Consider the following 57,671-nt stretch of genomic DNA (forward strand, 5'->3'; position numbering starts at 1 on the left):
CTTTTTGAGACAGCCTCTTTTTATCTTATATTTAGTCACCTTTCAACTTGAGATCTAAAATCCCACCTTCCACCAAACGTTCAAAAGGAAGTTGCCAACCTTTCCACAGGCGATTATTCAACCGAACTTGATCAACAATAGAACTATTGGGTTGCTCTTTCTTCACCTGAATGATAAATTTATTTTTTCTTAATTTCTTCGGCAATTGTATCGTTACCCGATCGAAAAGTGGCGCGCCTATCTGAAGTGCGGGCTTCTCGGTGGTGAGACTTCGGACATCGAATAGGCCGATACTCGACAAGACATACCATGCTCCAAGCTGTCCTTGGTCTTCGTCTTGTCCGTAGCCATAGCCATGTATCGCATCGTTACCATAAAACTCATTGCAAATTGCCCGTACCCATTTTTGACTCAGATCAGGTCTACCAGAAAAATAGAACAGCCAAGAGATATGCAGGTTCGGTTGATTACCGTGATTATAAAGACTTTCAATCCCTGCGAAGGCGTCAATTTGTGTACCACCTCCAAACACATTCTTCTGCGACACCGTAAAGATACTATCCAACCGCTGATTGAACAGATCCTTTCCAACGAGTTTAACCAATTCTTGTGGGACATGCGGAACATAGAACGTATACTGCCATGCATTTCCTTCCTGAAATCCACGCCATGGTTCATAAGGGTTAAAGTTTGAAATGAATCGTCCAGTACTATCCTTTGGCCGCATAAACTTCGTCTCGGCATCATACAGATTGCGCCATCCATTGGATAATTCCTGAAATTTAACATAGTCTTTTTGACGCCCCAATGATTTTGCAAATTGCGCAGCCGCTCCAGCGGAAAAAGCATATTCCAAGGTATGCGAAGCGCCAAAAGGAGATCCATTGGTCATTAATTCGGGACTGCCATGATCATCTTTTATATAAGGTGAGTAGCCTTTGCGGACGAAAACTCCCACATCTAACTTTCCTGCTCCAGGCAGACGGTCCTTCGCTTCCAATTCATTTTTGCGTACCGCATCATAAGCAAGATTCATATCATAGTCACGAATACCGACATTGTAGGCCGCTGCGATTGCCAAACCCGTAAAATTAGTTCCTACACCCGAAACGTATTTACTGTTGGCAATACCGTCTCCTAACCAACCTGCATCGCGATAGACCAACAATTGACTCTGAATCCAGTCGTTGTAATAGTCTGGATACGCAATAGACCACAACTGTGTCAAATTCCAAAATGCGCCCCAGATAGCATCGGTATTATAATGATGATGAATCGGTTGCCCTTGCTTATTTAGGGCAATCTGCCCTACCGAGCCGTCATTTTTGGGATATGCACCATTTACATCGCTTGCAAGCCCACGGCCAAGTAAAGCATGATACAATCCCGTATAAAATTTAATGCGGTCGTCCGCTTTGCCCCCTTCCACCAAAATTCTTCCCAGTTCACTATTCCAGGTTTGCAAGGCATTATTCTTTGCAGCATCAAACGACATATCCTTCGCCTCTTTAAGCAAATTCAGTTGTGCGTTTTCTACAGAAGTATAAGATAAACCCGTCTTGATGTCTATTGATTCGCCTGCTTCAGTGCCAAACTTCAGATATACTCCAGCTCCTTTTCCTTTTATGCGCGTATGTTGGTCAAAAGTTATAGAATCTCTAAATGTCCCAAAAGACTTCGGTTGTTTGTTGATCTCCGCAAAGAAAAACATTTTGACCGTAGCCCCCTGCTGATATTTTTGTACATATACAGGATTGGTAACCACATATCCCCAGACGTGCTGTTTGTCATAATTTACTTCGGCATCAACGACCGGTCCACTTTCCCCCATCACATGGCCAATATCGAAAATAAGGTTGGCTTCTTCCGTTTTTGGAAAAGTATAGCGGTGAAAACCGACACGCTTCGTTGCCGTAAGCTCAGCAAGTATATTATAATCTTTTAGCATGACACGGTAATAGCCAGAAGTGGCAAATTCATCCTTCTTGTCAAAATCGGAACGATAACCGCTTTTTGGACGATCAAGTTGACCGGGCATTGTCTTCAATTTTCCGACGGATGGTGCAAATACCACTCCGCCTACCTGAAATTCGTGAAAATTAGCAAAGCCTTCTATTGAGGTATGCCTATCGTCATAACCCAAGGCCTCCCAGCCCGACTTGTTCCCATAGCTTCCATTTGTGCTCGGAGCGAGCTTAGCCATTCCAAAAGGTACGGCTGCTGGTGTATAAAAGAAATACCGACTATGGACGGATCCAATATTAGGTTTTACAAAAACGGTCAAATCTGTTTTCTGCTGTGCGGAAACAGCTGCCGTACTCACAAATAAACTACAAAAATAATAAATGATACGCTTTACCATTGTTCTCAATTAGGTTCTACAGCAAACTTACAAAAAAATAGAGTATGTATAAACATGAGTTAGATTTTATTACTTAATTTAACGACTTAACAGATTGCATCGCAACGCCTAAATTTGTAAAATTTTAAATACTAATCAAATAAAACACTATTAAAGCTTAAATACTGACATTTTTCCATAACTTTGATTGTACATACATATTAAAATATAACCAGTAAATAAATTCAAAAAAATACACATCGAACGGCTGATCTTCGATCACAAGCCTGAAATAAATACAAATTAACGTTGAAATAAATACCAATGATTGACAGGTACACTTGTCAATCCTAATTAATTACAATACAACCACAATGAAAAAAAACACCACATTTTTTAGTCTAATACTTCTGTTACTCGGAACCCAACTATCAGCACAACAAACAAAATCCGACCGTATCGCGCAACTTAAGTTAGCAAAAAGCATTCTAGCGGATCAAAACCTAAAATATGTGGACAGCCTTGCCCGAGAGGTCATCAAAGAAGGTTTCAATGCGGGAAGTGGCTACTCACAAATTTGGGCCAGAGATCTCAATACATTCATCGAAACCGCATTGGAAGAGCGGTCCCAAGCGGACATTAGAGGGGCTATTTTAGTATTTTTTAGGATGCAACAGCCCAATGGCGAAATGGTAGACGGCTATGTACTAAAGAAAGACTTTACCTGGCATGATGATACACCCTACTATTCAAAAAACGCTCCTGATCATGTGGGTTTTAAAAACACGGTAGAAACCGGCCAGGAAACGTCACTCATCCAATTGTTGGGTAAATACATAATAAAAACAAAGGATTACAGTATCTTGGAAGAGTCTATCGGTGGAATTTCTGTAAAAGACCGTATCCAACTTATGTTGGATTATCTGAAAAAGGAACGGTTCAACCAAAAGTATCAGCTACTTTGGGGTGCGATGACAGCAGATTGGGGAGATGTACAGCCCAACGACAGCTTTGGTTGTGATTGGAATGACCAACTTTCCAATGAGGCAATCGATATTTATGACAACGCGATGTTTATTATTGCATTGCAGGCATTGATTGATATCCAGCCCAACTCTCCCAAGGTGGCGGAATGGAAAGGATTAAAAAAGAGTCTCGAAACGAACAGTAGACGTTATTTATGGGATAAGAAAAAACAAAAATTCATTCCGCACATATACCCTAGGACATCACCTATTCCTAAAGGATTTGATGAAAATACGATCCATTATCATGGCGGCACCGCCATCGCTATAGAAGCGGGGCTACTAACACCTTCAGAAATAAAAACAGTCAACAAACAAATGCTTGAAAACGTGCGGTTATCTGGCATGCCGAGTATTGGATTGACCTTGTACCCAACCTATCCCGTCGGATTTTTCATTGGCGGAATGGCTCAACCTTACCAATACCAAAATGGTGGTGATTGGACCTGGTTTGGCGGGCGGATGATCCAGCAACTCGTTTTAAATGGCTTTTATCAGGAAGCCTATACCGAACTCCAACCGATGATCGATCGGGTTGTGAAAAACAAAGGATTTTACGAATGGTATGGTCAAAATAACGTACCCAGTGGATCAGGAAAATTCAAAGGTTCAGCAGGCGTGCTGAATAAAGCAATAGCTCTCCTAGAAAGCTGGGCTGAAACTACCCTGGAAAAGAATCATTAAAAGAATAAATAAATTAGCTATTCACTCATCCAATTAATCCATTCAAAAAGGATGAGTGAATTCCCTAATAATCTCTTCTGCTTTCGACAGTATAGGTAAAACTTTCCGCGCGGTAGAACCCTAAATTATATTCAATCGGCTTCCCAGATTGGTCAAATACAAAGCGCTTGCGGGACAGAATAGGATCACCGATATTAATCTCCAATTTATCAGCTATAAATTTATTTGCGGCCATTGCATCCAGCTCTTCCTGAGAAAGATCTGCAACGACATGATAATCTGCTTCTAAGATCTCATATAAAGGTCTCTTAAAATCTTCATCGCCGTTTAAACCTATACGCGGATGGAAGTAAGAGATAAAATAAACAAATGGGTCATCTTTCTTTCCTCTCAGACGTTCTAGTTTTAATAGCTTTTGCTCCTCATCTACATTAAAAAACTTCGAGACTGCTTTGTCCGGAACAACCCAGCTGACGTGAAGCTCAAAATTCTTTACCTCAATTCCTCGGTTTTTCATCTCTTGTGAGAAACTCAGCCAATTCTTGGATTTGGAACTAAATTTGGAACTAGCCACCTTCGTGCCTATTCCCTTCTTTCTAATGAGCAACTCCTCGTAGACTAGTTTATTGATCGCCAAACGCAAAGTAGAACGGGAAATTGCCAATCTTTTTGCTAATTCAATTTCGTTGGGCAATAACTTACCCTCTATATATTCAGGCTGCTTAATTAATTCGCGTAACAGATTCTCTGCTTGTATATGCAGCGGAACAGGGCTTTTATGATCTATTTTTAAATTCATCAGTTGGATTGCTTGTGCTAAAATAAGATTTTTTGCATAATTAAAAAAATAGATATATGTTTGTATGTATATACATATTAATATAAACCGCAGATGTCAAAGAGATTTATCATCATTTTATGTATCGTTTCACTTGGAGGACTCCTTTTCGGTTTCGATATGGCTGTAATTGCAGGTGCATTGCCGTTAGTAAAGCAATTTTTCGGACTATCTCCTGCTCAAGAGGGCGTTTTTGTCAGTTCAGCCCTGCTAGGCTGTATTGTCGGTGTATTTTTCACAGGACCATTAACAGATAAATACGGCAGAAAACCAGCCTTTGTTACTGCGGCCCTGCTCTTTTTATGTTCAGCAATTGGCTGTGGATTCAGTCCTTCTTATAGCATATTAATTGCAAGTAGAAGCATTGGGGGCTTGGGTGTTGGAATAGCCTCAATCGTTGTGCCCTTATATCTCGCTGAAATATCGCCAAGTAAATTTAGAGGAAGATCAGTCACCTGTTACCATCTCGCTATTACATTCGGGATCCTTTTTGCGTATATCAGCAATTATTTGATTCTCGAATATAGCTCCGCACAGCAAAATGAACTCTGGCGAACTATGTTTTTAGTTGGTGCAGTACCGGCTTTATTGTTATGCATCGGAGTTTACTTTATTCCTGAAAGTCCACGTTGGCTATCTAAAAATGGGCGGAACACGGAAGTAGCAGCGATCAGTGGCGCATTAGGACTATCGGATATACAAGAGGTCGGCAACGTTTCCTCGAAGGGAAATCTACGTGATCTCTTCTCGCCTATTTATCGCAAGGCCTTCCTATTGGGCTTATTCCTTCCTTTATTTTCACAGCTCAGTGGCATAAACGCAATTGTCTACTATGGTCCGAGCATATTGCTTGAATCTGGTATTTCATTAAATAATTCCTATCATGCTCAACTATTCTTTGGAGCCGCCAATGTGTTATTTACTTTCTTTGCCATCTGGAAGGTTGACAATTGGGGTAGACGTCCCTTATATCTTTTGGGAACGGTAGGTGCTACCCTGAGTTTGCTGGTTACTGGATATCTTTTTAATCAAGGTCAAGTCAATAATATCGCATTGATTATCGCTATACTTTCGTTCTTATTTTTCTTTGCTTTTTCCATTGGCCCGCTAAAATTTGTTGTGGCGGCCGAAATCTTCCCAAATGCCATCCGGGCTCGTGCCATGGGTATCAGTATTATGGTGATGTGGATTTCCGATGCTATCGTGGGACAACTAACACCCATTCTACTCGCTTCCTGGGGGGCCCGCTATACGTTCTGGTTGTTTGCATTTTTCTGTGCCATCGCATTCCTTGTTGTACTTGCATTCCTTCCGGAAACAAAGGGTAAACCTTTGGAAGAGATCGAAAAATTCTGGATTGAAAAGCACAATAAAAAATCAACAAACAAGTAAGCAAAAAGCGACTTAATCCAACATCATTCATTTGCAATAAATTACATTATATGTATTCTAATACTCAAACAAAACCTTTTCAGTACGAAATCACACCGACGTTTCCGGTTCAAGGAACACTATCAAATTCCTACACGGATCTTGCTGCACATCTCATTACACATAATATACATAGCATTGATGGTTTTGTAGGTGTTGACTGGGCTACAATCATCCCCAAGCTAAAGCAAGAATTTGAAAAACAGGGCGTAACTCCACGATTTATTGCCATGGATTCAGCTTTAAAAACTGAATCAGCGATCCAGGAGCTTGTCGCACCATACCTCGGTGGCGACGATCCATTATTTGGAAAAAAGGCCGGGATTCAACTCATTGAATACTTTGACACCCAAAAGCTTGCGGACCTTCAAACCATACGAGCAAACGCCGAATCAATACAAGCTGAGTATACCATCTTTTATGGCCCTGGAGCATCATTAGTCGATACGTCTAGTCAGCTGATGTTTATTGATCTGCCCAAAAACGTGCTAATTCAACGTATGCGTGCGGGAGAAGCTTCAAACTTAGGTTGTTCAACACAGACCAATCAAAAGGAAACCTACAAACGTTACTATTTTGTCGATTGGGAAATATTGAATAGACATAAAAGGTCTATCCTTTCCCGTGTCGAAATTCTTGCCGATCAACAATCGTCCCAAAACCTACCATGGATCACAGGGAAGAATCTACATGCTACTTTGCTGGCCATGTCCCAAAATTACTTCCGCGTACGACCAACTTTTGAACCCGGCGTATGGGGTGGACAGTGGATGAAAGAGCACCTTTCAGGCATAGATCAGCATGTCAAAAACTATGCGTGGTCCTTCGAAATGATTGTCCCTGAGAATGGCATTTTGCTCGAAGCAGATGGACATACACTCGAAATTTCATTTGATCAATTGATGTTTCAAGAAAGTGCCAATGTGCTTGGTCATGCCCAGCAACGTTTCGATGTTGAATTCCCGATACGCTTCAATTTTCTGGATACCTTTGATGGCGGCAACCTATCCATTCAATGTCACCCTAGTCCAGCCTATGCAAAAACAGAATTTGGAGAAAACTTCACACAGGACGAATCATACTATATCGTTGATAGAAAAGAGGACGCACAAGTGTATCTGGGCTTTCAGCAATCCATTGATGCAGACAAATTTCGCTCAGCTTTAGAAGAGAGCTTCCATACCGGAACAGCCATGGATATCGAGCAATACGTTCAAAAATTCGAATCCAAGAAACACCAATTGTATTTGATACCACATGGTACTGTACATTCTTCCGGCGTGAATAATCTCGTACTCGAAATCAGTGCAACACCTTACAATTATACCTTTAAAATGTACGACTGGGTGCGTCCGGATTTAGATGGGAAACCACGCCCATTAAATATTGATAGAGCATTCGCCAACCTCAATTTTAGCCGAAAAGGTGATGTCGTAAAAAACACGCTGCTTGCTCAGCCCACTGAAGTAGCCCTTGATGCGCAAGCAACAAGAATACATTTGCCAACGCATGAAGATCATTTCTACGATGTTTTTAGATACGAATTCGATCAGGATGTTGCAATTGAAACACAAGGACAGTGTCACATCATGATGCTTGTGGAGGGGGAGGCAATTGAGCTGACGACAGCAAATGGCATGAAGAAAGTCTTTCATTATGCTGAGACTTTTGCTGTTCCTGCTGCTGCCGGATCCTATACATTGCGTAATTTAGGAAACGATAAGGCAAAGGTTATCCAATCTTTTGTCAAAGAATCCAAATGTTAATCAAACCATTTACTATAAACTAACAGCACAATGAGAACTCTATTTTTTGCGTTATCTTCGTCTCTCCTATTACTGTCCTGCCAAAATGCTGGCGGTAAGGTTTCGACAAGCAATTTACAGGACAGCATCCAAAAAGACAGCAGCTTCAATCTTGTCAAAGATATGGCTACGAACGTCATTAAAAGTGGATTCAATGCGGGGGATGGATACAGTGAGGTGTGGATTAGAGATTACAATACATTTATCACCTTAGCAACAAAAGTCCATCCCCATGAACAGATCAAAGATCAATTAGCTTTGTTTTTTAAGCTACAAGGTCCTGATGGTAATATTGCCGATGGTTTTGTCAAAAAATCCAGCTTAAAAAATGGCGTATCGGACTATTATACCATCACTAGTCCCTTAGCTCCTGATTATGCAGCACACAAAAATACAGTTGAAACGGACCAGGAGTCTTCTTTGATCCAAGCGGTACATAAATATATCGTTGCAACGAAAGATAAGGCTTTTCTCGATGAAAAAATTGGAAATGCGGCTGTAAAGGATCGCATGGAGCATGCTTTACAATTTTTATTGGACAAACGTTATAATGCTACTTATGGTTTACTTTGGGGCGCAACTACAGTCGATTGGGGTGACGTTCAACCTGAACACGATTGGGGTGTCCACCTGGATGAAAATTCGCATATTGCTTTGGACATCTACGACAATGCAATGTTTTTGATCGCGCTTGACAATTACATGGATCTTTTCCCTGAGAAAAAAGAAAAGTGGGGAAAAATCAGAGCGTCTATAGCAAGTAATACCATGAAACACCTTTGGGATGAAAAGAACCAAAAGTTTATTCCCCATATTTATATCAAAGGCTCTCCATTTGCGGCTGATTTTGATGAAAATCAAATCTATTATCATGGTGGAACAGCAATTGCTATTGAGGCTAATTTGCTCAGCAAAGAGCAAATAAAAGTTTCATTGGATAAAATGATTAAAAATGTAAAAGATGCTGGTGCAGCAACTATTGGACTTACCGTGTACCCAACTTATCCGGCAGGCTCGTTTAAGAACAAAGGCATGTATCCTTACGGTTATCAAAATGGTGGGGACTGGACCTGGTTTGGTGGTCGTATGATTCAGCAGCTTGTTAAAAATGGCTTTCAACAGGAAGCTTATGCGCAAATACAGCCGATGCTTGCCCGTGTTATCAAAAACAAAGGATTTTATGAATGGTACACAAAAGATAACAAACCAGAGGGCTCTGGAACTTTTAGAGGTGAAGCAGGTGTCCTTTACGATGCCATCGAGTTATTAGAAGGTGCTGGCACGAAATAAAAACAGCTTATCGTGATGTAAAAAGAGCAGCAGGAAATTCCTTGCTGCTCTTTTATTTGAAATCGTCACCTCCGCATTCCTATTCCTATTCCTATTCCTATTCCTATTCCTATTCCTATTCCTATTCCTATTCCTCCTATCCCACTCTAGCGCATTTTGTCTCATTCCCCTTATACATTCGCTTCACATCTGCTAAGATATCCTGTTTATGTTCCTTAATAACTTTCCCATCTTACCCAATCGTTAAATTATACAATAATATTTCATTCGGATCGCGGATTTCCAGCGTATAGCCAGCAATTCCAACAACAGCTCAAAACCTGATTGTATCGGTTTCAATAAAAGGCAAACTATAATTACCGGTATCTGCCTTAATCTTAGCGTTCAGCTGCTTTATCGTAGCGACTTCCTGATTTGCGGTTTTATAGAGATAGACGTTTTTTAAACTCGGAAGGTCGTTCAGTTTTGACAGACCTTTTGAGGTAACTTTTGTTCCCGTCAGATTTAAATACGTTAATTTTGACAGACCTTTCAACTGGCTCAATCCGGCATCGGAAATTTCTGTATTTTCTAGATGTAGGCGGGAAAGACTCGGCATTGCCGAAAATATTGAGAAAGCAAGATCTGTAACAGCTGTATTTCCTAATTTCAGCTGTACAATATTATCCTTAATACTTAATAATTCCTGTAGGTCCTTATCATTAAATTGAGGATAATTAATGGCATTAACCAACACAAAGTTATTATCTTTTGCAACTTGGATGATCTTAATACCCTTAGCCTGCCAAGCATCGATTTTATCTTTTGGCAAAGCTGGCGCCGCAGGTAAATCTGCATATAATACCGATGGAGTGTCTTTTTCCCCTGTTTCCAATTTTTTCAACAAATGAGCGATTTCCTCCGTTTGTGGTATTTCACGCACTTTTTTATCAAAATTGGCTCCTTGATCTATCCACCAGGCAATCAGTCTGATCTGATCAGGAGTTATCGGAGTACGACCTTTAGGTGGCATTCGCTTCTTATGTCCCTCAGGTAATACCAACCTGGCATATAATTCACTCTTTTTCGAATCGTTTGCATGCAGTACTGTGCCATTCTCTCCCCCTTTTAACAAATTCTCTTTTGTATCCAATGCCAGCCCCCCTTCCTGCTTTTTTTGCCCATGGCAGCTTTGACAACGCTGTTTAAGAATAGGTTGAATAATTCCATTATAGGCTTCTGCTTCCTGTGCATTTTGAACGATAAGAACCTCCTCTTTATCTTCTTCCGTTTTAAACAGCTTTTTTAGTGCCACTGGCATAGCTTCGACAAAGTAGCCCTTTCCATGCGTTAATGTTCCACCATAGTGTCCAGTGACCCCAATCATGATTACTACGAGAAAAAAAAGCCAAAAGCGAAATGCAGCAGAAGATTCTTTACGATAGAGAAACCACAATAATAAGCTGCTCAACGCCACGACAATTCCTAACCACTTGTGATAGCTCAGTACATCCTCCTCATAACCTCCATTTCGTGAAAGCAGATAACCCGATAAAGCAGCCACTATGGCGGCTATAGTCCCTAGGAATAAGGAGAGCTTAATAGCAGGCAAATACATAGCTCCGCCTTTAAACTGCGCAATAATTGCCATAACAAAAGCCAACAACAATATGCCGATCGGTAGGTGGACCAAAAGAGGATGAAATCGTCCCGAAAAGCCCAATAATTCATCAAAGAAAACCATCATTCTTTATATCTGTCTTTGAGTAAATGCAACATATAGACATTGATTGACCACTGATCGGCCACCGGTTGTTGTGTAAATGGCAATGTGGGTAAATAACCCGCTGGGCCAAACTCGGTTGTTATGGTTAATAACTTCATCCCATTTTCCTTGTGTTTAGCAACAACTTTATCCCACCAGGCCAAATGTTGTGCAACAATACTCTTCCATTCAGGAGCGGCGGGGTCGTTGACTTGTGGTCCTTCGGGATGCCCAATGCGTGCATGAATGTGCTCAGTTCTGGACAGTGCCTTTGTTACGGCCTCGGTCTGATCAGAAAGCATTGATTCGTGTACATTGCACCAATGCGAAATATCCAACGCAAGTTGTAACGTCGGAATCTTCTCTAAATATTCTTTTGTTACATGGGCTGCAAAACTAAATCTTCCGCGGTGTGTCTCATGATAAACGGGAATACGGTACTTATTTTTAGCTGCATCAGCAAGCTCAATCAATGTTTTGTTCTGTTCAAACGAGTAATAATCTTTACCTGTATGGCAATTAATATAATCGGGTTTCAGCTGTGCTGCTTCATCCAAATTACGCTTAAAACTTTCTTTATATTCCTCATAAGTTCCACCAGATCCCCCTGAAAGTAACCCTAAACTCAATCCATGTTTATGTAATGCATCGATCATCTCTTTGCGCTCTTTGGGACTACCAGGTAACCAGGATTCAACACCATCGTAACCTGCATTTTTCACACGGAGACAGAACGTATCCCAGGAATCACTATTTCCCCAATTGGTGCAATAATATTTAATGTGCAACTGCTGGGCAGTCATGGATAGAAAACTGCTCATAAATAAAATTAATACTAGAAATTGTTTCATTTTTTTAAATTATAGCTTGAATTAGTTCACCCTCCACATCTGTCAATCGGAATGGTCTTCCCTGAAAATCGTATGTAAATTTCTCATGATCAAAACCCAAAAGATGAAGCATGGTCGCATGGACATCGTGTACAGAACTACGCCCTTCTACCCCGGCGAACCCGATATCATCGGTTTGACCGTAACTTATACCATTACGAACTCCTCCACCTGCCATCCAGATGGTATAGGCATCGGTATGATGATCACGTCCCAGGAATGGCATGTCGCTGTTGTCCCTATTTTCTTGCATCGGTGTGCGCCCAAATTCCCCGCCCCACACCACCAGTGTTTCTTCCAGCAAACCACGTTGCTTTAGATCCATAATTAATGCGGTCATTGGTCGATCAATCTCTCGGCATTTATTTCTAAAACCGAGATCAATCGAATCTGCTGGATTTGTACCGTGACTGTCCCAGCCCCAATCAAATAACTGAACGAATCTCACCCCTTGTTCTACGAGTTTCCGAGCCAATAGGCAATTATTGGCGAACGATTCCTTACCAGGCTCTGTTCCGTACAATTCGTGAATATAAGCCGGTTCATTATTGATGTCCATCACTTCAGGTACGGCTACCTGCATTTTATAAGCCATCTCATATTGTGCGATCCGCGACAAGGTTTCGGGGTCTTTAAAGGTATCGTACTCTGTTTTGTTGACGTTATTTATGGCATCGATCAAATCACGCTTCATACCCCTTCCCATTCCTTCAGGATCGGCAATGTACAATACGGGATCACCCTTTGAACGACATTGAACACCTTGGTATACCGATGGTAAAAATCCACTTCCCCAGACACTTTTACCAGCATCAGGCGTTTTACCTCCCGATGTTAACACAACAAAACCGGGTAAATTGCTATTTTCAGATCCCAGACCATAAGTTACCCATGAACCAATGCTAGGGCGACCGAGACGGGCACTTCCTGTATGCATAAACAATTGGGCCGGGCCGTGATTGAACTGATCGGTATGCACAGCCTTCAGAAAACTCACTTCATCAACGACTTTACTAAAATGAGGCAAATGATCTGATACCCAAGCCCCACTTGCTCCATACTGTTTAAAAGTAGCCTGTGGTCCCAACATTTTTGGAATCCCACGAATAAAAGCAAATTTCTTTCCCGCAAGCAAGGACTCCGGACAAGGTTGATTATGTAATTTCTGCAAGGCAGGCTTGTAATCAAATAACTCCAATTGTGATGGAGCGCCAGCCATATGCAGGTAAATGACACTTTTAGCCTTACCTGGGAAATGAGGTGGCTTGGGCACAAGTGGATTGAGTGCATTCAGATCCAACTTTTCTGCTGATTTTGACTGTCCCCATCCATTACAACTCGTTAACAAACTCCCCAAAGCAATACCGCCGATACCGGCCACACAATCTTTTAGAAAATGTCTTCTGGTGACAGCCTGCAATTCAAATTGTTGCGCTTCTTTTATTAGCTTATTTAGGTCTTTCATCTGACTATCATTACGTATGAACGAGCTGTGTCTCTAAAATTTTAGTGCGCAGCTTTAGCTCATTTCGGTTTATATTCTTACTATTTTATAGGTCTAACCTTCTCAATAAAGACTTCGTTTTCATACGATAGTCCTTATTCAGAAGTTTCGGTCCATATTTATCATTTCAATATTTATGATTTCGTTAAAAATTCGTCCAAATTCAACACTGCATTCGCAACAAGCATGTAGGCAGCTTTTGAAGGCAGGACCATTACATTGCTTTTTGCTAAATCTTCATTCAAAAATTTGGCTGCCGAATCAGGCTTTTTGCTGAAATCAACCAATGCCTTTTGATAAAGATGTTCCAGCTCTTTGAGTTTCTTTTCATCGGCATCCTTCAACATGGCACGTTTATAACCGACACGAATACCGTTCCGAAGGTTTCCATTTCCCTCTTTCTCCATAATAGTCCCCAGATGTTTAGCCGCTTCGAGATAAACAGGATCATTTAATGTGGCAAGCGCTTGCAGCGGTGTACTGGTGCGAATACGGTCGACCAAACAAACCTCCCTCCTAGAAGCATCAAAAGAAACAAAAGACGGATAAGGACTCGTACGCTTTAAAAACGTATAGATGCCCCTTCGGTATTGATCTTCTCCAGTACTTTTCACCCAGGACTCACCGCTATATACAGTCATCCATACCCCATCCGGTTGGTAGGGCATTACACTTGGTCCATACATTTTGTTGCTGAGCAATCCACTTACAGCTAAAGCTTGGTCACGAATCTGTTCGGCAGATAATCTAAACCGAGGTCCCCTTGCCAAATAATAATTCTGTGGATCCTTCTCAAAATTGGAATTGTTCAAGCTAGAGGACTGCTTATACGTTCCGGATAAGACAATCTCGCGGATCAGTTTTTTAACGCTCCACTTTTTGGTATTCATCAGATCTAGGGCAAGGTAATCCAATAACTCTCGGTGAATTGGCGGGATACTCTGAGTGCCCATATCTCCCAATGGTTCAACTAGGCCCCGGCCAAATAGCTGTGCCCATACGCGATTAACTAAGGTTCGTGCTGTCAAGGGGTTTTCCTTACTGACAATCCACTGCGCAAACCCCAGACGGTTGCGCGGAGCGCCTTTCGGGAAACTATTCAGTGAAGCCGGAACTGTAGGCTGTACTTCCGCCCCCAGAGACAGACGGTTACCACGTATAAATACATTTGTTTTACGATGCATGTCTTTGGGATTTTCAATCATGATTGGCACACCTTCGGGTTGCATGTTGACCAACTGGAGAAAAGTCTTTTGAAAATTCATATTATCCAGTGACTTTTCATGTGGAAAGTTCTCACGAAATGCAAACCATTCAATCATGCAGATCGGCTGCCCATGCGCCACAGATGGATTTTTGAAAACCAGATATAAGTCATGTACACCGCGAGTCGGGAGTATGGGAGACTGAATAACCTGTCTTCCATTTGTACTCGGCAAATCAATAACGGCGAGAATTGGTCCTGTAGGTTTATCCACGTGAATTTCTAATTTTCCACCTACCGCGCCTGTCCAGAAATTCATAAAAAATTGCTGTTTATTATCCAAGTTTATTGCCCTTAACCGAGCCGATCCTCCAGTTCTAACCCCCAACCATTTCGTATCATAAAGCGCACCATCTACTATTTGATCGCTGTAATGCGCATGTATTTTGGGTTCAAGAGTGTGAAGGAATAGATCTGTTGATTTTACCAAGCTTGTATTTCCCGTAGTCGACAACCACCTTTTTATACTGTCAATTCGCTTTTCATCTTGTGCCGTATAAAAACGAAGTTTAGGATGATCACCTTGGGTGTCTTCATCTCTGGTGTTGTTAAAAAAAGCTAACGATTTATAATACTCTTCAAATTTAAAGGGATCATAAGTATGGCTATGGCATTGTACGCATTCGAAGGTTGTACTCAACCATACTTGATAGGTTGTATTTAAGCGATCCAAAACCGCAGCCATCCGAAATTCCTCACTATCGGTCCCCCCTTCATCATTATTCATGGTATTGCGATGGAAGGCGGTTGCGATAAGTTGATCCTTGGTTGGCTCCGGGAGCAAATCCCCAGCGAGCTGTTCAATCGTAAATTCATCATAAGGCATATCCTTGTTCAAGGCCTTAATGACCCAATCCCGATAGGACCATATCGTGCGCGAACCATCCTTCTCGTAACCCTTCGTATCTGCATATCGCGCCATATCCAACCACCAACTCGCCCACTTTTCGCCATATTTCTGCGACGCCAGCAAACTATCTACACGCAAGGTATAAGCATCATCACGCTGATCTGCTTCAAAGGCTTGAATTTCTGCCAACGTGGGTGGAATACCAATCAGATCTAAATACACTCTCCGTAACAACAGTGCTTTATCGGCCTCATCAGCAAAGGATAATTTCTTCTCCTTCATCTTATCCAAAACAAAAAAATCAATCGTATTGTTCACCCCTTTAGGTTTGACACCAAATATACCGAGCAATGAAAAAGGTTTAGGTACCTCAGTATCCTTGGGCGTAGTATATGCCCAATGCTCTCCCCATTTGGCACCTTCATCGATCCATCTTTTGAGTATATCAATTTCATCATCGTTCAGTTTAGGGGCGTTGTAAGGCATACGCAATTCAGGGTCATCGGAAATCAGTCTCTTTACCAGTTCACTATGTTCGCCATCGCCACGAATAATTGCTGGTTTGCCAGACTCGGCTTTGGCGAAGGCCTCATTTTCAAAAAGAAAACTCAGTCCGCCATTTTTTTTAACCCCACCATGGCATGTGATACAATGTTTATTCAATATCGGTTTAACATCAGCGCTAAAATCAATTGGCTCTTTCTTTCCAAAGGTCAAAATGCTCGTACCAATAAGCACAAGCGCCAATAATGTTAGCACCACAATCTTTTTTCTCATAGCATTGGGATATATCTACTCTATAATATTTTAGGTTTATGCACTACAACGAAATAAATAATGATTGTTTTTTTCGTTAAGCGGAGCCGAAACTATCCGATAAATGTGCTAGTTTCGAGTAGGATAAAATTAGATAACAACACTGGATTATACTAAAACTGGATTAACAGAAACATAAACAATATTACCCTTTGCTCTTGCAAGGTTTTCTGGATACTATATTCCCACTTGCTCAAAAGATTGATTTAAAACAGCATGATGTACTTTTTTCGGTTAAACTGCAGACCCTAAAAACGGTACTTTTATACCATATTCTTTCGTCTCAAAAAGTATAACAATTTCGATACGAACTCACTTTTTTGATTTCATACACTGCATACATCTCAGTTAAATTTGCTTAAACGTGATTCCAGTATCAGGGCCATCGCTTTGCTAAAATAGTATGCAAAAAAGTAACAATAGTGTCAGTACCTCCCCATCCAGAGTTTTAAATTTACAAGCTAACCCTTTCAATTATGAAATATCTTTATTTAATACTATGCTGTTCGTTTACCCTGTTCTCTTTCGGGCAACCAACACCTGACAACAACCTCCATTTCGATCAGTTGGCTTCGCGATGGGATGAAGCCATTCCCTTGGGAAATGGTCAATTGGGTGCACTGATTTGGAAAAAAGACAATACGATTCGATTTTCACTTGATCGCGCAGATCTATGGGACGAAAGAAAGGCCTTTGCAATAGAAAACCACAATTTCAATTGGGTCCAACAACAAATAAAAAACAACAGCTACGGCATTGTACAACAGTGGGGAGACGCTCCTTATGACAGATCCCCCTATCCCACTAAGCTTCCAGCAGCGTCGCTGTTCTTTGACTTGGCGAAATTTGGCACTGTCGTTTCAAACGTACTTGATCTGGAACAGGCCACCAATATTTTTAGATTTAAAGATGGTAGGATATTAAAAACCTTCATACATGCCTATAAACCATTTGGCTATTTTGAAATCACAGGAAACAATGTTAGTGACCTTTTACCTCAATTAATTCCACATCAATATGAAAATAACACAAACAAAGACGAAAACAAAAGCGTTGTCGAAGGTCAAGATTTAGCAAGATTAGGGTATAAGCAAGGAAATATAATCCGCACCAGCAACTATGAAGTGCTGCACCAAAATACGTATGATGATCATTTTTTTGAAGTTGTATTGAAGTGGGAAAAAATATCAGCTAAAAAGCTGATTGGTTATTGGACAATCGTCAATGATCAAAAGGCAACCCCATCTGCACTTTCCCTCAAAAAATACACCGAAGAAAAAGCAAACCATTTGCATTGGTGGTCAAACTATTGGTCCAAATCAAGTATAACCATTCCTGATAAAAATCTTGAAAAACAATATTATCTTGATATGTATAAACTCGGTGCTGTCGCAAGAGAAGGTGCTCCAGCAATTACGCTTCAGGCCGTGTGGACGGCGGATAATGGTGGTCTTCCTCCTTGGAAAGGCGACTTTCACAATGACCTTAATACACAATTAAGCTACTGGCCAGCCTATTCGGGAAATAGATTGGCCGAAGCCAAAAGCTATACGGATTGGCTCTGGAAGATCCGCAAAAAAAACAAGGACTTTACAAAGCAATATTTTGGTGTCGATGGGCTGAATGTACCCGGTGTCCTCACGTTAAATGGAGACCCTATGGGTGGATGGATTCAGTATTCTCTTTCTCCTACTATTGGTGCATGGGCGGCCCAGCATTTTTATTGGCAATGGAAATATAGCATGGATAAAACCTTTCTAAAAGAACAAGCCTATCCCTATATCATGGAATCTGCAACTTACCTTAAAAATATAACCACACTTAAAAATGAACGCCGTTACCTGCCCTTGAGCAGCAGTCCCGAATACAACGACAATAGTGTATCAGCATGGTTTGACAATTGGACTAATTTCGATCTTAGTTTAGCGCATTTTCTTTTCCAGGCTGCTACAGAGGTGAGTACAGCAATGTGCAAACCGCAAGAAGCAGAGAATTGGTTAAAATGCAAGGCGCAACTACCTCACTATGCGACCGATGAAACTGGGCTACAAGTTGCTGTAAATCTTCCAATGAAACATTCCCACCGTCACATGTCTCCCTATATGGCAATTTATCCATTGGATTTATTAGACATCAATAATCCGCATGAAAAAGAGCTCATTGAGAGCTCCCTAGATCACATTAAAAAACTGGGTACACGTGCGTGGGTTGGTTATTCCTTTGCATGGATGGCTTGTTTACACGCGCGCGCTAAACAAGGAAAAGAAGCCGTAACCAATCTTCGAAAATTTGCGCAGAACTTTTGTTCCTCCAATTCCTTTCATTTGAATGGCGACCAAAAAGGCGGGCAATATTCAGACTTTACGTATCGACCATTTACCTTAGAAGGTAACTTTGCATTTGCACAAGGAATACACGAATTGCTCATTCAGAGCAAAAATAACTATGTAGAAGTTTTTCCGGCTTTACCTGCTGAATGGGCAACAGCGTCTTTCAAAAATTTGAGAACGATGGGTGGATTTATCGTAAGCGCTGAAAAAAAAGAAAATAAAATTGTTCTGCTGAAAATAACTGCTACCGAAGATGGTACCTTTCGAATTTTTGAACCCAAGGCACTCATGCACATCAGCACTAAGAAGCTCATACAGAGAGATAACACCATACAATATGTGAAATTAAAAAAGGGACAAACAGTCAACCTATGTAGCCTATAAAAACAATGGATTTGCCTTACCAAATTAAAAAAACACCTTACACAGTACCGATACAGTCAATTTAAGTCAGCTGATAGCGTGCAAACAATGCAAAGAACCCAAATCATCCGAAGCGATAATTTGGGTTCTTTGCATTGTTACATTACATTATTTAGAATGATTATAAAAAATAATAGATAATCCTTTGAAAAATGCAATAGGACCAATAACTTTACCTCTGTTTATAATTAATCTAAATAAAATATTCAATGAATCGCGTCATCATCTACCTTATGTTGCTTGTCCCAGGAGCTCTACTTGCGCAAGCACAGCACAAAGCAGAAATACTGGGTAAAATCCTTTCGTCCGACGGAAAGCCCATTGAAGGGATAACCGTCAGACTACAACCGCAAAACATAACAACTTCTACACGATCTAATGGTTCATATCAATTTAAATCACTTAAGCCGGGTCAGGCAAAATTAGCCATCTCAGCCATAGGTATTCAACCACATGAGCAGGAAGTCGAAATTACGGACGGTAAAAATAGGGTTCCTGATATTTACTTAATTGAAAATCAAGCGACACTGCAAGAGATCGTTATTAATGGTAAAGGAAATAACAAATTCACACGGAAACAGAGTTTATATGTTTCCAAAATGCCACTGAAAAATATGGAGAACGCACAGTCGTATGCTGTCGTTACCAAAGAGTTGCTAAAAAGTCAGGTGAATACAAATTATGATGATGCATTAGCCAACGTTTCAGGAATTGATAAGCTTTGGTCGGCGACTGGACGGTCCGGAGACGGTGTTAGTTACTACACGTTGCGCGGTTTTAGTACGCAGGCTGCCATGATTAATGGTGTAGTCGGTATTTCCAGTACAAGTCCAGACCCTGCGAATCTCGAAACAATTGAAGTGATTAAAGGGCCCTCTGGTTCATTATATGGCGGTGCGGCTGTTGGTTTCGGTGGATTAATCAATAATATCACGAAAAAACCTTTAGATACCGTGGGCGGTCGGGTAAATTATATTTTTGGAAGTTTCGCACAACATCGCCTTACGGCAGATATATATGGCCCATTAACAGCAGATAAAAAATTGCTCGGACGAATCAATACAGCATTATCCCATACAGGTACCTATCAAGACGCAGGATTTAATAAGTCGGTGTTTATTACACCTTCACTAACCTATAAACCAAACGAGAAACTGGATATCCAACTCGATGTTGAACTTTACCAAAACAAGGCTACTAATCCACTGATGGTTTTTCTCAATCGTTCACGTCAATTATTTGCCAGAATCCCCGAGGCACTCCAATTCGATTTTGATAAGTCCTATACTGCTAACGACGTCACATTCAAAAACCCAACCACCAACCTCCGCGGAAATGTAGTGTACCGGTTTAATGAGCGGTGGACGTCCAATACCACTGTAAATTGGAACAACCGGAAGGCAGATGGCTACTTTCAATATGTGATGTACCTACAAAACAGCAATGACACACTTATTGACAGATATGCTGGTAAACAAAATTATGCTGCAAAAAATATCAATGCTCAACAGAACTTTATTGGTGATTTTCATATCGGTGAGCTTCGCAATAGACTACTTGTCGGTCTGGATTATTTATACCAGCAAACAGAAACACATAATTCGCCCTATGTCCTTGTAGACCAGATCAACACAGCAATAGATGATCCAGATTACTATAAATTTAATGCAGGAACCATTGACGCATCCATAAGCGCTTCAACGGCAGCCAAAACGAACAATAGAGGTCGAAATCAAGTATTGGGAGCCTATGTTTCAAATGTATTGGATCTCACGTCGCAGCTACATCTAAACCTAGCGTTGCGTATGGATTATTTTGATAACAAAGGAACCTACAACTTCGATAAAGACACAACAACTGGGACTTACCATCAGACTGCGTTCTCACCCCGTTTCGGTTTGGTTTATGAAGCTGTAAAAGGTCAGGTATCACTATTCGCCAATTATCAAAATGGGTTTAAAAATGTATCTCCAGTTGTACAGCCACATCCCAGCATCTCGGGAGACTTCAAGCCCCAACAAGCCAAACAATGGGAAGCCGGAGTCAAATTAGACCTTTTAAACAACAAATTAGGCCTGACAGCAAGTTACTATGACATTTCAGTAGATAATATGCTTCGTCCTGACATAGTCACCATTGACGGACAAACCTATAATATTAGTGTACAGGACGGAACGCGCTTGAGCCGGGGAGTTGACTTTGATGTAACATTGGCCCCTATTCAAGGTCTAAACCTCATTATGAGCTATAGTTATAACAATAGTAAGATGACTAAAGCAGACAAGAATGTCAACAACCTACGTCCGACAGAAGCTGGGCCTAAACATCTTTCCAACATCTGGGCAAACTATAGCTTACAGCAAGGAAAACTAAAAGGACTAGGATTTGGTATCGGAATGAATTATGCAAGTGAAAATGTAATTACCAATAGTGTTGCAACTGGCACATTTACCCTTCCGTCTTACACACTCCTGAACGCGAGTCTATCTTATGGATTTAAACATTTTGAATTCGCCTTCAAAGCAAACAATTTAGGAAATCAAACTTATTTCAAAGGATGGACAACGGTAAACCCACAAATGCCTAGAAATATACTTGGAAGTTTTGCCTATCAATTTTAAAAATATTTTTCTATAAAAAAAGCGTTTCGACAATGGTGGAAACGCTTTTTTTAACGTGAACTACAATTTATGCGAGCTCAATCAAAAATTCCTCTTTTGGAAGTCTAAATTTTTTCAGCTTCAACAACCAATCTTGTTCTTCCATCCGATAACCCAACGGAAGCATAACCGCACTCTTCAATCCCAGCTTGTCTAAACCAAGTAATTCATCCAATTCGGCATTTGAAAAACCCTCCATAGGCGTCGCATCAACGCCTAGTTCTGCTGCCTGCGCAATTGCCAAACCAAAAGCAATATAAGCTTGCTTCGCCGCATGTGCCGCTTGTTGTTCTTCTGTAAAACTTGCTAATTGGCCTTTCAACCTATTTTTATACTCGTCAGTGCTGTCTAAAGGTAAACCTCTCAAGGTATTCATCTTGTCGAAGGTTTTATCAATGCGTTCGTCGGTGTATCTATCCCATCCTGCGAACACCAATAGATGTGAACTATCAGCCACTATTTGTTGCCCCCAAGCCACAGGCACAATTTTTTCTTTTAATTCCTGATTCGTAATCACAATTACACGGAACTGTTGAAGTCCAGAAGAGCTAGGTGCCATCCGTGCTGCCTCCAAAATCTTATCCAAATCTTCCTGAGCGACCTTTTTTGTAGGGTCGTATTTTTTTGTGGCATAACGCCATTCTAGAGTATCCAATAAAGCCATTTTGTTTTAATTTAAATGATCAATAGCAATTTCATAAAGTTATATAAAGATACATAAAAAAATAAATGTCTAAACATCAAAATCAAGAAATAAAACAATAAAAACTAGGACAAAAACAGACTGGCATTCAGCATTTATTACTAAACTTTTAAAGCCAAAACACAGTATATTTACTTCTAATCGCAAATAAATGCCTATTTTATTCAATTTTATTAAGACCTTTGTATTGGTTTATATCCGGTATAACAAAATGACCTTGAACTATTTGTTCTCGGTGGTAATACCCTAACAAAATAGAAAACTGAGCTTTCATGCTCAACAATAAAAACATCAGCGATGTCTATAACGAATGAAACTGAGCTAACAGGCATACAAAAAGCGAGCGATGCCGTTGCCATCACCTTAAAGGCTATGATAGAATATGCTCAAGAGGGCATGTCCACGAAGGAGCTTGACGAATATGGAGCCGAAATATTAAAAAGCATGGGTGCAAAATCTGCTCCCGCTCTCACTTATGATTTCCCAGGTTACACGTGTATCAGTATAAACAACGAATTTTGCCACGGAATACCTACGGCGGAAAGGATATTGCAAGAAGGCGATTTGATCAATATCGATGTATCTGCCGAATTAGATGGATATTGGGCTGATAATGGTTGTTCCTTTGTTATAGGAAAGGACATCTTTGAACACGAAAAATTGGTCAATGCATCGAAAGAAATTCTTCAAAAGGCAATCAATAATATTCGTGGTGGTGTGAAAATAGCGGATATTGGGCATCTAATCGAAACTGAGGCTAAAAAAAGAGGGTATAAAGTCATCAAGAACCTTGGGGGACATGGTGTAGGAAAAAGTCTGCACGAGGAGCCCGACGAACTGCTTAACTATAAAAACCGCTTCGACCAACGAAGATTTCGAAAAAATACCGTTGTTGCTATTGAAACCTTTATTTCAACGACCTCCACATACGCAACCGAACTCAACGATGGCTGGACAATGGTTGGGGACAAGGGTGGATTCATGGCACAACACGAACATACGATTCTCATTACCGATGGCTATCCCGTTATATTAACTGCACAGAATGCAATTTACTAACCAGTCATAAGAAGATACTTAGAGGTCTTTTCGAGCAAATTATTGAAAGCTATCGAAAAGACCTATTTTCTTTAAACAAGACTCCAAACTTGTGGTATAGTGCATCAACCCTTTACATCAGGATAGAGGTTGTTAAAATAATTAAGGGGCCTCTCATAACGAGAAAACCCCCAAATAATATATTTTTATGGCTAAATAATTTTTGTCAAACCCAAAGATTAATCTCACTGGATAACTGACTACAGCAGTAAAAATAGCTTATTCTTCTCAGCAAAAAAGTGATGAAAATCACTTTTCATAAAAATTTTATTCTCGTATTCAAAATTCAGCTTCACTCGTCTTCACATGCCCCTCAACTATTGTCTTTTAACTGTTTTGAAAACTATTTTGAAAAACACCAAACATTAGAAAACCTTTGTTCCAAACTCTTCGCTTCCAACCCTTAATCCTTGCTCAGCTGCCTGAATAAACATGTGGGATAAAACGCTACGATAATATTTGTATTTAGGCTGGTGTAACTTATAAAGTTTAGTATTTTTGATCGATTAAAGTAATCTAGATTGAGAACAATAAAATTCCATAAGGGAGAATGCGGTGTTGACTTCTTGTTGAATGTCCTCAACGAAATAGAAACGGATTATACACATCAAGAAACTTACCATAAAGACTTTTTTGAAATTCTATTTTTCAAAAAAGCGAAAGGCAGATTGATATTGGGGCAAGAGATCCTCTCCTTGTCCGACAATTCAATTATCTTTATTTCAGCTTTTCAGAAACATACCTGGGAACTGGATCCTGAACACCTTGAGTTTACAACATTGATTTTTCAGGAAGACTTTTTAAATGATTTCTTTTCGGATAAATTATTCACATACAAACTATTATATTTCTACCAGCTTAGTTATGTACCCCAGATTATAGCAGATGACACACATATGTCAAAATTCTTAGGTCTTCTCGCCGAAATTAAACTTGAACTCATGGAAACCCAAGCAGATAGTGTCCATATTATTCGTTCTTTACTTTATTACCTATTGCAAACTTTAAACCGAAAATATGCACGCTTAAATATGCTTCCGAACCAAAAAGCGGAAAATAACTTCGCCTATCAATTCAAAGAACTTATGGAACAGTTCATTCGGGAGAAACAACGGGTAAACGAATATGCGACACTTATGGGAATAAGTAGGATTACACTAAATCAGGCCGTTAAGGCACAGTTTAATACCACAGCAGCCCACTTACTTCGACAACGGTTACTATTCGAGATTCAGGATCTGCTGATCCACTCTGACCATTCCGTTAATCAAATTGCTTTTGATCTTAACTTTTCAGAACCCAATCATTTAATGCGTTTTTTTAAAACTCAAACTGGAAAAACCATAAGTGCATTTATTCAGGAATTCAAATAAATGTTGAATTATCTATTATACAAATTGTCGCTATGGAAATCGCGCCATGCAGATCGGCCTCCCCATGGCCCGATTTCCCAATAAATCAATAGCGTGCCAAGTACGTCTCGATATCCTGAACCTGCGCATAAAAGAACGCCAAAGCAGCAAGAAAGGCATGCTGAACATCCAGTGCAGCAACTACGGAACCATTAATCTCAAGATCGCGCGTTGCACAGGCATCAGCAATTACAGTACATGAAAAACCTAAATCGACAGCGGCGCGTACCGTAGCGTCGATACACATATGGGTCATCATGCCTACGACAACAAGTTTCTCGACCTTATTGCTGCGAAGGTAATCCAATAATTCTGTCTCTCTAAAGCTGTTGGGAAAATGTTTACGTATTACTAGCTCGTTTGGCATTGGACTCACGCTTTCATGAATTTCGGCAGCTCTTGTGCCATCAATAAAGAATGGCATTGCTTTTGGATCTGAGGAAATATGTTGGATATGGACCACCGGCAATTTTTCTCGCCTAAATTGGTCGATCACTCTTCTGGCGTTCATCCCTGCCTTTAAGGGATCCACAAGTTCCATTCCGCCATCTTCAAAATACTCGTTTTGAATATCAATGACTATTAATGCGCTATTTCTCATCTATTTTATGAATTAAGTTTAATACAAAATTAAGCTGGATTTAGCGGCGATGACCTACCAATAAATCACCAAATACTACCATTTTGATAAGAGCGATAAGACGGGATGGATAGAAAGTTATGTAATGTTTTACATAATTTCGATCAAAAAATCACCAACAAAAGCTAACTTCGCTGCATATAAACGTCACATACAGGTGATAAATCGTAATAATAGATATCATGGCATTGAAAGAATTACAACACAGCAAAATATATGGCGCAGATAACGGTGGCACTCCATTAATTGTCCTACATGGGCTTTTTGGCATGGCAGACAACTGGGGATCCTTTGGTCGTAGTTTTGGCGAGAAAAGACAGGTACATCTACTCGATCTTCGTAATCACGGACGAAGTTTCCATAGTGAAGATATGTCGGTGGAAGTTATGGTAGACGATCTGCTATCCTATATTGCATCCATTGGAGCAGATAAAGTATTGCTATTGGGCCATTCTCTAGGCGGAAAAGTAGCGATGCAATTTGCTATTGACCATCCTGAAAAGATTGAAAAACTGATCATCGCTGATATAGCCCCGAAAGCTTATCCTCCACATCATGAGGACATATTCGACGCGCTATCTGCTGTAGATATTACAACACTAGAAAACAGGAAAGATGTACAAGTAAAGATTGAACACTACTTGAGTGATCCGGGTGTTATCCAATTTTTATTAAAAAATGTATATATCAGAGAAGATCGAAAATTAGATTGGCGCTTTAATCTGGATGTTTTAAAAAATAAATATACGGAGTTTATTACTGTCGGGGTAAAATCAGGAATATTCAACGGCCCCACATTATTTCTACCAGGAGAAAAATCAAGATATATATTACCTGAAGATAAGATTAAGATCAGGGAACAATTTCCAAATGCCGTATTTAAAACAATTCCTAATGCTGGTCACTGGGTTCAAGCTGAAAATCCACAGGCATTCGACGCATTCGTTGCCGAGTTTTTAGATCGATAAAAATGAGATACATTGAATGTCTACTCCGACTTGCTGGTCCTTAAAACCTCTCGTAAGATGTAGACATTCAAGACTATTATTTCAACGCCTTTGCGTAGGTCTTTATCGCACGATCACGGGCAATCTGATGGTCAACCATAGGCTCACAATAGGCTGGAGTACCTAATTCAGGAACCCATTTTTTTATATACTCCTGATTTTTATCGAACTTCTCAGCCTGAAGCGTCGGATTAAAAACCCTGAAATACGGGGCTGCGTCGCAGCCACTGCCTGAGGCCCATTGCCAGTTACCATTGTTGGCCGACAGATCATAATCATTTAATTTTTGCGCAAAGTAGGCCTCCCCCCACCTCCAGTCAATCAAAAGGTGTTTACAAAGAAAACTGGCTACGACCATTCGTACGCGATTGTGCATATAACCGGAAGTATTCAATTGGCGCATACCCGCATCTACTAAAGGATATCCGGTCTGTCCTTCACACCATTGCTGGAATTCTACCTCATCGTTCCGCCATTGTATGGCGTCGTATTGCTTTCTAAAGGATTCGGTAACAACATGCGGATAGTGATAGAGAATCTGCATAAAAAATTCACGCCAGATCAATTCAGACAACCAGGTCGCATTGTGTTTTAAAGCAAAGGTAACACACCGACGTACACTGATTGTTCCAAAACGAAGTGCTATCCCCAAATGAGTAGTGCCCATTAACGCTGGATAATCGCGGGTTTTATCATAGTGATCAATGATAGTAGCATCCAGGTGTGGTTCTTTAAAGCTAAGATCGGTCTCTAAAAAACCTAAGTTCTCCAAAGAAATGATCTGCTGATGCTTTTGCTGAACGAAGGGTTCCATTGCGTAGGTATAGGAACGATGGTCCTCAGGACGTAATTTCTCACGCCATTTTTTTGCATAAGGCGTATAAACCGTATATGGTGTCCCATCATTCTTTAAGATATCTGCTTTATCAAAAATAACCTGATCTTTCACAGCTTTGAAGGGAATTCCCTTAGCTTGACAGAACTCAAAAATTTCTTTGTCCCGCGCAATTGCCATTGGCTCATAGTCCCGATTACAATAGACGCCCTGCACATCAAATTTTTCAACCAAGTTCCTGTAGATAGCGATAGGTTTACCATAGAACGTATTCAACGTTGCACCACTTTCCCCTAGTATAGTATTGATACGGGTTAAAGCCTGATGGATGTAATGAAGACGTCGATCCCTTTTATCCTCCAATTGCATCAAAATTTCCTCGTCAAATATAAATATAGGTAGTACCGGATAACCCAAAGCCAGCGCGCGAGCAAGCCCGGCATTATCATCCAGCCGTAAATCACGACGAAACCAAAACACAATAATTTTATTTTTTTCCATAAAAACGACCAATATTTACCATCATTACCCATGTTAACAATTTTAAAGGGTAAAAGGTTAACTCAATAATTAGGTAAAAATACCTCTATAAACAGACTGAACCATCAAAGGTACTTGAAATTCCCCTTGATGGTTCAGCATTGAATAATTTTATTGTGTTAGTTTTTCAAACTTGCCATGTCAATAACAAACCGGTATTTAACATCACTTTTCAATAGTCTATCATAAGCATGATTGATATCCTGCATTTTAATCAGCTCTATGTCGGATATAATATTGTGTTTACCACAAAAATCAAGCATCTCCTGTGTTTCGGCTATCCCCCCGATCATCGAACCTGAAAAACTCTTACGTGTTGGAATCAGGCTAAAAGGAGCCACAGGAAGTGGATGCTCCGGAGCACCAACAAGAGTCAGGGAACCATCTCGTTTCAATAAACTTAAATAGGCATTGATGTCATGCTGTGCCGAAACACAATCTAAAATGAAATGTAAAGTTCCCGCATGCGCTTTCATTTGTTCTGCATCAGTTGACAAGATCACTTCATCGGCACCTAAACGTTTGGCGTCATCCACTTTAGACGCAGACGTTGTAATGACAACAACTTGTGCTCCCATTGCTTTCGCTATTTTTACCCCCATGTGTCCCAAGCCGCCGATACCTACGATACCTACTTTTTTTCCTGGTCCCACATTCCAATGCCTCAAAGGCGAATAAGTGGTAATTCCAGCACATAATAAAGGCGCTGTTGCTGCAAGATCCAAATTTTCAGGAATGTGGAGCACAAAATCCTGGTCTACTACAACGCGTTCGGAATAACCGCCGAATGTCTGTTTATTAAGGTGCTTATCGTGTCCATTGTAGGTTTGAATATTTCCACTTTCACAATATTGTTCCAGTCCTTCCTTACAACTTTCACATTCGCGACAACTATCTACCATACAGCCTACACCAGCCAAATCGCCGACTTTAAACTTGGTCACCGCTGAGCCAACTTGAGTAATTCGCCCCACAATTTCATGGCCGGGTACATTCGGATAAACGGTCCCACCCCATTCGTTTCGCGCTGTATGTAAATCCGAATGGCAAACTCCACAAAATAAGATATCAATCTCGACATCTTTCTCCGTCACTTCGCGACGTTCAATATCCATCTGTTTTAGATCGGCCGTTGGTGCACTTGTTCCAAAAGCTCTAATTGAAAATGTACTCATACTTGATAAAATTGTTGTTTTCTGTTTTAAATGACTGCATAAAATTCCTATGTACAACACAGATTCCATCCGCACGATAAAATTAACCAATGGATGGAAAAAATGTTTTGAAGGAACGATAACAAAAGTAAAAAGCAACTTTCAGAATTATGTTGCCATAAAGCTCAAGTTGCTGTTTCTTTACGGCTCATCGCATCATGCTTGAACATCTGTGATAAGCTAAGCTTTGTAAACCGCACGGGTTCGTCAGGATTTTGTACCTGTTCAAACGAACTAATCAGCATCTTCTACCTGTACAGACGGATTAATCAGTATCTTCTACCTGTACAAATTGCATTGCCAACCCCTGTTTCTGGCAGATGTTCAGAATAGAAAATTCCAATCGGGTACTAATCCGCAGGACAAGCAAAAATTGCTGATCATCCAACAATAAATCAATATTTTTTATCTCCGGGAAACTCTGATAGAGAAAATGATAAATCTCGCTGGCTTTCCACTTCAGCTTACGAGATAAAGAATAAACAACTTTATACATATTTAGATTATTTCAAAATTTTAACGGCAATTTGTTGTAATTGGTGGTTCAAAAAAGGCATCTGTTTCAGTTCCTCAAAATCTCGGGCTAGTCGAACCCTTTTATTTTCATTTTCCAGCGCAAGAGCGAGGCTATCCAAGCGCTCCACATCATTGTGTATCAATAAATAACAATCGATATCGGGATCCAGTACCCCCATCATTTCAGGGCGGATCGTTTCCTCTGTCTCCACCATGACCAAAACGCATCTTTCTGATGCAAAGCTATCCACCGACTTGCCTACTTTCGCATTTAACACCATAGTTGTCATCCTGTTTATTGTCTGTATAAAAAGAATCGATCAATCAAAATAGACATATTCTGTATTTTTGTCGAAACCACCTCCTAAAAAAAGAACGATATACGTCCCTACTATTTACAATAACTTATTCTCGTTATCCTGTCGAATGGCTAGCGCAGCCCCTTAACACATATACTTGTCAACCAGGAAAGCCTCGCTTCAAAATCCGGAAAACGATCAAAAAGTAAAACTTCCTGCTCAAAACAACGTGATGTTGTCACTAACATTTCCGATAAAAACAGGATATCCTTTTCCTCCAAGGCCTGAATTTCTTCTTTCCTAACGGCTAATTCAATCATTTCACGAATCAGCTTAATCTCGTCATCCAGCATGTATCGTGTTTTTGAAACCATCAAGGCTGGGTCGGATTTCATATCTTCGAATGCGAGATGAAAGCGTTTCGTAATTAAATTAATCTGACGTAGTTTTGCTTGTAAAAAACCAACTAAATTATCTTCCAGTGAAGCTTCCCTGTTATAAGTTCTACTCGCGACCTCAAACACTTGCTGACATAAGTACTCCGCAATCGCATCAAAGACATCCATCTTACTGGTAAAATAGTAATACAACGTGCTCCGCCCCTTTCCACAAGCTTTTGAAATATCCTGCATGGAAACCCTTGCAAATCCATAGGTTTCAAACACTTTCATGGATGATAAGATAATTTCCTCTTTAATATTTTCTTGTTGACCTGTCATTACTCGACAAATCTACAAAAAATGTCGAAAAATCAATTCACCCAGCCAACTTTTTTTCGCCACTCATTGTAGGTGTCGTTCTCCTGATCCAGAAATGGAATTCGCTCCACATCTTCAATTTTATTCATTTCTTTAGGATTAAGGGGTAAAAGGTTCATTGTGCTCCTTAAGCTGTTTATTGCATTTTTATCTTCCACGGGATAAATACTGCCACAGCTGCTTAACTGTGTCCCATAACGTTGCGGCTTACTTTTGAAAACCTGAATTCGATCGTGCAAATAAGCCAGATTTGCGAGATTGATGTCCATGATATTATCAAGAAGCAACTGATAACAATCTTGCATAAATTGAGGTTCTCCTATCGCATGCTGAACAATCAGCCAAGCTGAATTGCTAGCTGCTTCGCCGACTTTTGAAATAGTTGGATAACCTATTTCGGCAATGATTTCACGTAATCTTTTTGCATTCCGTCGGTGAATGGTTTCCATCTCCACATGATATCCCCCATGAAGCTCTCCCCTCTGCAATAACTTTTCCCGCATTGATTCTTCGTCCTGCCCTAATCGGATAATCTCTTCCGCAATATTTCTATATAACATCTCAATTTTCTAAAATTTTTAATACGTATTTTACTTCTCTAAATCCTTTCCCCCTCGGCCGGTAACCTATTACATTCATACGCTATTTTGCTCAACTATTGCTAGATTACGTTTGATTTGAATACATCGACGGAAATACACTACGTTTTATGTATAATCTTATTCAGGTGGCTTACATCAGTAAGCCCAAATTCAGCGACAATTTCCTTTAAGGTAACTCTTCCTGTTGCTATTCTTTGACGTATTAATGTATTGCGGTAGTTTTGAATATATTCGCGTAAGGTAATTCCTGCCTGACGTTTAAAGTAAATACCGAGATAATCGTTGGCAATGTTAAAATGCTCCGCCATTATTTATATCCGTAAACGATTGGGATCGTAAATATTTTTATGGATATAACAAAACATGGCCTGCAGGTCACGGCTTTTAAAACTATTGCTACGCAATTCGGGCATATTCCGCTGCAAAACATGTACAACACTGAATAATTGGAACCAAATAAGCTCCTGATTTACAATTTGATCTTTTCTTAATAAGAGAAGGGTATCAAAGATCAGTGTTATTATCGCATTATCTTCTCCAACTAACTGAAACCCCATCTGATGAGTTTCTCTACTTTTTATAAGATATTCCAGCTGTTGTATAGCGGACGTAGAACCCGAACTGTTACGACAAAGGTAGGCGTCGGTGAACTTAAGATATACAAAATGGGTGAGTTGTTCGATTTCAAAATAATGTTGGTCATCTGGCCCTAGTAGAAAGATCGACCCTGCTTTGTAAGGAAATGAATGCCCATTAACAATATGTCGCCCTGTCCCCTCACGAATAAAAATGAACTCGTAATGATTGTGATTGTGTTCCGGATGAGTCCATTCAAGTATCTTAAACCCTGAAATAAGCACCGGTTCAAACTGACGATAACGTTTCATTTCAGAAATATACCTAATTATATTGGATTTTTACATTAAAACCCACTAAGCTTCCAACTAACTTTGGCCCTATAAGTAATATAGAAAGATGAAGACTAGAAAAAACACCGCTTTAGTTGTTGGCGCCAATGGCGTTGTTGGCAACAATCTCATAGACTATCTTGAAAAGATGGAGGAATGGGAAATTATAGGTTTATCACGACGAGCAAATGCCGATCGGGCTAACGTTCGTTTTATCGCTGTAGATTTATTGGATATAGCCGATTGTCTCAAAAAGCTAGGCAACTTGGATACCGTAACCCATATTTACTACGTTGCTTATCAGGATAGACCGACCTGGGCTGAGCTAGTGGAGCCCAATATGAAAATGCTAAGCAATGTTTTGACCGCGGTGGAACCGGTAGCAAGTGATCTTCAGCACATCAGCTTAATGCAAGGGTATAAAGTATATGGTGCTCATCTGGGCCCTTTCAAGACACCAGCCAAAGAATCAGATGCCGGACATATGCCGCCGAAATTCAATACCAGCCAACAGCAATACCTCGAACAATTGCAAAAGGGTAAGAAATGGACTTGGTCAGCGATGCGTCCGTCAGTTGTTGGTGGAACGGCCCCCAATAATCCCATGAATCTAGCGATGCTCATTGCTGTATATGCATCTATCTCAAAAGAACTCGGTATTCCACTTCGATTTCCAGGAAAAATTGGCGCTTTTCAGACATTGATGGAAATGACCGATGCAACACTATTAGCCAAAGCAACGGTATGGGCCTCGACCAATCCACAAGCGGCCAATCAAGCCTTCAACATTAACAACGGCGATCTCTTCCGCTGGAAGGAACTATGGCCCAAATTAGCGGCCTATTTTGATATGGAAAGCGCTGATCCTATTCCGCTATCACTCAACACAATGATGGCAGACAAGGAGCCTTTATGGCAAAAATTAAAAGAAAAGCATTTATTAAGCTATAGCTATGATCAAGTTTCAGCTTGGCCTTTTGGCGATTTTGTATTTTCTTGGGATTATGATTTTTTTGCCGATGGCACAAAGGCAAGGCGTCTCGGCTTTCATGAATTTATTGACACCGAACAAATGTTTTATCAGCTCTTTGACGAAATGCGTAAAAAAAGAATAATTCCATAATAGCAAAGATTAAATTTTACCGTCTATTTTTGTAACTTACCCGGCTCAAGCATAACCTTTACTTCATTGCAATTTCATCCGGTATCATTTTATCGTTTCATAGTCAAAAGGATAGCAGATGTTTTGATAAAACAAACAATATGAATACAAAAAAAGCCTTTGTAGTTGGATCAGGAAAACTGGCAAACGCGATACTGGAAGCCGATTATTCCATCCCCAATGTAGAAATTCTACCTTGGCAGCCATCCATTACAACGTCGTCGCCATCGATCATTATACATGCCGGATCGGGTCGGGAGCTGCAAGATTGTCTTGATTTTTGTGCACGTACGGATTCGGTATTCATTGAATTGTCTACAGGGCTAGAGACCGAAAAGCTCGAGACAGCGTTTCCACTTGTCATTTGCCCAAATACCTCCATACTTTTGCTAAAAACACTCCATATGCTTCAACAATTTGGTCATAATTTCAAAGACTACGAAATATCTATTATGGAGTCTCATCAGTCCTCCAAGCTTACTGAACCAGGTACAGCTTATCATATAGCCAATTCTTTACATGTCGCTCATGAACGCGTTATCTCTATTCGCGATGCAAAAACGCAAGCTTATAAAATCCATATTCCCGTTGCCTACTTAGAAAAGCATGCCTACCATCAGATTGTGATCAAAGATAAAAATGATGAAATTAAAATTGAGACCAAGGTCCTCGGACATGATTCTTATTCAAATGGTGTCAAAAAAATCCTTGAAGCATGTGTCAACAATAAATTAGCCAATAGAAGGCATACTGTATTGGATTTGGTAGCTATGGGGCTACTTTAGTTAAACTTTCAATTTAGAAAGGAGCTTTCTACACAACGTCTAAAAATATGGGATTTGGAGTATTTATCTTTATACCGTTGCTGATAATTCTGCTGTTATGCGGGGTTATCACAAAAAGACGATTCTTCGGGTATGCAATTTTATCTCTGATCGGTGGCGCAATTATACTTTTTTCTTTGTCTCAATTTTTTCAATGGATCACGAGCCCAAAAATCCTAAAAAAAGAAGATTATTATGGTACCTACCACATAAAGCGTGACCTGTTCCCAGGAAAACAAGCTGACTGGCAATATAATAGCTACAATTTTGTCATAAAGGATAACGAGTCGATTTATTTCAACGTCGTAAGTGCGGGTAAAGTATCCAAAGTTTACAAAGGCAAGATCGAAACAGTCTGTCCTTACCAATCCGCACGCTTAAAACTGTGGATGGACTTCCCCGCTCATCATATTCTTGCTTCAGATCCAACGGTATACCGAAGCCCTTTAGGCTTCTATTTGGTATTTTATTCGTCGAAATATAACAACGTTTTTTTTGAAAAAGACTGACATTGAAGCGTTATTTAACATGACAAGATATTTTCTCTATGTACAGATCACTGTCCTAGGTAACATGCATAAAAAAACACCAAAAAATGGTGTTTTCTTATTTTATAATAAATAATAGGATTAGTTTGCTAGCATCTATTTCCCTTTTGCCTTTAGAAATCGTTTTGACAAATATTGCCGTACGGGTATATCGTATAACTTCAAACAGCCGTATGCAAGCACAATACTTCCGATCACAACAGCCGCTGCTCCGGGCAACGACTCTTCAAAACTCAGATTTTCATTCTTAACCCAAGCATAGTATAGATAGATAAAGGGATAATGTACCATATACAAAGGATAGGATATATCACCTAAAAACTTGCAAAGCCAACTTGTAATACCATTACCGCCCTTGCCAGAAGCGCCTAACACAACGAGTAAAGGGAAAACCACGACACAACATAGCGTGTCGTATAAACCATTCATCCATAGTTGCTCGGCACCACCAATGCGCGGCATAGCCAAAAGTGGCACTAGGATCAAACTACAAATCCAAAATGCGCCCTTGATCTGTAAAGACTTAAATACTCTAGATAAGAATAAGCCTGCTGTAAATGAAAACAAAAGACGAAGTGAACCCGCCGTAAATTCCGTTTCTGTGAGTGAAAAACCAGCACAGATATCTCCCAAAGGTCCCAATATCGCAAAGGCCGCCAACCCTATCCCGAATAAAACAACGAGCCCAGCCAATACTTTGGTTGAAAATCTACGAATAATCAATGCATACAGAATATTACCGATGTATTCGAAAAACAACGACCAGCTCGGCCCATTTAATGGAAACATCTCCCCAAGCCCTCTCACTTCTTGCCCTGGAATGGCAGGAATCAACAAGGCATTCAAAAGGGTCGCGATTGCCAGCGAAGAAAATGTCACCTTAGTCACATCCCAAACAGAACATCCCTGAAAATAAAACATGACTGCTCCAATGATCGCACCCATTACAACCATCGGATGTAAACGTATTATCCGACGCTTGATAAATTCTTTTATTGTCATTGTCTTCCAACGATCGTCATAAGCATAGCCCACGACAAAACCTGAAAGCATAAAGAAAAAGTCAACGGCCAAATAACCGTGATTAATACGCTGGTCTAAATGGCTCGTCGCAAAGGCTTCAAAAATATGGAAGCAAACAACAGTTATAGCTGCTACACCGCGTAACCCTTCAAGTACTGCATAATGTGGTTTGGTATCTGCATAAACGGAAGTCGGTATTTGAGTATCGGACATAAAAACAAAACGATTTGATTGATTTTTTTACAAGGACGTAAATATAAACAAAATCGTCCATGCAGATTTGTAACAAGTTTACCGGTGCTCCATTTTTAAAGGCTGTTAATTAACACTGGGAATATAATCCGGTAAGTAAACCTGCTCTTTTTGCATATTTTGGATGTAAATTTTAGAATAAATTTCCAAACGGATATCGGTGATGTCTGTAGTCGTCGGCTTGTCGTCTTCATCTTCTCCAAATGAAAAAATCTGTTCTTCCCTTCTATTTTTTTTATGCAAAAAATAGTAAAAGTCTTTATTTTCCCAACCTTTTATATCACTTCCAGCATCATCTTGAACCTTCAATTTTGTAAACGTCTTCTGTAGATAGTTGTAAATATTTTGAAAATCATCTTTATTTTTTGAAGTCTTCAGTGCATATAGATAAGCAAATTCACCATTTTTATCCTCTGCCACTGTCAACGCTGGAAAAGGAACTCCGTTTAATATCGCTACGGTGTCCTTATCTTCATTGTAAGAAACCGTGGTGTAACGATAACCGAAATCTCTGACCGGCTTTAATTTTCGTGTTCCCCAGACTGCAGTAGACTCGATATAAAATGGTGTTGGCAAACTCCCTTCTGAATTAAAAACAGCAAGCGTATCCTTTTTAAATATGGCGGTTTCAAAGACTTCTTTTAACTCTTTCTTATCCATACTTTTAACGTCTGCATGCAGCAACTCTTCGCTCCTTTTTATCTTGGGGCCATAAAATTTGGATGCATTAAAGGTTCTATCCAATTTTTCAAGTATCACCCTGTCTGGATCTTGCGATTGACAGGAATACAGCATACCCGATAAAAGGATCAGACAGCATACACTATAATATAGAAAATGAAACGGCTTCATCGGAATTGTCATTTAAATTATTTTTTGGGTTATGATCTTTACTTTGCCGTAAAGATCTTCAAACTAAAATAAATTTGTATTCATTTGCAAATGAAATTGTGCGGGATTAACACCTTTTGACTTTTTAGAAGTGCAGCGCAATCCAAAGTACATCATTCGTGGTCGCTTGCTATTTGGGAGTCCTTCTGCTCAAATTCAGAAACATCACTAAGTAAATTGGGCTTCCAAGCTACTAGTCAGACTATAAAACGTATTCTTCCATATAAAAATCAATTTATCTATGTTTGAAATATACAAATTGTGTTAATTTAAATAGATCAAGAACAAGCAAGCTCATATGATGTTCAAAAAGGTATTTTCTTTCGTTTTCTGCTGTTTGTCTACAGCCATTTTTTTCAACGTATCTGCACAAGATTTCAAGCTTTCCTCGTTGCCAAGTCAGTATCAAAAACCGGTCAAAAATGCACTAAAAGCTGCCGGCATGAATCGCACTGAATTAGAGAAAGTACTAGCGAAACTACCCAAAGAAATGCGTGAAGGGGCGGCTTTTCTCATAGCTTATATGCCCAAGAATGATTTAACGACTATTAAGAGTGATCATCTTATCCATAATATTGAAAAGGCTTACCAGGCAAGATCAACGTTTTCCTGGGCAAAGGAAATTCCAGATTCAATTTTTCTAAATGAGGTATTGCCCTATCGGGTTTTTTCTGAAGATCTCGACGATTGGCGTGGTGACTTCTACGATCGTTTCTCAAAATATGTGACAAATAGCAAAACGATAAAAGATGCCATTGTAGCCATAAATAAGAATATCAGAGATGAAGTGAAAGTCGATTACAATACGCAACGAAAAAAAGCAGATCAAAATCCATCTGAATCGATAAGCCAAGGAATGGCTTCTTGTACCGGATTATCCATTTTATTGATCGACGCATTGCGATCAGTAGGTATACCGGCTCGGATTGCGGGAACGCCAAACTGGCATGACAACCGTGGTAACCACAGTTGGGTCGAGGTGTGGATTAATGGTAAATGGTATTTTACTGAATATTATCCGGACAAAGACCTGAATTACAGCTGGTTTTTAGCAGACGCGGGTAAAGCCGATCCGAATAGCAAGGAACATTCTATTTATGCGGCTTCCTACAAACCGGCAGCTACCTCATTCCCGGCGTGGAGTGAAACAGAAGTGTATGCCGATAATGTTTCTCAGCGCTATATTGATCTATTCAATCAGCAATATAGCCAACAATTGAAGGACAAATCTTACACCCGTCTAAACGTAACCATGTATCTCAGTAAGGATCAATGTCAACCGGAAGGAAGAACAAAATGCAATGTAGATATCTTCCAAGGAAATGATCAAATTGGCGGAGGCTCGACTGCTACTAAACTGCAGGATGCGAATGATCATTTAACATTTATCGTGAAAAAAAATCAGTCTTATACATTGAGGTACAGCAATAAAAATGGGCCTACCGAAAAGAAAGTAACTGTAAATGATGAGCCTTTAAATGTGATATTATACTTCAATTAATGTAGATTATTATTTCGTAAATTGAAATTATGAAAAATATTTTTGACCAAACAGTGAGTGATGAAGTGATAGCACGGATTCAAAATCTTAATCCAGGCAGCAGTGCCCAATGGGGTAAAATGACTGTCGATGCCGTCTAATTAATCTCGGTTGCCAATTGGATCGCCAGGCGCGGGAGTGCACTGACGATCCAATTAAAGTTATCGCCACCAATGATAATAGTTATGCATGCCGTCGTATTCAAATCCACACCTCGGATAAAGACTATTACCGATAACATTTGTTTTCTCGGTCTCAAGCATCAGACCACAAGCTCCAGTCTCTTCACACCAAGCTTTACTTCGATCTATAAGCCGAACCGAAAGACCTTTACTCCGATGATCAGGATGCACAAATAGATCACTCAACAACCACTGCCGCTGCAATTTAGTATAATGAAACAATTTATAAAGCTGAACAAAACCAACCGCATGTTCGCCCTGGATTGCCAAAAAGATTTCTGACTCTCCGTTCAAAAATCGCTCCCTCAAAAATTCTTTGGCTTTTTCCAAATTCGATTCCTGTCTGTAGAAAATTCGATAAAGATTGAATAACGCTGCTGCTTGATCAAGATCCTCAAGACTTGCCTTTCTAATGTTATAATTCATTTCATTAAATAGTTTGATTTATAGTGCAAATGTATCCTAACTCTTTCGTATCAACCTCATCCAGATAGCAGATGTACAGTGGTCCAATCTTCGGTAGCATGGATTTCGATGCGACCAATAAACAAGTTCATAATAATTTCAAAAACAGACTTCATGCCCCTATAACTAATAGTTGTCGAATTATAAATGCTTCTGAACGAATTGTAATTCTTCGATGCAGTCAATTTATAAGGTCCCTATATTTAGATATGAAAAGGAGAAAATTAGCAGCTACAGACAGTGAAACCTTTATCAATTATTACCTACCAAATTGGCGATCCATTATCATTGGCAGTATTTTGATTTTAATGGGGATATCGACTTGTTTTATCGGTTATCATCCTCATAATTCACTTAAAGAGAATTTCAGCGCCATGGTACTTGACTTTAAAGACGTATTTCGCTTTTTAGTCTCATTATTTATGCTGTTACTCCACTTATCTTTTATTATCGGCGGCTTCCTTCTTCTAAAAAACAGCAGGAAAGTTATCCGAGCCCGGACAGATAAAAAAGGATTGTATTTTAAACGGATCGAAAAAAAGACCGGGAGTGTGTGGGCTTTGGCAGATCTGGATGCGCTGGTATTCGTGCCCTACATTCAAATCGTTAATATCCGCGTTATTGAAAGCAATTGGTTGGGTCCGAGACTTGAGCTTGAGACTTTTCAAGGTAAAGAAATCCTGACCATGTTGAACGTATTAAGCCGAAAACAAAAAGAGCAAATTTGCCAAACCGTGAAAGAATTCGGCATTTAATAAGATTTACTGGTCCTTTTTTTTTTAAAGAAGAAAGTTTACTAAAATCAGGACAAACTGATCCTAGTAAACTTTTAATTTGATTTACTTGTTCGTATAATTTTATAATCAATCGTTGGGTAACAACTGATCGACATATTCTCTGATCTCTTGGGGTAACATCAGATAAACCGAGGTTTTCAGATTTGCTTTACTTGGTTCCCCATCGATGAAAATATTCTTAAATCCTTCATTGAGCCATTTCCCCTCATCTTCTAGATATCCATGATATTTGCTGTTTAAATTCTCAATAATATTATTATCGTTTCCCATGTTTTCCGTCATTTATTATATGTAATCTGCATCTAAAATATTCGACAGGGAAACATCAACTTTGGTGCCACTCCTCCTTAAAATTTTTAAATTTGGCTATCCAATAGCATGTTTTAAGTTTTCTTAACATTTACATAAGCTAACAGGACAAAACCACTAAGCGTTATATATCAATACATTACAATTCTAAAAAAAACTACTTATTTTGCTTAAGTTGATATTATTTGCAATTTTTAGTAGTGAATACCGTAATTTTGTATTTTAATGTTTATAAACCTTTTACTTATGATACTAATAGCAGTTTTACTTCCTTGGTTATCGTTTTTTTTACGTGGTAAAATTCTAAGTGGCATTCTCTGTTTGATCCTTCAGATAACTATACTTGGTTGGATACCCGCAGCCATATGGGCGGTTGCATCGCGTGTTGACGGGAAAAATGAACAGCGCATGCGTAAATTGGAACGCAATATGCGCAATTACCGATAAATCATTAGGGCTCCGTTATTCGATAACCCGAACATCATTTAGATTCCAAAAATTGTTGTACTTGTTTTAATGTAAAATCAATCAGTTCAACGTCGACATCGCCATTAAAATCAGCCATCATATAGTTGCCATGATTTGCCGGTAGAATAAGTAATCGTGCAGCAGGAATCTGCTGTTGCATAGCAGCTAAATGTGTCGTTTTCACAACATCTTGGTCTCCGCCTAGCAAAAATACGGGGCAGGTCAAACGCGTTAAGGATTCGGCGTCAAAATCCTGAAAGTGTATCATGCGCTGGCTGTCTTTTTCATACATATTTCTAAACTTCTCTGGATCTGGGTTCAGCTTCATAAAATTCTCCTTCAGAAATGGCGGCATATCGTTAATAGTTGACGCTTCCATACTTTCAAAAAAACCATCCAGAAGCCCCTCTCTTTTGGTATTTCCAGATGCTGCTATCAGCTTTTCGACCTTGTCTGGATACATCGTCGCAAATTTCAAAAGGGTTGTCGCTCCATTACTAAAGCCAAAAAACGAAGCTTTTCCGATGGAAAGAAAATCTAGAACAGCCAAAATATCTTTGGCATCCTGCTCGAATGTTTCAGCTGAGGATCGATGATCGGATCTTCCATGATTTTGGAGATCTATCAAAATCAACTGATACTGATCATGCAACCTTTTTACAGTCTCCTCAAAATCCGAAAAACCGGAGGAGCCACCACCATGAATCAGTACGAGAGGTTTTCCTGTGCCAAATATTTCGTAGTAAAGTTTTATCCCGTTAGCAGGTGCATAACCGCTTTTCGATTCTATTTCACGCATAATTTATACTAAATGGTCTATATTTTTATCATTAGCAACACGCTTCTACAGCGATTTGTTTTCTATAAATTTTTTAAAACTTAACAAGACCCCATCGGTAAAAGACTGTTGCAGGTCCAAACTTGTAAACGGATCAGGATCGAAAGTTTCGCGAATAATTGTATTGTTGTCAATCGCCTGAAATTCCACAATACACTTTCTTCCCCCACTGTTACTTTCAATAGACTCCATCCAAATAATCTCATCGTACACACCCACATAATCAAATCCTTCGCGACTATATTTTTGTTCCATTCTAAAATTAAACATCCCTCCTTCCCTAAAATCGATACCAGCAGCCGGACAGTGCCAATCGTCAAATGGAATATTCCATTGCATAATTGCCTCAGCATCATTCCAGTATTTCCAAACATCGGTTAGCTGCTTTTCAACTAAAATAACCGAAACCAATTTTTTTACAGGTTGATCTTTATGTTTCATAGGATGTTTTAAATGATAAGAATCCTTTTATCTATCTACACCGGTTTAAAATCATTCCGTTTAATGTACTGAGATAAAAGGCTACATTGAACGACATCACAATATTAATAAACTATACAGAAATTCGACTTGTCCTATGACAATATTGACGTACGCTACACATTTTTCTGCGATACTGTAGAGATACACTTTATAGCTAATTAAAGGATGAAAATCTAACGTAGTGGGTCGATAAAGAATAAACTGATGACTGTGGTATATTTATTGTACGAACCTCATGGAACATATAAAAACCGATTCAAATGAGAAAATTAGCATTTATAGCAATGAGTCTTGTTACTTTCACGGCCTGTAATAATACTCCCAAGAACAATGAATCCAAAGAAGCAGTTGATCAAAGCAAGGAAGAAGCAACCTCGTCGATCGGCGGCAACAAGGATGAGCACGGTTGCTTGGTCGCGGCAGGACAAACTTGGAGTGAGATCAAACAAGGATGTATCCAGGTCTTTAATGTTGGCTTACGCCTAAATCCAACGGAGAAAGAAGAAGGAAAAGCTGTCATTAGTGCCTTTGTTGTCCTTAGCGAGGATAAATCAAAGCTAGAATTATTCTTACCTGATGACAGTAAAAAAACCGTTATCCTAGATAAAGTTGAAAACGACATTTATCAGAAGGATAACTATAGATACGATGCTAAAAAATCAGTGCTTTATGTAAATAATACGATTAAATACAAAGGTGATGTCGAATAGCCTAGAAAGATTGAACTATTGGCACAATTTGCACTATATATGGCCCTGAATAATGATTCCCTATCATTTTATTCTCATTCACAGTAATATGATATTGGCCAATATCTTTAAATCTATAGGTAAACTCCTTGCCAAAAGGACCATCAGAAGAACCATCGGGCAGAAAAAGCTGACTAATTCGTACATTGGCTGTATCCATGGGAGTTTTTATTTTGATAAGAACCGAATCTGCCTGATGGACTGAAATGAAAATAGTATCTGTTTTCCCTGATACCATATTCATTTCCTTAGATCTTCCACCACCAAAAAAGGTTACGTTAGAAGGTAATTCCTGTGCCTTGTGCTTAGATTCATTTGTACTGGATTGTGGTGGGCGCTGAGGAAATTGACAAGCTCCATAAATAAAAATTGCCAACACATTCATGATCAATAATCGTAATTTGCCCATAAACTTTTACTTAGGATAACAAAAGCTATTAGATTACGGTTTTAGTTACGACAACTTTTTCAGTACAAAACAAACGCTGAAATTGAATTTGTTACATCCTCCACAAACTCCATTTTGATTTGATTGCATGTGGATTTAGTTCCCGTATTTTTTGATAAAAAGCATAGAAATTCCTATTCCAGAGGGAATAGTTATGCGTAAAACTGAAAATGGACTGTCCCTTACTATCCAATTGAACGACGACTTGCCAGATATAGTGATTATTAATTTGAGTCGATGTCCTACGAAGCGCAATGATATCCACTAACCTAAAGGATCTACCTGCCCCGCCTCTTCGACCGACAGCGTAGAAATAATTTTCATCAAAAAAATAATCTTCGTCACTTAGCAGATTATCTTCTATACCAAATAAAAAGGGACGTGATGACAGTTTTCTTAATTTATCTGTCTCAAAATGATCATTCATTTCATAGCTTTTTTTAACACCGTATAAATATTTCTTAGCTACATTTTTCCTATAGACTTCTATCAACATGACAACGATCAACACACAACTGAGAACCAAAATGATGCCTTTAGAATTCATTTATTCCACAAAAAGAAATTAACTTCCACAAGTCAGATAGAACATCGGAATTCCCCCTTCATCTTTCTCGATAGCATCTAATCCTTCGAAATACCTATGGTCACCGAGTTGTTTCTGAGCGATTTGTTGTTCAAATTGATAAAGCAAATCCAAAGCTGTAAAATGTAGTGGATGTGAAGGCCACGTGAGACAACACTCAGACGGAATGATTACCATTCTACCATGCGATATTATTCCAAGGACTTCCTTTCTTTTCTTTAAGATACCCAATATACCTTTTCAAGTAAGATTTCCCAATTTTACTGTTTACACCAACTTGATCTTCTCCTTCCAGGAAATAATCGGAAAATTGCAACCAATCAATAAAATGCTTTCTCGCATATAGTGACAAACTCTTGAGAACATTTAATGCCACAGGTTTTGGTAAATATCCAACGTCTGTTGCGGATGTCGTAATATGACTTACTACAGCAACAACAAAGGCATTTACCCCTGATTTGGAGATATCCCAAATGGATGTATCAATTTTGCAGTTTTTTCCCTCTAATGCGGTCCCTGTCTTTTCTATCCCAAGTAACGTAAAGTATGAACTCAACATTTGAAGACAAGTTTCTCTATCCGTTATACCAAAATCTCTCTGTAGCAATTTGATAAAATCACTTCTATATTGATCAATTCTTGGATAATTACCAAATTGATATAAGTGAATGGGATAACTACCATCATCTCCGGTACTTCCGAATACTGTAAACCAATCCCCAAAAACAATCACTCTAAATGCGGCTCCTAGCGCATTACCAAACTGTTCTTCATAAGGAATATTCAGAAGTATAGTGTTATCAGGTACTAAACTTCCCGCCCTTTTTTCCTCTTCGGCTTTCAAAGTAAGTTCATCTTTGGCTTCATTTACACCTTCCTTTGCCGCATTCAATAATTCTTTCAAAAATTTAAACATAACGGTATTGATATTAACTACTTAAAAGAAATCTTACTTACTATATTTTGCTACCAGCGCATAATCGTACGGGATTCTCATGGACAGCTCGCGTGCTTGCCAAATATCCCCTTCGGACGCCTGGTAGAAATCATAGGCATTTTTCAAGAAATTCTCGCCGTTTGGAGCTTCAACCCAATCTTTCTTCTCTCGATTGTAAAGTAAAATCATACAACTTACACAGCGATAATTACCTGCTGTTTTTGGGTTTTCAAAACAAGTTCCAACTTTAATATTAATCTTCTGATTGATTATCACATCGGTCAATTTACGATCTGTGAGATGAATTAATGCAATTTGTGCATCCTCATGATCGGGTCGTAACTTTGCTATTACTAATCGCCCAAAATCTGCTTTTTTAATTTTTTCGATTTCTAAAGCCCTAAATTCCGGCGATATGCGATTCGTATCGACCGGATATAGATCATCTTCGGCAGCCGTCACTTCTGTCGTCGTTACTTCGGTGGCTCCGGAAGCCAATAGCTGCTTATTTTTTTCGTAATTTTCCCAATCTGCTGCATCGTAGCTAACCCACTGCTGTATCTTATAGAGTAAGGTTTCCCTCTTGTTGACTTTTATAAAAAACGCTGCAATTAAAAATGAAACCAGCAATATGAACAGGATAATGAGGACTCTTTTCAAACTAAAAATATTTAATGAAGTATTTAAATCTGTAAAATCGTGAAAACATATCCCATGTTTTCATTGATCACCGTAAATCTGCACATAATTATTCATCCATTAAATCTGCAACCCATATTAGGTTAAAACTTAGCGATATTTGTAGCTTAATAATCAATATTTGAAAACAACATGACAATAGTTAATTTCAAATATTTTAACCAATTAAATACAAGTAGACTGTATGATTTCCGTATTTACTAGAGTAGGCATAGACATCAAGGATAAAACTGAAATACATTGATACCAAATTGTATCTAATAACAGTTTTAAATCAATTTTTAGACAGTAGTCAATCATTGTTTATTCAGTCTACACTGAATGATCACTGAACAAGCACTGAGTAATCACTGAACAAGCACTGTCGAAAGTTAGAATCCGAGTACTGTCTGATCTTCCCTTTGTTGCCCTTGAAAATGATAAGAAAAAAATGACCAGCATATTGCATCCGAACACGTCAGCAAGCCCTTGATTAAGTAAACATAACCATAGATAGCCTATTTGACATCAATAAACTTAATTTGCTCAAATAATAGTCTGTTCAGATCACTGAAGATAAGTATGAGTTAGATCAGACAAATAGTTTAAAAATATCGAACAAGGCTGTCAATATATTCATAAAATGCTTCATAAAAAAGAAGTTACAAAGATCAAGCCAACTTATTGTTTAGCCAAAATGAGCTTTACAACTTTTTCAATAGGTCGACCAATTACGGCTACACCATCCTTTACAACGATAGGTCGCTCAATTAAGATCGGATACGCTAACATCGCATCGATCCATTGCTCATCGGTCAAATGAAGATTTTGGAATTTTTCCTGAAAAACAGATTCTCCTTTTCTGATAAGTTCCAAAGGTTTTAAATTGAGTTGTCCCAATAATTCAATCAACTGGTCTCTGGTTGGAACATCATTTAAGTACTCCTGCACTTCTATATCCACAGCTTGATGCTGTAGCACTTCCAATGCATTACAACTCTTGCTACAATTTTTATTATGATAAATTTTAATCATGGCCATAACATGTAAAGGGTATCTTTGTGATAAAGAAAAACAATTATTGGATAACGCAAAAATACGAACAAGATCACAAACAGTTTAAATAAAATACCATTAGCTAACCAAAAATTGGAATTCATTTTTGAGAAACTGATCCATTTATGACCTAGGATTGTTTCACTTTTTTTAATTTAGTGATATGAAATCAGCCGAAAGTGTAACAGATTTTTACAAAAGGCAACCAGGTTTAACTAATTTGGATTTGCCGCTAAATAATACCGGAATTGGGCATTTCAATGTTTTCAGTAGAGAATCCTGTACTGTCGTATCTCCGTACAATCGCCGTGATTTTTATAAAACCTCCCTTATTATAGGGCGTGGAAAACTATATTACGCAGATAAGTGGATACAAATCGATAAACCGGCCATGTTATTTGCGAATCCGGTTGTCCCCTATGCTTGGGAACCGGAATCCTCAGAACAATCAGGATGGTATTGTATATTTACAGAGGAATTTATACAGCATAGTGAACGGATAGAAAGTCTAAAAGACTCCCCGCTGTTCAAGATAGGCAGCAATCCGATCTATTTTCCGGATGAAACACAATTAGCAGAAATTTCTGCAATCTTCCAGAAGATGATAGTTGAAATGAACTCAAGCTACGTTCATAAAGATGATATGTTGCGAAGTTATCTACATCTTCTAATTCATGAAACCATGAAATCGAGTCCCGCAGCGAGTTTTGGATCTTATACCAACGCTTCAACCAGGGTATCGGGACTATTTCTTGAGCTGTTAGAAAGACAATTTCCAATCAATACCCTTCAGCTTAGCCTACAGTTGAAAAGCCCTGCAGATTATGCTCATGCGCTTTCGGTTCATATCAATCACCTCAACAGGTCGGTAAAAGAAGCCACAGGCAAAACCACCAGTACACACATTGCAAACCGTGTGGCCCAAGAAGCCAAAGCTTTGTTGTTGCATACCAATTGGAATATATCGGATATTGCCTACAGCCTAGGATTTGAATATCCTTCCTATTTCACCAATTTCTTCAAAAAGCAAACGGGGATGTCCCCAAACCAAGTCCGAAGCGGTTCTGTTTGAATTGTATAACAATCTGTTTGATTGTCTTAACTCCCTTCGTTTATTCCATGTGTACTTTTGTATTAAACAAAATGTCATTATTATGAAATATAGAAATCTTGGAACAACAAATGAAAAACTCTCTGCGATTGGATTAGGTTGTATGGGAATGAGCTTTGCATACGGACCTACGGACGAGAAAGAGAGCATTGCTACATTGGAAAGAGCATTGGACCTAGGCATTAATTTTTGGGATACCGCAGATATGTACGGCAACGGTGCCAATGAGGAGCTTATTTCAAAAGTACTTGTTCCCAACCGTGACAAAGTTTTTATTGCAACAAAATTTGGGTTTCGCTTTAAAGATGAAGTAGCAGGTCCAAGTGGTACGGCAAACACCTACTTCGATGGCTCGCCCGAATGGATAAAATTAGCGGTGGAAAAAAGTTTAAAACGCCTTGGAATAGATACCATAGATCTTTATTATGCACATCGCGTAGATCCCAATATTCCCATCGAAGAGACCGTAGGCGCTATGGCGGAATTGGTTAAAGAAGGAAAAGTGAGGTATCTTGGCTTAAGCGAAGCATCCCCCGCCTCAATCATCAAAGCAAATGCCGTACACCCTATAGCTGCTTTACAGAGCGAATATTCGCTCCTTACACGCGATGTAGAAAAAGAAATCCTAAAGACTGTACGTCAATTGGGGATAAGTTTAATTCCTTATGCACCGCTAGCGCGTGGATTATTTTCAAATTCTTTAAATCTAGAAAATCTCGCTTCGGACGACTTTAGAAGAACCTTACCGCGTAATCAAGGCGAACATGCTTTGAACAATGCACAATTGGTCGCCGACTTCTCTCTACTGGCAAAAGATAAAAACTGTAGTCCTATACAGCTCGCTTTAGCGTGGGTACTGGCACAGGGAAATGACATCATTCCCATTCCAGGAACTAAAAAAAGAAAATACCTGGAAGAAAATGTGGGCGCCCTTGACATACAATTATCGAATGATGATTTAAAAACAATCGATGAAATACTCCATAAATACCCTAATATCGGAGCTCGATACAGCGAAGGTGCTATGGCTTTAGTTAACCATTAATCCATTTTTGAGATTATGAGTGGCTCGCCGGCACCACTTATAATCTCAAAAACTGTTCTCATCTGATCCAACTTTGTCGTGTTGTCATAATACACTATAGGAACAGACACCATCCGATTAGTATGTATTAATTATCGGGAATAGCAGTACGTAATGAAAAATAGAAAGAACTTCCTGCGCCATAATCACTTTCAACACCAATCTCGCCTCCTTGCGCTTCTATAAACTCTTTACTAATACTTAAACCAAGTCCTGTTCCACCTTTTTTGGATCCCGGTACACGAAAGTAGCGTGCAAATATTTTATCCAGATATTTAGGCTCGATCCCCTGCCCGCTGTCGGTAACGATAAATTTTGTTTTAAGTTCGTTATTTTCCACCCCTATACGAATGACCGAATCTTCATGCGAGTAACGTATCGCATTGTAAAGAAAATTGGTAAGAACCCAGGCAGTTTTCTCATTGTCAGCAAATATAGCTTTCACTTTGGGATCTACCTCGATAACAAAGTGTATATTTTTTTGATTCGCAGCAAATTGATTCGCCATGATAGCATATTCAATAATAGGCTGTATTTCTGTCGTATGTAAGTTAATTTGGATGGAACCACTTTCAACCTGGGTCATATTTAACAGTTCACCGGTTATTTGAAGCAGTCGGTTAGAATCCTCTTTTATTCCGTTTAACAAGGTGAGCTGTTCGGTATTCAGATGGCCTATTTGTTCATTTTCCAGCAATTGAACCCCCATCTGAATCGCAGCAATAGGTGTTTTGAACTCGTGAGAAACGGTGCCGATAAAGTTTGTTTTTGCAAGATCAAGTTCCTTAAATGGCGTAATATTCTTTAGGATAACCACCTGCCCAATAAACTTTGATTCCAGTTCACCAGTCGGCAAAACATTGATATCGATAACATCTTTCTCAAAATAGCTTTCTCTATCGTCCGCATAAATTTTAACAGCATTCTTTTCACGTTGCTCCACGGGAAGGAACAGGTCTTTAAAAATATCTTTAGCAAGATCATTTTCATCTGAAACCGCCAAAGCAGATCTTCCGAGAAGTTGATCTTTATGTAGATTGGTGATGCGAAGCGCTTCCTCGTTGACAAAAATAACACGTCGCTCTTCGTCGAAGCCTATCACCGGATCATGCATATGATCCACAAGAGACTCGATTCGACTTTTTTCCTTTAAAATTTTTTCAAGTTTACTTTCAGCGTATTCTTCAAGTTTCTCTGCCATGGAATTGAATGAAGCGACGAGTTCAGCAAACTCACCTCCGCTCTGTACCTGAATTCGTTCTTTGTAGTTCTGTCCTGCAATCTGTTGAATACTCGCTGTCAATTTTGCTATGGGATCAGCTATATTGGACGGCAAATTGACCAGCAATATAAAAGCAATAATAAAACAGAGTGCCCCAGCAAATGAAATGACCAAAATTGCATGTTCTGCGGTGCGATCCGCAACAATACTCTTCCTAGAAATTGCCGTCATATTTTGCTCCATTAACAAAGCAATATCCTTTCTGATGGACGAGATAATAGTGATGTCTAAGGGCTTATATTTCAGTTTTAAAAAATGTTCAGCAATCGCGTTCGTTGTTTGTTGCTCTCCGACTTCAGTAACATTTCTCCGTTGTTTGTCAAGGTTGACCTCGAAGTTCTTAAAAGCAGTTTTTTCAACAGGAATTTCCTCCAAAGCCAATAACATATTCTTGGCATACAGCAGCGTGTTGTAATTTGCTGTCAATATATTTGCGGTATCCTTTTTTAACCGGTTTACAGACCAGCCGCTTAAAGTGGCGAGTAGAAAGATCATGAGAAAAAGTGATCCTACACCAAAGGTAAGTTTCGTTTTTATTTTCATCTTATTCACAATTTACCTTTATCATTATGACAATATAATCAGGTCGATGTCTTCGGTCGACAGTTGCGTCAGCAATTTGCTAAATGTATCCTTAGCAAGTAACATCCTTAAAAGAGATAATCGTGGTTTACCAATACAAACTGTGGTGATCTTGCGGAGCTCGCACAAAGCGATAATCTCTTTTGCCACACTATGACTTTCCACTTTGATAATTTCACCACCAAGTTCTGTCGCCAGCTTAAAGTTATTGATCAGGTGCCGCTGTTTATTTAAGGCTATCCGATCGCCACGCTCTTTTGGCAACTGTACATACAGCAGAAACCAACTGCTATTGTAATATCCTGCTAAGCGCGCTGTTTTTCTGATCACGTTTTTTGCTTTTATTTCATTGGAACTTATACAAGCCAGGAAACGCTCCTTTCGTACCCATCGTTGAGGTTGAACTTCGATCTCCACTTTACGTTGAACCTGGGAAGCCACTTCTTTCAACGCCATTTCCCGCAATTGCAAGATATGTTCGCTTTTAAAGAAGTTTTGAAGTGCTGCCTGAATTTTTGAAGCGTCATAGATCTTGCCCTCTTTTAGGCGGATGATAAGTTCTTCTGCAGTAAGGTCAATGTTAACGACTTCATCGGCGGAATCAATAACACTGTCAGGGACACGTTCTTGCACTTCAACCCCTGTAATCGCTTTAACCTCCTCGTTTAAACTCTCAATATGCTGGATATTTACAGCGCTGATCACATTAATCCCGGCTTCCAGAATCTCCATAACATCCTGCCACCTTTTGGTATTTTTGCTACCTTCAATATTGGTATGTGCCAGCTCATCGATAATGACTACCTCAGGATGTGAATTCAAAACAGCATAAAGATCCAGTTCCTCTAACTGTTTGCCTTTATAAAAAAGATGGCGTCGGGCTATAACGGGTAGACCATCCAGCAATTGATGGGTTTCCTTCCGATTATGTGTCTCAATATAGCCAATACGCACATCGATTCCTCCCTGTAAAAGTGTATGGGCATCCTGTAACATGCGGTAAGTTTTTCCGACGCCTGCACTCATGCCGATATAAAGTTTGAAGCGACCTCTTCTCGATTTTCGGATAAGGTCCAAAAAGTGTTCAGCGCTTTTCCTTTCTTCCATTTTTATTGCCTTTCATTTCAGAAAGTTCCTGCCGATCCAACACACGACAGGAACGATTGTTTTAAAAACTAACTGTAAGTGCTGTGACAGCCGTCAAACTATTTTTCACCAACTTATTTGTCCGATCAAGGAAAATAGCATCTTTATTGGTGAGATTACGTAGTTCCGTGCGCCAAACGACATTGGGAAGAATTGCATAATCTGCATTTAAAGAATAGCCAAACGTTTGAAAACCTTGATCTGTCGTAGTCGAAACGATTACACCATGCTTATCGTTGTAATATTCTCCTCTTGCTGTTAAGCTAAATTTTTCGGTCGTCGCATATCGTGCAATTAACACAGGCGTGTACCATACATTGTACGTTGAGCTACCTTTTGCTTTTTGTTCCGCTCCAATATCAAATCCGAATGTAATTCCCAGCTTTTCATTCATTTGATAAATGGCATATAGATTATGAAAATAGCGCATCTGTCTGACGCTATCCGCTTTATCACTGCCAATAAAAGAACCACTATTGATAGTCCATTTAGCTGTCGGTTTATAGACTAATTGATGTCCAAATGCAGGTAAACTGCTACCATCCACCCGTTGAATCCGCTGCCATCCGTTTAAAATAAGCCCGCTTAAAAATAGTTTTCCTGATGCGGATGTATAGGATATTTTTGCGCCGGTTTCAAAATAAGGGGAATTATCAGCAAAAATACTCCTTGTTACAGTCCAATTATCCTTTCCTATAGCGCTTTCAAAGCCCAAGTGGGATGAAAATATTCCAGCATCGATCCATAGATTATGTTTTTTCGAGATACGAACACCGGCATTCGCTTCGTAAATATTTTTTAAGACACCGGGTTCCGCACTGTAGTTCGCATTCATATATGTACCGACACCAAAAGCAAGATTTGCACGTGTATTTGTTGTTTCGTACGCAGCTTTTAAAAGTGCCAAGTTTATGTTTACTTCATTTGTTCTGTTGTGACTATATACAAAGCCTGGGCGTGTATTTCCAATTGGGTTGTTAAAGTCCCGAAGGTAATATGCTTCAAGGTAACCACTGATAGACAATTGGGTATTTTGAGTTGTATCTTGCTGTGCAAATAATTGTGTTGCTCCTGCGAGTAAACAGGCCAACATCGCTAGTTTTTTCATGTATATCGTTCTTGTAAAGTGTAAATCAATGACCCATCAGGTCAATTTTATTTTTCAACCATCTTGTCCAAAGCAATATTTAGTTCAAGGACATTGATTTTGCGAGGTCCAAACATATTCCATAGAGGGGTCTGAACGTGAGCATCAACGAGAGACTGTAAGCTATTTACCGATATACCTCTTGCTTTCGCAACACGATCGATTTGTATTTTTGCGGCCTCTACCGAGATATCTGGATCCAAACCACTGCCACTGGCTGTAACAATGTCTACCGGTACCTGTTCGCGTTTTACGGTGGGATTGTGGACTAAGAACGTATCAATACGGGCCTTAACTTCCGAAAGATATTCCCCATTAGAGGGTCCTTTGTTACTTCCTCCCGATCCTGCTGCATTATAACCAACAGCGGAAGGACGCGACCAGAAGTAATCATCACGCGTAAAGGCCTGTCCAATATTTCTGTAATACTTTTGCCCGTTGTACGCTAGCATTTCCCCTTTTCCATGATTAGGTGCTATCTGAGCTATTGCCCAAACAAGGGCCGGATATACAACTGACAGCAGGAGCAATAAAACTATTGTAATCTTTATTGCTGGATATATTTGTGTTTTCATCTTTGCTTTAATTATTAAAAATGTATTAGATAAATAGCGAAACCAGCAGGTCTATGACCTTGATACCAATAAATGGAACGAGCACTCCACCAAGTCCAAAAACGAGCAGGTTTCTCCGTAACAATGCGCTTGCGCCTATAGGTTTGTATGCAACTCCCTTTAATGCCAAAGGAATCAGTAATGGGATAATAATTGCGTTGAAGATGACAGCCGATAGTATGGCGCTTTGTGGACTACTGAGCTGCATAATATTTAAACCTTGAAGTGCCGGTATTGCCGCAATAAACAGGGCCGGAATAATCGCAAAATATTTGGCAACATCGTTTGCAATACTAAATGTTGTCAGCGTACCCCGGGTCATCAACAATTGCTTACCTATCTCCACAACCTCGATCAATTTGGTCGGATCATTGTCGAGATCGACCATATTTCCAGCCTCTTTTGCAGCTTGCGTACCGCTATTCATTGCTACACCAACATCCGCTTGTGCAAGTGCCGGAGCATCGTTTGTACCATCCCCCATCATGGCGACCAATCGCCCGTCAAGCTGTTCTTTTTTGATATAGTTCATCTTGTCTTCGGGTTTCGCTTCGGCGATGAAATCATCCACCCCCGCTTTTTCGGCAATATATTTGGCCGTTAACGGATTGTCTCCTGTCACCATAACAGTCTTAATACCCATTTTTCGCAACCTTTCAAAGCGTTCATGAATCCCGGGTTTTATCACATCCTGCAATTCTATGACACCGAGTACTTGTTCATTCTCGGCTACGACCAATGGGGTCCCCCCATTTTGAGAGATAAGCTTTACGCGCTCATCTATTTCCTGAGGAAATAGATTTCCAGCCTTTACAATGATATTTCGAATAGCATCTGTTGCACCTTTACGAATACGTGTCTGTTCAAAGTCTATTCCCGAGCTACGGGTTTCGGCGGTAAACTTAATGAATGCCGGGTTTTCGACCTTATAGCTCGATGGGTTGACACCAGCCAATTCGACAATTGATTTCCCTTCTGGTGTTTCATCCGCCATAGAGCTCAATGTTGCTGCACGTACCAGCGCTGCTTTCATGACACCATCGGCGGGATAAAAATTTGTCGCCTTACGATTTCCGATCGTAATGGTTCCAGTTTTATCAAGCAACAAGACATCAATGTCACCCGCCGTTTCAACTGCCTTGCCACTTTTTGTAATAACATTTGCACGAAGTGCGCGATCCATTCCCGCGATACCAATCGCCGATAAAAGACCACCTATTGTCGTTGGAATCAGACAGACAAAAAGTGAAATAAACGAAGCAATGGTGATACCGACATTGGCATAATCCGCAAATGGTTTTAAGGTCACCGTTACGATAATAAAAACAAGTGTAAAACCTGCCAAAAGGATGGTTAAGGCAATCTCGTTAGGTGTTTTTTGGCGGCTTGCCCCTTCGACCAGTGCGATCATCTTATCCAGAAAGCTTTCACCCGGTTCTGTCGTTACCTGCACGACAATTCGATCGGATAAAACCTTGGTGCCACCTGTAACTGAACTTTTATCGCCCCCAGCCTCGCGGATCACCGGTGCTGATTCACCGGTAATTGCACTTTCATCTATTGTCGCCAACCCCTCGATAATTTCCCCATCCAATGGAATTACATCACCAGCCTGACAAACAAAAACATCATTTTTTTTCAATTGAGCGGATGAAACGACCCCACCATCGCGCAGGGTTGCAGGAGTTTCCTCCCGAGTTTTCCGAAGACTATCTGCTTGCGCCTTTCCGCGGGCTTCGGCAATTGCCTCCGCAAAATTGCCAAACAGCAAGGTTAAAAATAGGATAAGAAATACTGTAAAATTATAACCAAGTGTACCTTGTGATTTTTCTCCGGTCATTATCCAAAGACAAACCACGGCCATAATCAACGTCCCGATTTCCACGGTAAACATCACTGGATTACGGAACATTATTTTAGGATTTAGCTTCACGAAAGATTGCTTTAACGCTTGTTGTACAAGCTCTTTCTGAAACAATGTTTTTTGACTGCTCATTTTTAGAATTCTTTAATTTTTACGTATTACATGGAAAAATATTCCGCAATTGGACCCAGTGCCAACGCAGGGAAGAAAGAGAGTGCTGCAATAATCGCGATCACAGCGAATACCATTAAACCGAATGTACTTGTATCAGTTTTTAGCGTTCCCTCGCCTTCAGGTATAAATTTCTTCTCAGCCAATAACCCAGCAATAGCAATTGGGCCTATAATCGGTATAAATCGGCCGAGTAACAATACAATACCCGTCGAAATGTTCCACCAAATGGTATTATCTCCAAGACCTTCAAAACCACTACCATTGTTGGCTGCGGATGAAGTATATTCGTACAATATTTCACTAAAACCATGGAATCCAGGGTTATTCAATGTAGAAGCACCTTGGGCTGGAAACGCTGTCGCAAGTGCTGTACCGACAAGGATTAGAAAAGGATGGGCAAGAGCAACAATCATGGCGATTTTCATTTCGCGCGCTTCAACTTTCTTACCCATAAACTCTGGTGTGCGCCCCACCATCAAGCCACTAATGAAAACGGCGAGTATAATAAAAATGAAGAAATTGAGTATTCCCGCGCCCACACCGCCATAAAAGGCATTCACCATCATGGCTATCAGTTCGTTCATACCAGATAAGGGCATGTAACTATCATGCATAGAATTGACTGATCCCGTCGAAATCATCGTTGTGACAATACTCCAAAAGCCGGATGCTGCGGCACCAATACGTATTTCCTTTCCCTCCATAGCCCCCATAGACGTATCAATACCCATCTGTGCGATCGCTGGATTTCCAGCCATTTCCATTTTTATATTTGGAATCGTCAGGATGATAAACCCAATGGTCATCACGCCAAACATCATCCATGAAAATTTACGCTTGCGAATAAAAAAGCCGAATGCAAATATCATCGCCATCGGGATAATAAACTGGGCAATCATTTCCACCATGTTGGTCAAATAATTGGGATTTTCGAATGGATGCGCACTGTTAGCACCAAAAAAACCACCTCCATTTGTTCCCAGATGTTTAATTGGAACAAAGGCAGCTACTGGTCCTCGACTTACCTGTACGGTATCTCCAGTAACTGTAATCATACTGTCCTTACCTTCGAATGTCATCGGCATGCCTTGGAACACGAAAATGGCAGCAACCAGGACCGAGATAGGGAGTAAAATGCGGGTGCAAGATTTCACAAAGAAATCGTAAAAATTGCCCAATTGCGTTGTTGTTTTATCCCTAAAAGCTTTAAAAATAACCACTGCAGCAGCCATTCCCACGCCTGCAGTCACGAATTGGAGAAACATGAGCCAAATTTGTCCTAGATAACTCACGCCCGACTCCCCAGAATAGTGTTGGAGATTACAGTTAACCAAAAAGGATATACTGGTATTAAAAGCCAAATCAGCAGTCATTCCAGGATTTCCATCTGGATTTAAAGGCAAACTTCCCATATTCATCAGGATAGCCATACTCAACAGGAACCACACTAGATTAATTGTCAGAAGAGCAAGGAGGTGCTTTTGCCAAGTCATCTGAACATTGGGATTAATTCCTGTCACTCGATAAAAAAAACGTTCCAATGGTTGAAACAATGGATCTAACCAGGTCTTTTCGTTACCATATACCTTAGCTATATATTTCCCGAGGGGAAGTCCGAGTAGTAATGTTACGATGAACATCACTATGATTCCAAGAATCTCTGTATTCATTTCTTTAATTGATTTGTATAAAAAGTGTATCATGATCAATCGTCAGCTAACTTTAAGCCCTTCTTTTGACTTCGTAATGCCAAAAGGACTGACTGAAAGCGCAGTTTAATCGCTGACAATGACGAATGAGTAATCTTGTTATTAAAATTTTTCTGGCCTTAAGAGTACATAACAGATGTATGTAAAAACCAGTAGTGCTACAATAAATAAAGCTGTCATTTACTTTGATATTAGAAGGTTATGGATTTGTTGTCCTTTGAGGACCTCTAAAAATGGTGTTGGTAGCTGGGCTTCGATTTCTGCCCATGCATGGACCGAACTTATGCGTCGAAGA

General features: G+C 39.6%; 54 protein-coding genes (1 of these 54 running past the window's edge). 18 read left to right on the forward strand and 36 right to left on the reverse strand.

Going from position 1 to position 57,671, the window contains the following annotated elements:
- Positions 1-31: 31 nt before the first annotated feature.
- Complete coding sequence (locus B4Z90_RS00775) at positions 32-2,362, reverse strand: GH92 family glycosyl hydrolase (protein WP_286801169.1); 2,331 nt, start codon at positions 2,360-2,362, stop codon at positions 32-34.
- Between the two features lie 353 nt (positions 2,363-2,715).
- Here B4Z90_RS00775 and B4Z90_RS00780 point away from each other — a divergent pair, with 353 nt between their 5' ends.
- Positions 2,716-4,050: a hypothetical protein gene (locus B4Z90_RS00780; protein ID WP_286801170.1), complete on the forward strand. Its 1,335-nt coding sequence runs from the start codon at positions 2,716-2,718 to the stop codon at positions 4,048-4,050.
- A gap of 64 nt (positions 4,051-4,114) precedes the next feature.
- On the opposite strand, the gene B4Z90_RS00785 is transcribed toward B4Z90_RS00780, so the two are convergent.
- On the reverse strand, positions 4,115-4,849 hold the full coding sequence (locus tag B4Z90_RS00785) for a GntR family transcriptional regulator (RefSeq protein WP_286801172.1): 735 nt from the start codon (positions 4,847-4,849) through the stop codon (positions 4,115-4,117).
- A 93-nt stretch (positions 4,850-4,942) separates the two neighbouring features.
- Here B4Z90_RS00785 and B4Z90_RS00790 point away from each other — a divergent pair, with 93 nt between their 5' ends.
- The 3 genes from B4Z90_RS00790 to B4Z90_RS00800 are packed head-to-tail and all read left to right on the forward strand — an operon-like array spanning position 4,943 to position 9,414.
- On the forward strand, positions 4,943-6,280 hold the full coding sequence (locus tag B4Z90_RS00790) for a sugar porter family MFS transporter (RefSeq protein ID WP_286801173.1): 1,338 nt from the start codon (positions 4,943-4,945) through the stop codon (positions 6,278-6,280).
- Between the two features lie 50 nt (positions 6,281-6,330).
- The gene (locus B4Z90_RS00795) at positions 6,331-8,085 is read left to right on the forward strand and encodes a class I mannose-6-phosphate isomerase (RefSeq protein ID WP_286801174.1); all 1,755 of its coding nucleotides are present in this window, start codon (positions 6,331-6,333) and stop codon (positions 8,083-8,085) included.
- A 30-nt stretch (positions 8,086-8,115) separates the two neighbouring features.
- The gene (locus B4Z90_RS00800) at positions 8,116-9,414 is read left to right on the forward strand and encodes a hypothetical protein (RefSeq protein WP_286801176.1); all 1,299 of its coding nucleotides are present in this window, start codon (positions 8,116-8,118) and stop codon (positions 9,412-9,414) included.
- Positions 9,415-9,727: 313 nt separating this feature from the next.
- On the opposite strand, the gene B4Z90_RS00805 is transcribed toward B4Z90_RS00800, so the two are convergent.
- The 4 genes from B4Z90_RS00805 to B4Z90_RS00820 all read right to left on the reverse strand — a co-directional run bounded on the left by B4Z90_RS00805 (position 9,728) and on the right by B4Z90_RS00820 (position 16,443).
- The gene (locus B4Z90_RS00805; protein ID WP_286801177.1) at positions 9,728-11,140 is read right to left on the reverse strand and encodes a c-type cytochrome domain-containing protein; all 1,413 of its coding nucleotides are present in this window, start codon (positions 11,138-11,140) and stop codon (positions 9,728-9,730) included.
- Entirely contained in the window at positions 11,137-12,009 is an 873-nt protein-coding gene (locus tag B4Z90_RS00810; RefSeq protein WP_286801178.1) for a sugar phosphate isomerase/epimerase family protein, read from the reverse strand. The genes B4Z90_RS00805 and B4Z90_RS00810 overlap by 4 nt, the downstream gene beginning before the upstream one ends.
- A gap of 4 nt (positions 12,010-12,013) precedes the next feature.
- On the reverse strand, positions 12,014-13,513 hold the full coding sequence (locus B4Z90_RS00815) for a DUF1501 domain-containing protein (RefSeq protein WP_046674607.1): 1,500 nt from the start codon (positions 13,511-13,513) through the stop codon (positions 12,014-12,016).
- A 173-nt stretch (positions 13,514-13,686) separates the two neighbouring features.
- Positions 13,687-16,443: a DUF1553 domain-containing protein gene (locus B4Z90_RS00820; protein WP_286801179.1), complete on the reverse strand. Its 2,757-nt coding sequence runs from the start codon at positions 16,441-16,443 to the stop codon at positions 13,687-13,689.
- Positions 16,444-16,958: 515 nt separating this feature from the next.
- On the opposite strand from B4Z90_RS00820, the gene B4Z90_RS00825 reads away from it, so the two are divergent.
- Positions 16,959-19,196: a glycosyl hydrolase family 95 catalytic domain-containing protein gene (locus B4Z90_RS00825; RefSeq protein ID WP_286801181.1), complete on the forward strand. Its 2,238-nt coding sequence runs from the start codon at positions 16,959-16,961 to the stop codon at positions 19,194-19,196.
- 248 nt (positions 19,197-19,444) lie between these two features.
- Positions 19,445-21,856, forward strand: coding sequence for a TonB-dependent siderophore receptor (locus tag B4Z90_RS00830; protein WP_286801182.1), 2,412 nt, complete (start codon positions 19,445-19,447; stop codon positions 21,854-21,856).
- Positions 21,857-21,923: 67 nt separating this feature from the next.
- Here the strand turns inward: B4Z90_RS00830 and B4Z90_RS00835 are convergent, their stop codons facing one another.
- Positions 21,924-22,559 (reverse strand): NAD(P)H-dependent oxidoreductase, encoded by a 636-nt coding sequence (locus tag B4Z90_RS00835; RefSeq protein ID WP_070565384.1) that lies wholly within the window; start codon positions 22,557-22,559, stop codon positions 21,924-21,926.
- 336 nt (positions 22,560-22,895) lie between these two features.
- Here B4Z90_RS00835 and map point away from each other — a divergent pair, with 336 nt between their 5' ends.
- Positions 22,896-23,657, forward strand: a complete 762-nt coding sequence (gene map / locus B4Z90_RS00840) for a type I methionyl aminopeptidase (RefSeq protein WP_286801184.1) — start codon at positions 22,896-22,898, stop codon at positions 23,655-23,657.
- A 560-nt stretch (positions 23,658-24,217) separates the two neighbouring features.
- Positions 24,218-25,069 carry a helix-turn-helix domain-containing protein gene (locus B4Z90_RS00845; RefSeq protein WP_046674601.1) on the forward strand — a complete coding sequence of 284 codons (852 nt, stop codon included), beginning with the start codon at positions 24,218-24,220 and terminating at the stop codon, positions 25,067-25,069.
- Between the two features lie 85 nt (positions 25,070-25,154).
- Here the strand turns inward: B4Z90_RS00845 and B4Z90_RS00850 are convergent, their stop codons facing one another.
- Positions 25,155-25,709 (reverse strand): cysteine hydrolase family protein, encoded by a 555-nt coding sequence (locus B4Z90_RS00850; protein WP_115049316.1) that lies wholly within the window; start codon positions 25,707-25,709, stop codon positions 25,155-25,157.
- A 221-nt stretch (positions 25,710-25,930) separates the two neighbouring features.
- Between B4Z90_RS00850 and B4Z90_RS00855 the strand changes: the two genes are divergently transcribed.
- A complete protein-coding gene (locus B4Z90_RS00855; RefSeq protein ID WP_046674599.1) occupies positions 25,931-26,716 on the forward strand; it encodes an alpha/beta fold hydrolase in 786 nt (261 codons plus the stop codon).
- A gap of 76 nt (positions 26,717-26,792) precedes the next feature.
- On the opposite strand, the gene B4Z90_RS00860 is transcribed toward B4Z90_RS00855, so the two are convergent.
- From B4Z90_RS00860 to B4Z90_RS00895, 8 genes are all read right to left on the reverse strand, one after another.
- A complete protein-coding gene (locus B4Z90_RS00860; RefSeq protein WP_286801185.1) occupies positions 26,793-28,091 on the reverse strand; it encodes a cryptochrome/photolyase family protein in 1,299 nt (432 codons plus the stop codon).
- Between the two features lie 158 nt (positions 28,092-28,249).
- Positions 28,250-29,305 (reverse strand): NAD(P)-dependent alcohol dehydrogenase, encoded by a 1,056-nt coding sequence (locus tag B4Z90_RS00865; protein ID WP_201639082.1) that lies wholly within the window; start codon positions 29,303-29,305, stop codon positions 28,250-28,252.
- Between the two features lie 304 nt (positions 29,306-29,609).
- Positions 29,610-29,840, reverse strand: coding sequence for a hypothetical protein (locus B4Z90_RS00870; protein WP_046674596.1), 231 nt, complete (start codon positions 29,838-29,840; stop codon positions 29,610-29,612).
- Between the two features lie 7 nt (positions 29,841-29,847).
- Complete coding sequence (locus tag B4Z90_RS00875; RefSeq protein ID WP_147282053.1) at positions 29,848-30,150, reverse strand: hypothetical protein; 303 nt, start codon at positions 30,148-30,150, stop codon at positions 29,848-29,850.
- 140 nt (positions 30,151-30,290) lie between these two features.
- A complete protein-coding gene (locus B4Z90_RS00880; protein WP_046674594.1) occupies positions 30,291-30,878 on the reverse strand; it encodes a TetR/AcrR family transcriptional regulator in 588 nt (195 codons plus the stop codon).
- Between the two features lie 32 nt (positions 30,879-30,910).
- Positions 30,911-31,477 carry a DUF6624 domain-containing protein gene (locus tag B4Z90_RS00885; RefSeq protein ID WP_115049322.1) on the reverse strand — a complete coding sequence of 189 codons (567 nt, stop codon included), beginning with the start codon at positions 31,475-31,477 and terminating at the stop codon, positions 30,911-30,913.
- A 140-nt stretch (positions 31,478-31,617) separates the two neighbouring features.
- Positions 31,618-31,827 (reverse strand): helix-turn-helix domain-containing protein, encoded by a 210-nt coding sequence (locus tag B4Z90_RS00890; protein WP_286801186.1) that lies wholly within the window; start codon positions 31,825-31,827, stop codon positions 31,618-31,620.
- Between the two features lie 3 nt (positions 31,828-31,830).
- Positions 31,831-32,406 carry an AraC family ligand binding domain-containing protein gene (locus tag B4Z90_RS00895; protein ID WP_286801187.1) on the reverse strand — a complete coding sequence of 192 codons (576 nt, stop codon included), beginning with the start codon at positions 32,404-32,406 and terminating at the stop codon, positions 31,831-31,833.
- A gap of 88 nt (positions 32,407-32,494) precedes the next feature.
- Here B4Z90_RS00895 and B4Z90_RS00900 point away from each other — a divergent pair, with 88 nt between their 5' ends.
- From B4Z90_RS00900 to B4Z90_RS00910, 3 genes are all read left to right on the forward strand, one after another.
- Positions 32,495-33,550 (forward strand): SDR family oxidoreductase, encoded by a 1,056-nt coding sequence (locus tag B4Z90_RS00900; protein WP_286801188.1) that lies wholly within the window; start codon positions 32,495-32,497, stop codon positions 33,548-33,550.
- A gap of 140 nt (positions 33,551-33,690) precedes the next feature.
- Positions 33,691-34,374 (forward strand): dihydrodipicolinate reductase C-terminal domain-containing protein, encoded by a 684-nt coding sequence (locus B4Z90_RS00905; RefSeq protein WP_286801189.1) that lies wholly within the window; start codon positions 33,691-33,693, stop codon positions 34,372-34,374.
- Positions 34,375-34,421: 47 nt separating this feature from the next.
- On the forward strand, positions 34,422-34,922 hold the full coding sequence (locus B4Z90_RS00910) for a hypothetical protein (protein WP_286801190.1): 501 nt from the start codon (positions 34,422-34,424) through the stop codon (positions 34,920-34,922).
- 135 nt (positions 34,923-35,057) lie between these two features.
- On the opposite strand, the gene B4Z90_RS00915 is transcribed toward B4Z90_RS00910, so the two are convergent.
- Positions 35,058-36,197 carry an acyltransferase family protein gene (locus B4Z90_RS00915; protein ID WP_286801191.1) on the reverse strand — a complete coding sequence of 380 codons (1,140 nt, stop codon included), beginning with the start codon at positions 36,195-36,197 and terminating at the stop codon, positions 35,058-35,060.
- Between the two features lie 105 nt (positions 36,198-36,302).
- Positions 36,303-37,088 (reverse strand): hypothetical protein, encoded by a 786-nt coding sequence (locus B4Z90_RS00920; RefSeq protein ID WP_286801192.1) that lies wholly within the window; start codon positions 37,086-37,088, stop codon positions 36,303-36,305.
- Positions 37,089-37,425: 337 nt separating this feature from the next.
- Here B4Z90_RS00920 and B4Z90_RS00925 point away from each other — a divergent pair, with 337 nt between their 5' ends.
- Positions 37,426-38,628 (forward strand): transglutaminase-like domain-containing protein, encoded by a 1,203-nt coding sequence (locus B4Z90_RS00925; RefSeq protein ID WP_286753832.1) that lies wholly within the window; start codon positions 37,426-37,428, stop codon positions 38,626-38,628.
- Between the two features lie 200 nt (positions 38,629-38,828).
- On the opposite strand, the gene B4Z90_RS00930 is transcribed toward B4Z90_RS00925, so the two are convergent.
- Positions 38,829-39,275, reverse strand: coding sequence for a GNAT family N-acetyltransferase (locus B4Z90_RS00930; protein WP_286801194.1), 447 nt, complete (start codon positions 39,273-39,275; stop codon positions 38,829-38,831).
- Positions 39,276-39,523: 248 nt separating this feature from the next.
- Here B4Z90_RS00930 and B4Z90_RS00935 point away from each other — a divergent pair, with 248 nt between their 5' ends.
- Positions 39,524-40,069, forward strand: a complete 546-nt coding sequence (locus tag B4Z90_RS00935) for a hypothetical protein (RefSeq protein ID WP_115049336.1) — start codon at positions 39,524-39,526, stop codon at positions 40,067-40,069.
- A gap of 108 nt (positions 40,070-40,177) precedes the next feature.
- Here B4Z90_RS00935 and B4Z90_RS00940 read toward each other — a convergent pair whose 3' ends face one another.
- A complete protein-coding gene (locus B4Z90_RS00940) occupies positions 40,178-40,381 on the reverse strand; it encodes a hypothetical protein (protein ID WP_139144971.1) in 204 nt (67 codons plus the stop codon).
- Positions 40,382-40,666: 285 nt separating this feature from the next.
- Here B4Z90_RS00940 and B4Z90_RS00945 point away from each other — a divergent pair, with 285 nt between their 5' ends.
- Complete coding sequence (locus tag B4Z90_RS00945; RefSeq protein ID WP_046674694.1) at positions 40,667-40,867, forward strand: YqaE/Pmp3 family membrane protein; 201 nt, start codon at positions 40,667-40,669, stop codon at positions 40,865-40,867.
- A gap of 34 nt (positions 40,868-40,901) precedes the next feature.
- Here the strand turns inward: B4Z90_RS00945 and B4Z90_RS00950 are convergent, their stop codons facing one another.
- Both B4Z90_RS00950 and B4Z90_RS00955 read right to left on the reverse strand, forming a co-directional pair.
- Positions 40,902-41,687: an alpha/beta fold hydrolase gene (locus B4Z90_RS00950; protein WP_115045801.1), complete on the reverse strand. Its 786-nt coding sequence runs from the start codon at positions 41,685-41,687 to the stop codon at positions 40,902-40,904.
- A 45-nt stretch (positions 41,688-41,732) separates the two neighbouring features.
- Positions 41,733-42,167 (reverse strand): SRPBCC domain-containing protein, encoded by a 435-nt coding sequence (locus B4Z90_RS00955; RefSeq protein WP_115045798.1) that lies wholly within the window; start codon positions 42,165-42,167, stop codon positions 41,733-41,735.
- Between the two features lie 302 nt (positions 42,168-42,469).
- Here B4Z90_RS00955 and B4Z90_RS00960 point away from each other — a divergent pair, with 302 nt between their 5' ends.
- Positions 42,470-42,919: a hypothetical protein gene (locus tag B4Z90_RS00960; protein ID WP_147281971.1), complete on the forward strand. Its 450-nt coding sequence runs from the start codon at positions 42,470-42,472 to the stop codon at positions 42,917-42,919.
- A 1-nt stretch (position 42,920) separates the two neighbouring features.
- Here B4Z90_RS00960 and B4Z90_RS00965 read toward each other — a convergent pair whose 3' ends face one another.
- The 6 genes from B4Z90_RS00965 to arsC form a co-directional block, all read right to left on the reverse strand.
- On the reverse strand, positions 42,921-43,367 hold the full coding sequence (locus B4Z90_RS00965; protein ID WP_115045793.1) for a hypothetical protein: 447 nt from the start codon (positions 43,365-43,367) through the stop codon (positions 42,921-42,923).
- Positions 43,368-43,458: 91 nt separating this feature from the next.
- Positions 43,459-43,833 (reverse strand): hypothetical protein, encoded by a 375-nt coding sequence (locus B4Z90_RS00970; RefSeq protein ID WP_147281970.1) that lies wholly within the window; start codon positions 43,831-43,833, stop codon positions 43,459-43,461.
- 138 nt (positions 43,834-43,971) lie between these two features.
- Positions 43,972-44,169 carry a hypothetical protein gene (locus tag B4Z90_RS00975; RefSeq protein WP_115045789.1) on the reverse strand — a complete coding sequence of 66 codons (198 nt, stop codon included), beginning with the start codon at positions 44,167-44,169 and terminating at the stop codon, positions 43,972-43,974.
- Between the two features lies 1 nt (position 44,170).
- Positions 44,171-44,908, reverse strand: coding sequence for a DUF1266 domain-containing protein (locus B4Z90_RS00980; RefSeq protein WP_115045787.1), 738 nt, complete (start codon positions 44,906-44,908; stop codon positions 44,171-44,173).
- Positions 44,909-44,941: 33 nt separating this feature from the next.
- Positions 44,942-45,589 (reverse strand): hypothetical protein, encoded by a 648-nt coding sequence (locus B4Z90_RS00985; RefSeq protein WP_201303551.1) that lies wholly within the window; start codon positions 45,587-45,589, stop codon positions 44,942-44,944.
- A gap of 699 nt (positions 45,590-46,288) precedes the next feature.
- On the reverse strand, positions 46,289-46,642 hold the full coding sequence (arsC, locus tag B4Z90_RS00990; protein ID WP_112376581.1) for an arsenate reductase (glutaredoxin): 354 nt from the start codon (positions 46,640-46,642) through the stop codon (positions 46,289-46,291).
- 184 nt (positions 46,643-46,826) lie between these two features.
- Between arsC and B4Z90_RS00995 the strand changes: the two genes are divergently transcribed.
- Positions 46,827-47,735: a helix-turn-helix domain-containing protein gene (locus tag B4Z90_RS00995; RefSeq protein WP_115045785.1), complete on the forward strand. Its 909-nt coding sequence runs from the start codon at positions 46,827-46,829 to the stop codon at positions 47,733-47,735.
- Positions 47,736-47,817: 82 nt separating this feature from the next.
- The gene (locus B4Z90_RS01000) at positions 47,818-48,819 is read left to right on the forward strand and encodes an aldo/keto reductase (protein WP_046674575.1); all 1,002 of its coding nucleotides are present in this window, start codon (positions 47,818-47,820) and stop codon (positions 48,817-48,819) included.
- Positions 48,820-48,946: 127 nt separating this feature from the next.
- Here B4Z90_RS01000 and B4Z90_RS01005 read toward each other — a convergent pair whose 3' ends face one another.
- The 8 genes from B4Z90_RS01005 to B4Z90_RS01035 all read right to left on the reverse strand — a co-directional run.
- Positions 48,947-50,683: a HAMP domain-containing sensor histidine kinase gene (locus B4Z90_RS01005; protein ID WP_286801195.1), complete on the reverse strand. Its 1,737-nt coding sequence runs from the start codon at positions 50,681-50,683 to the stop codon at positions 48,947-48,949.
- Positions 50,684-50,707: 24 nt separating this feature from the next.
- A complete protein-coding gene (locus B4Z90_RS01010) occupies positions 50,708-51,829 on the reverse strand; it encodes a histidine kinase (protein ID WP_070565435.1) in 1,122 nt (373 codons plus the stop codon).
- Between the two features lie 61 nt (positions 51,830-51,890).
- A complete protein-coding gene (locus B4Z90_RS01015; protein ID WP_070565437.1) occupies positions 51,891-52,976 on the reverse strand; it encodes a porin in 1,086 nt (361 codons plus the stop codon).
- 47 nt (positions 52,977-53,023) lie between these two features.
- Positions 53,024-53,590: a K(+)-transporting ATPase subunit C gene (locus tag B4Z90_RS01020; RefSeq protein WP_115045781.1), complete on the reverse strand. Its 567-nt coding sequence runs from the start codon at positions 53,588-53,590 to the stop codon at positions 53,024-53,026.
- 25 nt (positions 53,591-53,615) lie between these two features.
- On the reverse strand, positions 53,616-55,625 hold the full coding sequence (kdpB, locus tag B4Z90_RS01025; protein ID WP_286801197.1) for a potassium-transporting ATPase subunit KdpB: 2,010 nt from the start codon (positions 55,623-55,625) through the stop codon (positions 53,616-53,618).
- Positions 55,626-55,651: 26 nt separating this feature from the next.
- Positions 55,652-57,337, reverse strand: a complete 1,686-nt coding sequence (gene kdpA / locus B4Z90_RS01030; protein ID WP_286801198.1) for a potassium-transporting ATPase subunit KdpA — start codon at positions 57,335-57,337, stop codon at positions 55,652-55,654.
- Positions 57,338-57,478: 141 nt separating this feature from the next.
- Positions 57,479-57,556, reverse strand: a complete 78-nt coding sequence (locus tag B4Z90_RS25095) for a potassium-transporting ATPase subunit F (protein WP_084823209.1) — start codon at positions 57,554-57,556, stop codon at positions 57,479-57,481.
- On the reverse strand, positions 57,557-57,671 hold the final stretch of the coding sequence (locus B4Z90_RS01035) for a DUF7674 family protein (RefSeq protein ID WP_112376186.1). The gene runs 263 nt beyond the window's last position; 115 of the gene's 378 nt are visible here — the last part of the coding sequence; its start codon lies beyond the right edge, outside the window — the gene reads right to left on this strand; the stop codon is at positions 57,557-57,559. It lies immediately after the preceding gene.

The sequence above is a fragment of the Sphingobacterium sp. UBA5639 genome (assembly GCF_002421245.1).
Taxonomy (GTDB): domain Bacteria; phylum Bacteroidota; class Bacteroidia; order Sphingobacteriales; family Sphingobacteriaceae; genus Sphingobacterium; species Sphingobacterium multivorum.

Excerpts from the sequence above, each read along its gene's own strand:
- B4Z90_RS00815 (WP_046674607.1), bottom strand. The coding sequence starts at position 13,513 with ATGAAAGACCTAAATAAGCTAATAAAAGAAGCGCAACAATTTGAATTG.
- B4Z90_RS00885 (WP_115049322.1), bottom strand. The coding sequence starts at position 31,477 with ATGTTATATAGAAATATTGCGGAAGAGATTATCCGATTAGGGCAGGAC.
- kdpB (WP_286801197.1), bottom strand. The coding sequence starts at position 55,625 with ATGAGCAGTCAAAAAACATTGTTTCAGAAAGAGCTTGTACAACAAGCG.
- B4Z90_RS00930 (WP_286801194.1), bottom strand. The coding sequence starts at position 39,275 with ATGAATTATAACATTAGAAAGGCAAGTCTTGAGGATCTTGATCAAGCA.
- B4Z90_RS00860 (WP_286801185.1), bottom strand. The coding sequence starts at position 28,091 with ATGGAAAAAAATAAAATTATTGTGTTTTGGTTTCGTCGTGATTTACGG.
- B4Z90_RS00780 (WP_286801170.1), top strand. The coding sequence starts at position 2,716 with ATGAAAAAAAACACCACATTTTTTAGTCTAATACTTCTGTTACTCGGA.
- B4Z90_RS00880 (WP_046674594.1), bottom strand. The coding sequence starts at position 30,878 with ATGACAGGTCAACAAGAAAATATTAAAGAGGAAATTATCTTATCATCC.
- B4Z90_RS00805 (WP_286801177.1), bottom strand. The coding sequence starts at position 11,140 with ATGATGGTTTTCTTTGATGAATTATTGGGCTTTTCGGGACGATTTCAT.
- B4Z90_RS00835 (WP_070565384.1), bottom strand. The coding sequence starts at position 22,559 with ATGGCTTTATTGGATACTCTAGAATGGCGTTATGCCACAAAAAAATAC.
- B4Z90_RS01010 (WP_070565435.1), bottom strand. The coding sequence starts at position 51,829 with ATGGAAGAAAGGAAAAGCGCTGAACACTTTTTGGACCTTATCCGAAAA.
- B4Z90_RS00775 (WP_286801169.1), bottom strand. The coding sequence starts at position 2,362 with ATGGTAAAGCGTATCATTTATTATTTTTGTAGTTTATTTGTGAGTACG.
- map (WP_286801184.1), top strand. The coding sequence starts at position 22,896 with ATGTCTATAACGAATGAAACTGAGCTAACAGGCATACAAAAAGCGAGC.
- B4Z90_RS01020 (WP_115045781.1), bottom strand. The coding sequence starts at position 53,590 with ATGAAAACACAAATATATCCAGCAATAAAGATTACAATAGTTTTATTG.
- B4Z90_RS00865 (WP_201639082.1), bottom strand. The coding sequence starts at position 29,305 with ATGAGTACATTTTCAATTAGAGCTTTTGGAACAAGTGCACCAACGGCC.
- B4Z90_RS00810 (WP_286801178.1), bottom strand. The coding sequence starts at position 12,009 with ATGAAACAATTTCTAGTATTAATTTTATTTATGAGCAGTTTTCTATCC.
- B4Z90_RS00785 (WP_286801172.1), bottom strand. The coding sequence starts at position 4,849 with ATGAATTTAAAAATAGATCATAAAAGCCCTGTTCCGCTGCATATACAA.
- B4Z90_RS01005 (WP_286801195.1), bottom strand. The coding sequence starts at position 50,683 with ATGAAAATAAAAACGAAACTTACCTTTGGTGTAGGATCACTTTTTCTC.
- B4Z90_RS01000 (WP_046674575.1), top strand. The coding sequence starts at position 47,818 with ATGAAATATAGAAATCTTGGAACAACAAATGAAAAACTCTCTGCGATT.
- B4Z90_RS00970 (WP_147281970.1), bottom strand. The coding sequence starts at position 43,833 with ATGAATGATCATTTTGAGACAGATAAATTAAGAAAACTGTCATCACGT.
- B4Z90_RS00950 (WP_115045801.1), bottom strand. The coding sequence starts at position 41,687 with ATGCGTGAAATAGAATCGAAAAGCGGTTATGCACCTGCTAACGGGATA.
- B4Z90_RS00965 (WP_115045793.1), bottom strand. The coding sequence starts at position 43,367 with ATGGGCAAATTACGATTATTGATCATGAATGTGTTGGCAATTTTTATT.
- B4Z90_RS00890 (WP_286801186.1), bottom strand. The coding sequence starts at position 31,827 with ATGGCGGAGCATTTTAACATTGCCAACGATTATCTCGGTATTTACTTT.
- B4Z90_RS00855 (WP_046674599.1), top strand. The coding sequence starts at position 25,931 with ATGGCATTGAAAGAATTACAACACAGCAAAATATATGGCGCAGATAAC.
- B4Z90_RS01015 (WP_070565437.1), bottom strand. The coding sequence starts at position 52,976 with ATGAAAAAACTAGCGATGTTGGCCTGTTTACTCGCAGGAGCAACACAA.
- B4Z90_RS00790 (WP_286801173.1), top strand. The coding sequence starts at position 4,943 with ATGTCAAAGAGATTTATCATCATTTTATGTATCGTTTCACTTGGAGGA.
- B4Z90_RS00925 (WP_286753832.1), top strand. The coding sequence starts at position 37,426 with ATGATGTTCAAAAAGGTATTTTCTTTCGTTTTCTGCTGTTTGTCTACA.
- B4Z90_RS00955 (WP_115045798.1), bottom strand. The coding sequence starts at position 42,167 with ATGAAACATAAAGATCAACCTGTAAAAAAATTGGTTTCGGTTATTTTA.
- B4Z90_RS00915 (WP_286801191.1), bottom strand. The coding sequence starts at position 36,197 with ATGTCCGATACTCAAATACCGACTTCCGTTTATGCAGATACCAAACCA.
- B4Z90_RS00960 (WP_147281971.1), top strand. The coding sequence starts at position 42,470 with ATGAGAAAATTAGCATTTATAGCAATGAGTCTTGTTACTTTCACGGCC.
- B4Z90_RS00905 (WP_286801189.1), top strand. The coding sequence starts at position 33,691 with ATGAATACAAAAAAAGCCTTTGTAGTTGGATCAGGAAAACTGGCAAAC.
- B4Z90_RS00850 (WP_115049316.1), bottom strand. The coding sequence starts at position 25,709 with ATGAGAAATAGCGCATTAATAGTCATTGATATTCAAAACGAGTATTTT.
- B4Z90_RS00920 (WP_286801192.1), bottom strand. The coding sequence starts at position 37,088 with ATGAAGCCGTTTCATTTTCTATATTATAGTGTATGCTGTCTGATCCTT.
- B4Z90_RS00820 (WP_286801179.1), bottom strand. The coding sequence starts at position 16,443 with ATGAGAAAAAAGATTGTGGTGCTAACATTATTGGCGCTTGTGCTTATT.
- B4Z90_RS00995 (WP_115045785.1), top strand. The coding sequence starts at position 46,827 with ATGAAATCAGCCGAAAGTGTAACAGATTTTTACAAAAGGCAACCAGGT.
- B4Z90_RS00825 (WP_286801181.1), top strand. The coding sequence starts at position 16,959 with ATGAAATATCTTTATTTAATACTATGCTGTTCGTTTACCCTGTTCTCT.
- B4Z90_RS00910 (WP_286801190.1), top strand. The coding sequence starts at position 34,422 with ATGGGATTTGGAGTATTTATCTTTATACCGTTGCTGATAATTCTGCTG.
- arsC (WP_112376581.1), bottom strand. The coding sequence starts at position 46,642 with ATGATTAAAATTTATCATAATAAAAATTGTAGCAAGAGTTGTAATGCA.
- B4Z90_RS00935 (WP_115049336.1), top strand. The coding sequence starts at position 39,524 with ATGAAAAGGAGAAAATTAGCAGCTACAGACAGTGAAACCTTTATCAAT.
- B4Z90_RS00900 (WP_286801188.1), top strand. The coding sequence starts at position 32,495 with ATGAAGACTAGAAAAAACACCGCTTTAGTTGTTGGCGCCAATGGCGTT.
- B4Z90_RS00795 (WP_286801174.1), top strand. The coding sequence starts at position 6,331 with ATGTATTCTAATACTCAAACAAAACCTTTTCAGTACGAAATCACACCG.
- B4Z90_RS00975 (WP_115045789.1), bottom strand. The coding sequence starts at position 44,169 with ATGGTAATCATTCCGTCTGAGTGTTGTCTCACGTGGCCTTCACATCCA.
- B4Z90_RS00830 (WP_286801182.1), top strand. The coding sequence starts at position 19,445 with ATGAATCGCGTCATCATCTACCTTATGTTGCTTGTCCCAGGAGCTCTA.
- B4Z90_RS00800 (WP_286801176.1), top strand. The coding sequence starts at position 8,116 with ATGAGAACTCTATTTTTTGCGTTATCTTCGTCTCTCCTATTACTGTCC.
- B4Z90_RS00895 (WP_286801187.1), bottom strand. The coding sequence starts at position 32,406 with ATGAAACGTTATCGTCAGTTTGAACCGGTGCTTATTTCAGGGTTTAAG.
- B4Z90_RS00870 (WP_046674596.1), bottom strand. The coding sequence starts at position 29,840 with ATGTATAAAGTTGTTTATTCTTTATCTCGTAAGCTGAAGTGGAAAGCC.
- kdpA (WP_286801198.1), bottom strand. The coding sequence starts at position 57,337 with ATGAATACAGAGATTCTTGGAATCATAGTGATGTTCATCGTAACATTA.
- B4Z90_RS00875 (WP_147282053.1), bottom strand. The coding sequence starts at position 30,150 with ATGACAACTATGGTGTTAAATGCGAAAGTAGGCAAGTCGGTGGATAGC.
- B4Z90_RS00945 (WP_046674694.1), top strand. The coding sequence starts at position 40,667 with ATGATACTAATAGCAGTTTTACTTCCTTGGTTATCGTTTTTTTTACGT.
- B4Z90_RS00980 (WP_115045787.1), bottom strand. The coding sequence starts at position 44,908 with ATGTTTAAATTTTTGAAAGAATTATTGAATGCGGCAAAGGAAGGTGTA.
- B4Z90_RS00940 (WP_139144971.1), bottom strand. The coding sequence starts at position 40,381 with ATGGGAAACGATAATAATATTATTGAGAATTTAAACAGCAAATATCAT.
- B4Z90_RS25095 (WP_084823209.1), bottom strand. The coding sequence starts at position 57,556 with ATGACAGCTTTATTTATTGTAGCACTACTGGTTTTTACATACATCTGT.